Origin of the sequence: Arthrobacter sp. MYb213, assembly GCF_002979915.1 — a bacterium.
Taxonomy (GTDB): Bacteria; Actinomycetota; Actinomycetes; order Actinomycetales; family Micrococcaceae; genus Glutamicibacter.
The window spans coordinates 57672-115342 of record NZ_PCQA01000006.1; the positions used below are offsets into that span (position 1 = coordinate 57672).

The 57671-nt window shown below is 54.1% G+C and carries 57 protein-coding genes (2 of these 57 cut by a window edge); 19 read left to right on the forward strand and 38 right to left on the reverse strand.

The window, feature by feature from the left end:
• On the reverse strand, window positions 1–2105 hold the 5' portion of the coding sequence (uvrA, locus tag CQ011_RS14070) for an excinuclease ABC subunit UvrA (protein WP_105678346.1). The gene continues 361 nt to the left of window position 1, outside the view; 2105 of the gene's 2466 nt are visible here — the first part of the coding sequence; the start codon lies at window positions 2103–2105; its stop codon lies beyond the left edge, outside the window.
• A gap of 102 nt (window positions 2106–2207) precedes the next feature.
• Window positions 2208–2573: a hypothetical protein gene (locus CQ011_RS14075; protein ID WP_146112632.1), complete on the reverse strand. Its 366-nt coding sequence runs from the start codon at window positions 2571–2573 to the stop codon at window positions 2208–2210.
• A 161-nt stretch (window positions 2574–2734) separates the two neighbouring features.
• On the opposite strand from CQ011_RS14075, the gene CQ011_RS14080 reads away from it, so the two are divergent.
• Window positions 2735–3235: a DUF6328 family protein gene (locus tag CQ011_RS14080; protein ID WP_105678348.1), complete on the forward strand. Its 501-nt coding sequence runs from the start codon at window positions 2735–2737 to the stop codon at window positions 3233–3235.
• Here CQ011_RS14080 and CQ011_RS14085 read toward each other — a convergent pair.
• The 5 genes from CQ011_RS14085 to CQ011_RS14105 all read right to left on the reverse strand — a co-directional run bounded on the left by CQ011_RS14085 (window position 3232) and on the right by CQ011_RS14105 (window position 7733).
• A complete protein-coding gene (locus CQ011_RS14085; RefSeq protein ID WP_181148132.1) occupies window positions 3232–4041 on the reverse strand; it encodes an oxygenase MpaB family protein in 810 nt (269 codons plus the stop codon). The genes CQ011_RS14080 and CQ011_RS14085 overlap by 4 nt on opposite strands.
• Before the next feature lie 186 nt (window positions 4042–4227).
• A complete protein-coding gene (locus CQ011_RS14090) occupies window positions 4228–5058 on the reverse strand; it encodes an ABC transporter ATP-binding protein (protein WP_502692889.1) in 831 nt (276 codons plus the stop codon).
• An 11-nt stretch (window positions 5059–5069) separates the two neighbouring features.
• Window positions 5070–5825, reverse strand: a complete 756-nt coding sequence (locus CQ011_RS14095) for an ABC transporter permease (protein ID WP_105678350.1) — start codon at window positions 5823–5825, stop codon at window positions 5070–5072.
• 50 nt (window positions 5826–5875) lie between these two features.
• The gene (locus CQ011_RS14100; RefSeq protein ID WP_286161209.1) at window positions 5876–6652 is read right to left on the reverse strand and encodes an ABC transporter permease; all 777 of its coding nucleotides are present in this window, start codon (window positions 6650–6652) and stop codon (window positions 5876–5878) included.
• Window positions 6653–6686: 34 nt separating this feature from the next.
• Window positions 6687–7733 carry an ABC transporter substrate-binding protein gene (locus CQ011_RS14105; protein WP_146112633.1) on the reverse strand — a complete coding sequence of 349 codons (1047 nt, stop codon included), beginning with the start codon at window positions 7731–7733 and terminating at the stop codon, window positions 6687–6689.
• Window positions 7734–7904: 171 nt separating this feature from the next.
• Between CQ011_RS14105 and CQ011_RS14110 the strand changes: the two genes are divergently transcribed.
• Both CQ011_RS14110 and CQ011_RS14115 read left to right on the forward strand, forming a co-directional pair.
• A complete protein-coding gene (locus CQ011_RS14110) occupies window positions 7905–8918 on the forward strand; it encodes an MBL fold metallo-hydrolase (RefSeq protein WP_105678352.1) in 1014 nt (337 codons plus the stop codon).
• Between the two features lie 69 nt (window positions 8919–8987).
• Window positions 8988–9896 carry a LysR family transcriptional regulator gene (locus CQ011_RS14115; RefSeq protein ID WP_105678353.1) on the forward strand — a complete coding sequence of 303 codons (909 nt, stop codon included), beginning with the start codon at window positions 8988–8990 and terminating at the stop codon, window positions 9894–9896.
• Between the two features lie 71 nt (window positions 9897–9967).
• Here the strand turns inward: CQ011_RS14115 and rbsD are convergent, their stop codons facing one another.
• The 6 genes from rbsD to CQ011_RS14145 all read right to left on the reverse strand — a co-directional run bounded on the left by rbsD (window position 9968) and on the right by CQ011_RS14145 (window position 15904).
• Window positions 9968–10351, reverse strand: coding sequence for a D-ribose pyranase (gene rbsD / locus CQ011_RS14120; protein WP_105678354.1), 384 nt, complete (start codon window positions 10349–10351; stop codon window positions 9968–9970).
• Window positions 10352–10387: 36 nt separating this feature from the next.
• Window positions 10388–11290 (reverse strand): ribokinase, encoded by a 903-nt coding sequence (locus CQ011_RS14125; RefSeq protein ID WP_105678355.1) that lies wholly within the window; start codon window positions 11288–11290, stop codon window positions 10388–10390.
• A 66-nt stretch (window positions 11291–11356) separates the two neighbouring features.
• On the reverse strand, window positions 11357–12295 hold the full coding sequence (locus CQ011_RS14130; RefSeq protein ID WP_105678356.1) for a substrate-binding domain-containing protein: 939 nt from the start codon (window positions 12293–12295) through the stop codon (window positions 11357–11359).
• A gap of 50 nt (window positions 12296–12345) precedes the next feature.
• The gene (locus CQ011_RS14135) at window positions 12346–13314 is read right to left on the reverse strand and encodes an ABC transporter permease (RefSeq protein WP_096283093.1); all 969 of its coding nucleotides are present in this window, start codon (window positions 13312–13314) and stop codon (window positions 12346–12348) included.
• A complete protein-coding gene (locus CQ011_RS14140; RefSeq protein WP_105678357.1) occupies window positions 13314–14828 on the reverse strand; it encodes a sugar ABC transporter ATP-binding protein in 1515 nt (504 codons plus the stop codon). The genes CQ011_RS14135 and CQ011_RS14140 overlap by 1 nt, the downstream gene beginning before the upstream one ends.
• A complete protein-coding gene (locus CQ011_RS14145; RefSeq protein WP_105678358.1) occupies window positions 14825–15904 on the reverse strand; it encodes a LacI family DNA-binding transcriptional regulator in 1080 nt (359 codons plus the stop codon). Before CQ011_RS14145 ends, CQ011_RS14140 begins: the two co-directional genes overlap by 4 nt.
• A gap of 226 nt (window positions 15905–16130) precedes the next feature.
• On the opposite strand from CQ011_RS14145, the gene CQ011_RS14150 reads away from it, so the two are divergent.
• Window positions 16131–16817: a metal-dependent transcriptional regulator gene (locus CQ011_RS14150; protein WP_105678527.1), complete on the forward strand. Its 687-nt coding sequence runs from the start codon at window positions 16131–16133 to the stop codon at window positions 16815–16817.
• A gap of 236 nt (window positions 16818–17053) precedes the next feature.
• Here the strand turns inward: CQ011_RS14150 and CQ011_RS14155 are convergent, their stop codons facing one another.
• The 7 genes from CQ011_RS14155 to CQ011_RS14185 form a co-directional block, all read right to left on the reverse strand.
• A complete protein-coding gene (locus CQ011_RS14155; protein WP_105678359.1) occupies window positions 17054–17929 on the reverse strand; it encodes a metal ABC transporter permease in 876 nt (291 codons plus the stop codon).
• The gene (locus CQ011_RS14160) at window positions 17926–18666 is read right to left on the reverse strand and encodes a metal ABC transporter ATP-binding protein (RefSeq protein ID WP_105678360.1); all 741 of its coding nucleotides are present in this window, start codon (window positions 18664–18666) and stop codon (window positions 17926–17928) included. Before CQ011_RS14160 ends, CQ011_RS14155 begins: the two co-directional genes overlap by 4 nt.
• Window positions 18663–19616: a metal ABC transporter substrate-binding protein gene (locus CQ011_RS14165; protein ID WP_105678361.1), complete on the reverse strand. Its 954-nt coding sequence runs from the start codon at window positions 19614–19616 to the stop codon at window positions 18663–18665. Before CQ011_RS14165 ends, CQ011_RS14160 begins: the two co-directional genes overlap by 4 nt.
• 119 nt (window positions 19617–19735) lie before the next feature.
• Window positions 19736–20716 carry a formimidoylglutamase gene (gene hutG, locus CQ011_RS14170; protein ID WP_105678362.1) on the reverse strand — a complete coding sequence of 327 codons (981 nt, stop codon included), beginning with the start codon at window positions 20714–20716 and terminating at the stop codon, window positions 19736–19738.
• 332 nt (window positions 20717–21048) lie between these two features.
• A complete protein-coding gene (locus tag CQ011_RS14175) occupies window positions 21049–23199 on the reverse strand; it encodes an SH3 domain-containing protein (protein WP_146112635.1) in 2151 nt (716 codons plus the stop codon).
• A gap of 306 nt (window positions 23200–23505) precedes the next feature.
• Window positions 23506–24159 carry a peptidyl-tRNA hydrolase gene (locus CQ011_RS14180; protein ID WP_105678364.1) on the reverse strand — a complete coding sequence of 218 codons (654 nt, stop codon included), beginning with the start codon at window positions 24157–24159 and terminating at the stop codon, window positions 23506–23508.
• A 140-nt stretch (window positions 24160–24299) separates the two neighbouring features.
• Entirely contained in the window at window positions 24300–25271 is a 972-nt protein-coding gene (locus tag CQ011_RS14185; protein WP_105678365.1) for a zinc-binding dehydrogenase, read from the reverse strand.
• 199 nt (window positions 25272–25470) lie between these two features.
• On the opposite strand from CQ011_RS14185, the gene CQ011_RS14190 reads away from it, so the two are divergent.
• A complete protein-coding gene (locus tag CQ011_RS14190; protein WP_105678366.1) occupies window positions 25471–25944 on the forward strand; it encodes a PaaI family thioesterase in 474 nt (157 codons plus the stop codon).
• Here CQ011_RS14190 and CQ011_RS14195 read toward each other — a convergent pair.
• Entirely contained in the window at window positions 25941–26510 is a 570-nt protein-coding gene (locus CQ011_RS14195; RefSeq protein ID WP_105678367.1) for a helix-turn-helix domain-containing protein, read from the reverse strand. The two genes, CQ011_RS14190 and CQ011_RS14195, sit on opposite strands and share 4 nt — an antisense overlap.
• Window positions 26511–26648: 138 nt before the next feature.
• On the opposite strand from CQ011_RS14195, the gene CQ011_RS14200 reads away from it, so the two are divergent.
• A complete protein-coding gene (locus tag CQ011_RS14200; RefSeq protein WP_286161210.1) occupies window positions 26649–27437 on the forward strand; it encodes an IclR family transcriptional regulator in 789 nt (262 codons plus the stop codon).
• 79 nt (window positions 27438–27516) lie between these two features.
• Here the strand turns inward: CQ011_RS14200 and CQ011_RS14205 are convergent, their stop codons facing one another.
• From CQ011_RS14205 to CQ011_RS14235, 7 genes are all read right to left on the reverse strand, one after another.
• On the reverse strand, window positions 27517–27978 hold the full coding sequence (locus CQ011_RS14205; RefSeq protein ID WP_105678368.1) for a hypothetical protein: 462 nt from the start codon (window positions 27976–27978) through the stop codon (window positions 27517–27519).
• An 8-nt stretch (window positions 27979–27986) separates the two neighbouring features.
• Window positions 27987–29561, reverse strand: coding sequence for an acyl-CoA synthetase (locus tag CQ011_RS14210; protein WP_105678369.1), 1575 nt, complete (start codon window positions 29559–29561; stop codon window positions 27987–27989).
• Window positions 29558–30415, reverse strand: a complete 858-nt coding sequence (gene hcaB / locus CQ011_RS14215) for a 3-(cis-5,6-dihydroxycyclohexa-1,3-dien-1-yl)propanoate dehydrogenase (protein ID WP_105678370.1) — start codon at window positions 30413–30415, stop codon at window positions 29558–29560. The genes CQ011_RS14210 and hcaB overlap by 4 nt, the downstream gene beginning before the upstream one ends.
• A gap of 71 nt (window positions 30416–30486) precedes the next feature.
• A complete protein-coding gene (locus CQ011_RS14220; RefSeq protein WP_105678371.1) occupies window positions 30487–31047 on the reverse strand; it encodes an aromatic-ring-hydroxylating dioxygenase subunit beta in 561 nt (186 codons plus the stop codon).
• Between the two features lie 29 nt (window positions 31048–31076).
• Window positions 31077–32291: an NAD(P)/FAD-dependent oxidoreductase gene (locus CQ011_RS14225; RefSeq protein WP_105678372.1), complete on the reverse strand. Its 1215-nt coding sequence runs from the start codon at window positions 32289–32291 to the stop codon at window positions 31077–31079.
• A 36-nt stretch (window positions 32292–32327) separates the two neighbouring features.
• The gene (locus tag CQ011_RS14230) at window positions 32328–32675 is read right to left on the reverse strand and encodes a non-heme iron oxygenase ferredoxin subunit (protein ID WP_105678373.1); all 348 of its coding nucleotides are present in this window, start codon (window positions 32673–32675) and stop codon (window positions 32328–32330) included.
• Window positions 32672–34030 (reverse strand): aromatic ring-hydroxylating oxygenase subunit alpha, encoded by a 1359-nt coding sequence (locus CQ011_RS14235; protein WP_105678374.1) that lies wholly within the window; start codon window positions 34028–34030, stop codon window positions 32672–32674. Before CQ011_RS14235 ends, CQ011_RS14230 begins: the two co-directional genes overlap by 4 nt.
• A gap of 244 nt (window positions 34031–34274) precedes the next feature.
• Between CQ011_RS14235 and CQ011_RS14240 the strand changes: the two genes are divergently transcribed.
• The 8 genes from CQ011_RS14240 (at window position 34275) to dmpG (ending at window position 42309) form a co-directional block, all read left to right on the forward strand.
• Window positions 34275–35057, forward strand: coding sequence for an SDR family NAD(P)-dependent oxidoreductase (locus CQ011_RS14240; protein ID WP_105678375.1), 783 nt, complete (start codon window positions 34275–34277; stop codon window positions 35055–35057).
• 207 nt (window positions 35058–35264) lie between these two features.
• Window positions 35265–36629, forward strand: coding sequence for an MFS transporter (locus CQ011_RS14245; RefSeq protein ID WP_105678376.1), 1365 nt, complete (start codon window positions 35265–35267; stop codon window positions 36627–36629).
• Window positions 36630–36825: 196 nt separating this feature from the next.
• Window positions 36826–37275 (forward strand): PaaI family thioesterase, encoded by a 450-nt coding sequence (locus tag CQ011_RS14255; protein ID WP_105678378.1) that lies wholly within the window; start codon window positions 36826–36828, stop codon window positions 37273–37275.
• A 132-nt stretch (window positions 37276–37407) separates the two neighbouring features.
• Window positions 37408–38262, forward strand: coding sequence for an alpha/beta fold hydrolase (locus CQ011_RS14260; protein WP_105678379.1), 855 nt, complete (start codon window positions 37408–37410; stop codon window positions 38260–38262).
• A 225-nt stretch (window positions 38263–38487) separates the two neighbouring features.
• The gene (locus CQ011_RS14265) at window positions 38488–39426 is read left to right on the forward strand and encodes a 3-carboxyethylcatechol 2,3-dioxygenase (RefSeq protein WP_105678380.1); all 939 of its coding nucleotides are present in this window, start codon (window positions 38488–38490) and stop codon (window positions 39424–39426) included.
• A complete protein-coding gene (locus CQ011_RS14270; RefSeq protein ID WP_105678381.1) occupies window positions 39426–40268 on the forward strand; it encodes a 2-keto-4-pentenoate hydratase in 843 nt (280 codons plus the stop codon). The genes CQ011_RS14265 and CQ011_RS14270 overlap by 1 nt, the downstream gene beginning before the upstream one ends.
• 56 nt (window positions 40269–40324) lie before the next feature.
• Window positions 40325–41260: an acetaldehyde dehydrogenase (acetylating) gene (locus CQ011_RS14275; protein ID WP_105678382.1), complete on the forward strand. Its 936-nt coding sequence runs from the start codon at window positions 40325–40327 to the stop codon at window positions 41258–41260.
• Window positions 41261–41280: 20 nt separating this feature from the next.
• Window positions 41281–42309: a 4-hydroxy-2-oxovalerate aldolase gene (gene dmpG, locus CQ011_RS14280; protein WP_105678383.1), complete on the forward strand. Its 1029-nt coding sequence runs from the start codon at window positions 41281–41283 to the stop codon at window positions 42307–42309.
• 376 nt (window positions 42310–42685) lie between these two features.
• Here the strand turns inward: dmpG and CQ011_RS14285 are convergent, their stop codons facing one another.
• Window positions 42686–43936: an MFS transporter gene (locus CQ011_RS14285; protein WP_105678384.1), complete on the reverse strand. Its 1251-nt coding sequence runs from the start codon at window positions 43934–43936 to the stop codon at window positions 42686–42688.
• A gap of 549 nt (window positions 43937–44485) precedes the next feature.
• Between CQ011_RS14285 and CQ011_RS14290 the strand changes: the two genes are divergently transcribed.
• The 3 genes from CQ011_RS14290 (at window position 44486) to CQ011_RS14300 (ending at window position 47897) form a co-directional block, all read left to right on the forward strand.
• On the forward strand, window positions 44486–45187 hold the full coding sequence (locus CQ011_RS14290) for an IclR family transcriptional regulator domain-containing protein (RefSeq protein WP_105678385.1): 702 nt from the start codon (window positions 44486–44488) through the stop codon (window positions 45185–45187).
• 156 nt (window positions 45188–45343) lie between these two features.
• Window positions 45344–47065: a bifunctional 3-(3-hydroxy-phenyl)propionate/3-hydroxycinnamic acid hydroxylase MhpA gene (mhpA, locus tag CQ011_RS14295; RefSeq protein ID WP_286161211.1), complete on the forward strand. Its 1722-nt coding sequence runs from the start codon at window positions 45344–45346 to the stop codon at window positions 47063–47065.
• Window positions 47066–47144: 79 nt separating this feature from the next.
• Entirely contained in the window at window positions 47145–47897 is a 753-nt protein-coding gene (locus tag CQ011_RS14300; RefSeq protein WP_105678387.1) for a 4'-phosphopantetheinyl transferase family protein, read from the forward strand.
• Window positions 47898–47907: 10 nt separating this feature from the next.
• Here the strand turns inward: CQ011_RS14300 and CQ011_RS14305 are convergent, their stop codons facing one another.
• From CQ011_RS14305 to CQ011_RS14315, 3 genes are all read right to left on the reverse strand, one after another.
• On the reverse strand, window positions 47908–48255 hold the full coding sequence (locus tag CQ011_RS14305; protein WP_181148133.1) for a cupin domain-containing protein: 348 nt from the start codon (window positions 48253–48255) through the stop codon (window positions 47908–47910).
• Window positions 48256–48369: 114 nt separating this feature from the next.
• Window positions 48370–49200 (reverse strand): hypothetical protein, encoded by an 831-nt coding sequence (locus CQ011_RS14310; RefSeq protein ID WP_105678389.1) that lies wholly within the window; start codon window positions 49198–49200, stop codon window positions 48370–48372.
• Window positions 49201–49634: 434 nt separating this feature from the next.
• Window positions 49635–50858, reverse strand: a complete 1224-nt coding sequence (locus CQ011_RS14315) for an MFS transporter (protein WP_105678390.1) — start codon at window positions 50856–50858, stop codon at window positions 49635–49637.
• Window positions 50859–51004: 146 nt separating this feature from the next.
• Between CQ011_RS14315 and CQ011_RS14320 the strand changes: the two genes are divergently transcribed.
• A complete protein-coding gene (locus CQ011_RS14320; RefSeq protein ID WP_105678391.1) occupies window positions 51005–51793 on the forward strand; it encodes a MerR family transcriptional regulator in 789 nt (262 codons plus the stop codon).
• Between the two features lie 62 nt (window positions 51794–51855).
• On the opposite strand, the gene CQ011_RS14325 is transcribed toward CQ011_RS14320, so the two are convergent.
• Window positions 51856–52059 (reverse strand): helix-turn-helix transcriptional regulator, encoded by a 204-nt coding sequence (locus CQ011_RS14325; RefSeq protein ID WP_105678392.1) that lies wholly within the window; start codon window positions 52057–52059, stop codon window positions 51856–51858.
• Between the two features lie 232 nt (window positions 52060–52291).
• Here CQ011_RS14325 and CQ011_RS14330 point away from each other — a divergent pair, with 232 nt between their 5' ends.
• On the forward strand, window positions 52292–52780 hold the full coding sequence (locus tag CQ011_RS14330; protein ID WP_105678393.1) for an Lrp/AsnC family transcriptional regulator: 489 nt from the start codon (window positions 52292–52294) through the stop codon (window positions 52778–52780).
• A gap of 3 nt (window positions 52781–52783) precedes the next feature.
• On the opposite strand, the gene CQ011_RS14335 is transcribed toward CQ011_RS14330, so the two are convergent.
• From CQ011_RS14335 to CQ011_RS14355, 5 genes are all read right to left on the reverse strand, one after another.
• Window positions 52784–54025: an MFS transporter gene (locus CQ011_RS14335; RefSeq protein WP_105678394.1), complete on the reverse strand. Its 1242-nt coding sequence runs from the start codon at window positions 54023–54025 to the stop codon at window positions 52784–52786.
• Window positions 53976–54380 carry an arsenate-mycothiol transferase ArsC gene (locus CQ011_RS14340; RefSeq protein ID WP_105678529.1) on the reverse strand — a complete coding sequence of 135 codons (405 nt, stop codon included), beginning with the start codon at window positions 54378–54380 and terminating at the stop codon, window positions 53976–53978. Before CQ011_RS14340 ends, CQ011_RS14335 begins: the two co-directional genes overlap by 50 nt.
• A 74-nt stretch (window positions 54381–54454) precedes the next feature.
• Complete coding sequence (locus CQ011_RS14345; RefSeq protein ID WP_105678395.1) at window positions 54455–55963, reverse strand: APC family permease; 1509 nt, start codon at window positions 55961–55963, stop codon at window positions 54455–54457.
• A 75-nt stretch (window positions 55964–56038) separates the two neighbouring features.
• On the reverse strand, window positions 56039–56896 hold the full coding sequence (locus CQ011_RS14350) for a universal stress protein (RefSeq protein ID WP_105678396.1): 858 nt from the start codon (window positions 56894–56896) through the stop codon (window positions 56039–56041).
• Window positions 56897–56898: 2 nt separating this feature from the next.
• A protein-coding gene (locus tag CQ011_RS14355; RefSeq protein WP_105678530.1) for a flavin monoamine oxidase family protein crosses the window boundary here: on the reverse strand, window positions 56899–57671 show its 3' portion. 640 nt of this gene lie beyond the right edge of the window; 773 of the gene's 1413 nt are visible here — the last part of the coding sequence; the start codon falls outside the window, past its right edge; the stop codon is at window positions 56899–56901.

Consider the following 57671-nt stretch of genomic DNA (forward strand, 5'->3'; position numbering starts at 1 on the left):
GGCTGTCCAAGTTTCAGATATCCCAATCCAACCTCACGCAAGGTCGCTAGTGCCCGGGCCGCAACAGGTATTTCAGCTAAGAATTCTTCTGCTTGAGTCACGCTCAATTCAAGAATTTCAGCAATGTTCTTTCCTTGATACTCAACTTCCAAGGTCTGTTCGTTGTAACGAGTACCTTGGCACTGCGGACAAGGGCCGTAGGTTCCGGGCAAGAAAAGAAGTTCAATTTCAAGGAACCCTTCACCCAAACAATTCTCGCAGCGTCCGCCGGTTACGTTGAAGGAGAAGCGTCCCGCACCGTAGCCACGCTTCCGAGCCAGGGGTTGGTCGGCAAAGGTCTTTCGAACCGCGTCGAAGAGTCCGGTATAGGTGGCAACATTTGAGCGCGGCGTACGTCCAATAGGTTTCTGATCCATCAGCACCACACGGTTAATCTGGTCGGCACCGCGCACCTGACTAATTACCGCGTTTACCATTGAGTCTTCGGATTCTTCGGCCTCCCCCAGCGCGTTCCCACCTGCGGCCTGAGCCAGTGCCACCGAAACAAGACTCGACTTTCCAGACCCAGATACTCCGGTCACCGAGCTAAAGACTCCCAAGGGGAATTTCGCGTCCACATGCCTCAGGTTATGAAGCTTGACTCCTTGCAGTTCCAGCCACTCGTTGGCGGTTCGTAGTTTCCGCCTCGGGGCAGGTTTAGGGGTCAAGAACTGACGTGTCACCGAGCTTTCTACCTGCGCGAGGCCGGAGACTTCTCCACTATAAAGTACGTGTCCTCCCCCGCTGCCTGCGCCGGGACCCACATCCACAATCCATTCGGCACGGGTCACCACATCCATATTGTGCTCCACAACAAAGACGGAGTTCCCCTCTGCCTTTAGTGCATCAAGCACTTCGATTAGCGGTTGCACGTCTGCCGGGTGCAACCCTGCAGAGGGTTCGTCGAGTACGTAAATTACACCGAACAGACCGGCGCGTAGTTGCGTGGCGATACGAAGTCTTTGCATCTCCCCCGGCGATAGCGTTGGGGTGCTGCGGTCAAGACTCAGATAACCTAGCCCCAGTTCCAGCAGCACCTGAACTCTAGCCAACAGGTCAGTACTAATTGTGCTGACCACATCGGCTTGCGCTTGGCCTTCAGAGTCTGTGGCGAAGGGGCGCAACAACTGGGCTAATGATTGTAAGGATCGTGAGTTGAACTCGGCAATATTCAATCCCGCAAAAAGTACCTTTAATGAGTCACTGCGAAATCCTGTTCCGCTGCATTGAACACAGTCCTGAGAAATCATAAAGGCCAATGCCTTGGTCCGCAGGTTTTCGCTCTTGGACGTGGCCACGGTATGGCGCACGTAGCGTTCGGCGCTCCAAAAACGTCCTTTGTAGGGCTTGGCTACGCGGTCCCGCTCGGGTGTCACCTCAACCACAGGTTGTTCTTCGGTGAACAGTAACCAATCGCGAGTTTTCTTGCTGAGTTTCTCAAATGGCACATCGATGTCGTAGCCAAGATGCGTAGTGATGTCACGTAGATTTTTGCCTTGCCAGGCTCCTGGCCATGCGGCAATCGCGCCATCGCGGATGCTCAAGGTCGGGTCAGGAACTAGCGAACTTTCGCTGACCGAATGCACGGTGCCCACACCGTGGCATTCTGGGCAGGCACCTACCGCCGTGTTCCGGGAGAACGAGTCCGATTCAAGCCTGCTGGCCCCGGTGGGATAGGTTCCGGCGCGCGAGAACAACATTCGCACTGAGTTCGATAGCGTGGTTAGTGTACCCACGCTGGAGCGTGAACTCGCGGAACCTCGGCGTTGTTGTAAGGCCACGGCCGGCGGAAGCCCGGAAATGAACTCAACCTTTGGGCTATGCCCCTGAGCGATTAAGCGTCTTGCATAGGGTGCGACAGATTCGAGAAAACGCCTCTGGGATTCGGCGAAAATGGTGCCGAATGCGAGCGAGGACTTGCCTGAACCGGAGACTCCGGTGAAAGCCACAATGGCATCGCGCGGGATGCGCACCTCAACATTGTCTAGATTATTTTCGTTCGCCCCACGTACGTGAATAAATCCGTCGTGCTTTGCCGTGTTCAAGTTCTGTGCAATGCTCTCCATCTTTCCCACAGTATGCGCCGTGGGCGCTATAGCTCAATTTCACCAACTTCACTCAGGTATTCTCATGGTTTCGGCAACGCATGATTGAAGACAAAAGTCTCCTCAATCATCGCCCCAACAATCTTCGTCTGGGCAGCCTTGCCACGTTTTAGAAAAGTATCCAACGATGTCCAGTCCGATACCCAGCGGGTAGCTGTCAGCCATCGACCCGTGAACGCGCTCTGCAGATTCGTTCAGCGCCAAATGGAAAAACCGGCACACCGATTCGTAGTTCCACACTTCCATGGTCAGTTCCACCAGTTGGTGATGCGAGATTGAGCCTCTTGCCTTGATCCCGAGTTCTTCGGCAAAACCCTTCACGACGTCTAAGGTCAGCGGATGGTCCTTGCCGCAATCACACCACGACAATCCTTTATCCGGCATAGTCCAAACATCGGGTTTGATATGTGGTTCCAGATTCATGTTCATCAATTTCACCTAGCAACTTCCTCTTGGGATGTCTCAAGATATACAGAGCCACCGACATTTTGGATAGAGATTCACGAAGCACTTGGCAGTAGTCATGCACATTGGCATAGTTAGTGTTCCAGAACCATTGGCTCCGGCAGCGGACATAGTCGAGGAGAACCATGATCAACAAGCGTTCCCACCCCGATACCAGCGACGGTGCTCCACACCGGCAATGGAACGAGCTACTGCAAGAAATGCGCGTAATGCAGACCGGTGTGCAGATTCTCGCTGCGTTCCTGGTGGTACTTCCTTTTCAAGCGCGATTTGAAATGCTCAGTCACAACGACGAGATTGTCTACATCGTCTTGTTGGTGGCTGCGACCCTACTTATCTTGTTATTGATTACTCCGGTAGCCGTGCACCGTTATTTCTTTGGACAACGACTCAAAGAGCAAACCGTGGCCTTGGGTCATATCGTGCTGAAGATTGTAGGACTAGGCGTGGGGCTACTGGTCTCAGGCTGTGTTTGGTTCGTCCTACAGGTGCTTTTTGGTTGGCAAACTGGCGCCTGGATTGGTGGTCCGTTAATCGCGGTGACGTTATTCTTGTTGCTGGCATTGCCACGAATCCTGATTCCCAACCATGCGAAAGACCGGGAACCGCAGATTGCTGATGACTAACTCATCCGGTCAACATGGCGCAGCATCAATCTCATCGGTGCTTGCCTGAGAAACTTGGGCAGGATCCGGGTAGCTACGCGAACAAACGAGACGGTTCGCCGGTTACGCTTGCGCACCTTTTCGGTAATTACATATCCGAACTCTTCGCGTACCTTCGGTGGAAGCTGAGCTATGGTCACATCGCGCATAAGCGGTAACCCTGCGCGGATCCACCATGGAGCATTAGTTCCAGCAAAAAGTTGTTCGGTCAGCGCACGAATCTGCTCGTTGACGACAAGGGTTTCTAGCGTGCGGTCGAAGTAGTCGTCAAAAGCGCGGAGGTTTTCCGGCCAGAGATGCTCCGGCATCTGTAACGCATCACCTAGCCGGGCGTATTGCCGATAGAGATCTTCCTCGTCTTGTGGCCCCACTCTGGGAAGAACTTGCGCGGCTATCACCCGTGCAGAGTCATAGAGCGTCGCTGCAACCCATAACTGCAATTTAGGGTCCAGTGCCGAATAAGCAGGGGTGCCTTGCTCCGCATCTCGGCTGCCTCGTACCGGTGCGTGGGCGGTGTCGACGTAGTCCACGATTCTTCGTTGTTGTTCTTCGGTGCCATTGCTCAAGGCATAAATGTAGCCGAGCGTATGAATCAGACGACTGAGCGGATTCGTGGCAAAGTCCGAATGGTTGGCGATAGCCAAACCAATTTGCGGGTGCGCGAGCTGTAATAGGATGGCACGCCCGGCACCGAGCAATAGTCCTGCCTCGGGTGCAATACGTGAGAACAGTTCCCTGCCCTGGGCTCCGCACTCGTCTGGTTCCATATTCACCATTCTAGGAGCCAGCAGTGGCGCGCGAAGTTATTGATTCCCAAGCGGAAGGCTCCGTCGATGGCCGGGTGGTAACCACGAGTCGCAATTTATGGCTACCACCCAGTTATCCGTTTCTCTGGCTAGCTGCGCCACTCACGGATTTTTAATTTGATGCTCGGCCCCTACATGAGAAAGTTTCTACGCTCGCGAAGCCGATGATGCTGTGCGAATCATACGCATTACGTCACTACGCAAATCTGCGTAGGCAGGCGTGGCTCGTGTTTCGACTTGGTCGCGTTGTTTGCCTAATGGGACATCCACGACCTCGAGTACTGTTGCTGGCTGTCCGCCAAGCACGACAACACGATCGGAGAGGTAAACAGCCTCATCAATGTCGTGGGTTACGAGCAGTATCGTCATCCCAAGGTCGTCACGGATGCTACGGGTCAAGTCTTCAAGTTCAAACCGTGTTTGTGCATCCACCGAAGCAAAAGGTTCATCCATGATTAAGATCTGTGGCTTGTAAGCCAACGCGCGGGCGATGGCCACGCGTTGTTGCATACCACCGGAAAGTTGCCACGGGTATTTAGCACCGGCTCGCTCTAAACCGACTTCTTTCAGTGCTGCTTTGATACGGTGAGCGACTTCCTGGCGGCCCAGTTTTAAGTGACGCAAGGGAAATTTGAGATTTCCTTCAACAGTCAGCCATGGCATCAACGAACGGTTATAGTCTTGGAAAACAAGTGCCATTTCCTCTGGCGGTCCTGACATGACCCGACCATTAACTTCAATTGTCCCAGTCGTAATGTCGTGTAGCCCAGCCAGGGACTTCAGCAATGTTGTCTTGCCAACGCCAGACGGACCAACCAGACAAACGATCTCCCCATGCCTAACTTCCATGTTGAGGTCGGTAAGAATCTCTGGTCCGGATCCATAGCGCTTGCTGACATTTTTCAAACTCAACATTGCTTGCACTGGGCTATCCTCGATTGTGGTTTGGACATTGACTTTTTCAGTTCCTACGTACATTTTCATCCCCCTTAGGCAGCCAACTGCAGGGCTTTAGATTTGTCGTACCAGCTCAGTACCCGTGCTCTTAGCCGGCCCAGCAAGTAATTCGACAAGAAGCCAATTACTCCTAGAAGTACAATTCCGGCCCACATGTCTACACTCGCAAAGCTCTGTTGCGCGAGGATGGTCATTGCACCGATGCCCACCGATGAACCAAGCATTTCAGTAGCAATCATGACGACAAACGAAAACTGTAGGCTTGCTTGCAATCCGGTGAAAATTTGGGGCAACGCCGATGGCAACAACATCCCAAAGACGCGTTCTGCATTCGTAATGCGAAATACCTTCGCCACCTCATGGAGCTGAGGTTCAACAGCTTTGATTCCATCCATTGTCGCGATCCACGTTGGCGGGAATGCCGCCAGGATTATCACTAGAAGTCGAACTTCATTACCGAAACCCATCAGGCTGATGAAGACTGGAATGATAGCGATCGAAGGAACTGCCCGATAAAAGTGAATAAGTGGAGACAATAATTCTTCGAGCACTGGAACGAGCGCGAATACGAGTCCTAGGATCACACCCAGCAATACTGCGATAGCAAAACCAATGACGAGATTACTCAGGCTCGGCACAATGTCACTGAGGAACTTATCGAAGAGCCAAAGCTCCCGGAATCTGACCAGAATCTCTGACAATGGCGGGAAAAATGGATTGCTACTGGAATTTGACCATGCCCACCAAATGACAAGAATCAATATCGGAACACCGATTTGTAGGGCCATCCCTGTCCGTTGATGACGCCGGACGAATTTGTCTGAAGACCTAGCCACGATTAATGCACCAACTTTCGATAGGACGGGTGCCAGCTGAGTACTTTCGATTCAATCCCGCCGCTGAGCAACTGCAAGAGCAATCCGACTGCACCAAGGATCAGGACGAGCCCGTAAAGATCTGCAGTTTCATTAGCGCTTAGTGCTCGCTGGATTTCCGAACCTAGCCCAGGGCCTCCCCCGAGAAGCCCAGCAACTACGGAAACGATCAGTGAGATCGGTATCGCTGTTCTGATTGCAGTAGCGATAAAGGCCGAGGCGGAGGGTAAAACTACTCGTCCAAGAATTTCGCCTGTTCCGACACCATAAGAGCGACTTGTTTGAATAGCAACGGGATCCGTTTCTCTTACTCCAGCAGCAGTCTGATAGAGAATCGGGAGCAGACAACCGTAGAAGACGAGGAATTCCCCCATGCGTTGGGTGGGACCCAGCACTAAGATTGCCAAAGGCATGATCACAATTGGCGGAATTGGTTTAAGGAATTCCACGACAAAACTCAGTGCTTTACCTACCAGACCAAACCACCCGACGGCCATGCCCAGAAGCACTCCCACGAGCAATGCCCACGCAAACCCTTTGGCTGCCATCAACATGGTAATACCTAAAGATTCCCAAAAGGCCAGGTCTTGCACCATTGCGATCATTGCGGAAAATACCTGCGCGGGTGCCGGTAACGGTGATTCTCTCATCGGTCCGAGAGCAATTAGGTACCAGGCAAGTACTGCCATGAAGAGGCCCGCAGCACCGAGGGCTACCTTTCGAGAACTTACGTTGTTCACGATTCCAGCTCCTTATCTGAAGAAAATCGACCAGTTAAGGAAGTGGGATAGCAGTCGTGTCAGTGACTTCCAAAGGAGAATCAAGGAAACCAATTTTTACCAGCTTTTCACTAATACGACTGATATCGCTGGTATCCATCACTGTCGGGAAGTATGTAAACTTTCCGCTATCCGTAATCACCTTGGCATCGATTCCAGTTAGTTCAGCTGCGGCTGCCACCGCGTCTGCACGATGCTCATTCGCATAGTCGTTGGACTTCACGACTGCACGCTGGAACTTAGCAATTGTGTCGCTGTCCTTAGACATTTCGGGGCCAACCATCCAGGTGCTCGTCATCCCGCTGTCATAGAAGGCAACGCCTGGGCTCCAAAGCTTTTTGGCACCGTTGGATTCTGCTTCAAGAGTAAAAGGCATAGGGAGCGTAATCGCATCGACGCGTCCGGATTTGAGCGATTCAATCTGCGATCCAAAATCTAAAGCGATCCAGTCGACGTTCTCAGGGTTCCCGCCATCCTTGGCAACCTCATCTGTGACAAAGGCTTCGAAAATGGCCTTGCGTGCGTTGACGCCGACCTTCTTGCCTTCGAGATCCTTCGGAGAACTTATGCCGCTATCTGGATTCACATAGACACCGTAGGTATCGAACTCGGAATCCGCCTCAACACCTTCCGGATACCCGACAACAGGAGCGACGGAAGTTACCTGAATACCCTTTTTCTGAGCGTTGATGCCCGGAATCAAGGGGATTGACCCAAAATCTATCTGGTTACTCTGTAGCGCCGCAGATGCTGCGGGAGGATTTCCATTGGTGCTGATCTCAAGCTCAAGTCCTTCATCTTTGAAGAAACCTTGTGCGATACCTAGTTCTATGGCTGCTCCTGAAGTGGTCCCATCAACGCTTACTTTCAGGGTGTCTTTCGAACCATCAGAAGTCGCGGATTCACCGGATGAACAAGATGTTACACCCAACGCAAAAATTGCAGCGGTCGCTAGCAGCACACCTATTTTCGTGGATTTCATAATTTGTTTTTCCTCCAGGAGCAGTTCATCCAAACCAATACTTCTTGTGACGGTCGCCACGTCTTAGATTTCATAATTGCACGCTGGCCCACGCCTCGGATAACACTAAGTATCGATGCAGTGCATAAGTAAATTATGTTTGCTTCAATGTTCTAAATAAGTTGAGATTTTGGTACGAGTAAATTTATAGAAACGAGTCTCAAATTGTCTACGCAAATAATTGAAGAAGGTATGCACGCTATCGCTTTAGGTACCGCTGGTGGGCCAGTTTGGTGGGGGCGAGACGACATAGATGCTGGAATCAGCACGGCTATCGTCGTCGACGGTAAGGTTTATCTCGTAGATTTCGGATATGGTGCCGGCCGCCAGCTACGGCGAGCAGGTCACCGGTTCGGAGATGTCGAAGCACTGTTTATTACACATATGCATTCTGATCACACCGTCGATTTGGCTAGCCTTTTTCTCTTCGCACGAAACGAAATCGGAGACCGGAAAGTCAAAATTCTAGGACCCGGCAACCGGGGAAAATTACCTCCGCTGACACCCCTCGCGAAGGAAGTTCCGACACCTGTTAATCCGGAATCGCCCGTCCCCGGAATAACTGAAACACTTGACAGGCTTGTGCGTACTTACTCGGCAGATATCAACGACCGAATCTTTGATTACGGATCGCCTTCTCCAGCTACCAAGTTCGATATCAAAGATATTGAGCTTCCTGCGGGGCTCCCCTTTGATCCCAACGAAAACGTTGCACCAGAAATGGAACCGTTCGTGATTTTTCGCGATGAGAGGGTAAGCGTAAGCGCAATTTTGGTTGATCATCACCCAACTGCACCCGCATATGCCTTCCGTTTCGACTCACGTTACGGCTCAATCGTCGTTTCGGGAGATACGGGCTACTGCCAAAATTTGATTACGATTTCGCAAGATTGCGACGTGCTCTTTCATGAGGCCATCAACCTTGAAGTGGTAGGTCAACAAGCCCTAAATACATACCCGGACCCGGAAGTCCGCGAATCAGTGATGTCTCACCATCGCCGCTCGCACACAACCGCTCTAGATGCAGGCCGTATTGCAAGCATGGCGAATGTTGGAACCTTAGTCTTACATCACCTGGTACCTGCCAACGCGCCTCTAGAAGGTTGGCACGAAGCCGCCAAGGAATACGACGGTCGGCTAATTATCGCTCGTGATTTAGACACCATCAGCCTCAAGACCAGCGACGAAGCAATCCCTGCCTCGTAGGCGTCTTCCCAGACGCCTACGAGGTAATGCAATCGACTCGCCGCTCAATTATGGACCTAGAATTGCTTCATGATCCGAATGACAATTAGGCAGCTTGAATACTTTCAGGCCGTTCTCGAAACGGGAAGCGCAACTGCTGCGGCTAAGGTTTGTCATGTCAGTCAGGCCGGACTTTCTGCGGGAATATTGCAGTTAGAAACCGCACTCAACATACAACTATTCGTCCGTCAGAAGTCACGAAATCTATCGCTTACTCCGGCTGGCCGAGCATTTAGCCTTACGGTTCAATCAGTACTGCAACAGTTACAAGAACTCGAAGACGGGGCTGCTTCTTTCGGCCATGCGGTTAGCGGCGTACTTCGTTTGGGATGTTTCGAAAGCTTGTCCCCTACCTTGTTGCCACGGCTTGCTGGGCATTTCACGGACAATTTTCCAGATGTCAGCTTAAGATTTTTCGAGGGCTCTCCTCGCGCTATTGAGGATGATCTTCGCTCTGGACGATGCGAAGGGATACTGGCCTATAAACAGCACGTATCTGGCGGGTTGGTCTACCATTCGCTGGGGAGCCATCCACTGTATATAGCGCTTCCTCCAGAACATGCTCTCGCTGAAAAAGACTCCATCAATTTAGATGAGCTCGCGTCTTATCCGCACGTGCTCTTAGATCAAGAGCCAATTTCCACATTGGTTACTAATCTTCTACGGGAGCACGGTGCACATTCCGAACCGTTGCTCACGAGCCGTTCCATCGAAACAATCCGTTCCGCGGTAGCGCGAGGCCTTGGATTTACCGTTACAGGGGTTCGTCCGCCTAATGACTTGAGTTTCGATGGACTCCCCATCGTCTACAAGCCGTTATCAGATGGAGGACAGGTCCGAGAAATTGTGTTGTGCACAATGCCTGGTGTCCCGTTGTCGCGCCGGCTCACCGAAGCCTTAGAATTTTGCAAAATGCTCGTAAGCCACACTTCGCTTTGATCGGAACAAAACACATTTTTTGCCCAAAAAGCCGGCATCGATGACCTGTCGATACCGGCTTCGGTTTGGTCTTAGAAAGCTACCCCGCAGTGCAGGATCACGTTGGCGAAGGGAGTTGATTCTCCGGTGCGCACGATAACCTTCGCGTTGGGCAATTCGGCTTTGAGCTGTTCATGAGTGATGAATTGTGGCTCAAGTCCGTAGGAGGCGCATAGCTCTTGGACTGCTCCGTCCTTGGCTTCGCTGGCCAATGTGCTGGCCTCGATCACCATATTGCGACTGAGTACATCCAGTACCTGCTCAAAGCTGAGCAGTCCTTGAACCAGCGCTAAATCGATGACTGTTGGACCAGCAGGAAGTGGTAAACCGCAATCGGCGATAACCACCGTGTCGGTGTGCCCCAACTTGGCCAATGCGCCAAGTAGTGGGGCGTTGAGAATTTCGGATTTCAGCACGAATGCTTCCTTAGGTCTTGCTTGAAAAGTTCTGTCTTAGAGTGCGTCTAGAGAACGCGGGTAGGAAGCCTGAGCACCATGTGCCTGCACGGTCAGCGCCGCGAACTTTCCAGCGAAATCTGCTGCTTGTGCCAGAGTGTCACCGTGAGCCAGACGGGCTGCCACCGCACCGGTAAATGCGTCGCCAGCACCGGTGGTGTCCATTGCCTTGACCTTCACCGCAGGAAGCTGCTGAATTTCAGCGTCGCGTTCAACCACCAAACAGCCGTTGGCACCCAAGGTGATCACCAGCGAGGCTAGGCCATGTGCCATGAGCTTCGCAGCAAGTACCGGTTCGGATTCGGTAGACATAGTTTCACTGCCATCGAGCTGTTGCAAGATGAGCGCCGCTTCGTGTTCGTTGACCACCAGCGGGTTGGCTTTGAGCAGGTAATCGCGGTCCAATTCGATCACCGGTGCCAGATTCAGCACCACCTTATCGGTGGCCAGATCCATGGCGGCTTTGATGCCCGAGGAAGGGATTTCACCTTGCAGCACCACAATGCCGTGCAGTGCACCGGCAGCCTTGACTACCTCAGCGGTGACCGAGGAGTTAGCCCCGGACACCACGGCGATGGAGTTTTCCGCGCCGGAATCCACCTGAATGATGGCTACGCCGGTAGGTTGGCTGGAAGTTGAGACGCGATCCAGCTTTACCCCTGCTTCTTCAAGCTGGCCTAGCGCGATTTTCGAGTGTGAGTCTTCGCCTACTGCACCGATAAATTCGGTGCTGGCGCCTGCTAGTTGCGCGGCGAGGGCCTGATTTGCCCCTTTGCCGCCGGGCGAAAGCTGGTAGGAATCGGCCAACACGGTTTCACCCGGGCCAGGCAGGCGGTTCATCAACGCGGTGATGTCCACATTGCTCGAACCAACGATAGTGACTTGGATGTTGTCCGTCATGATTATTCCTTAGCTTGGTATAGCTCAGTTGAGCTCTCGCCCGGCGAAATGAGGTACTGCGGGTACTTACTTGGTGACGTAGTCAGCGACGTTGTCGGTGTTGACGGTGTCAACGGCAACCTGAACTACTTCTTCAACTGCTTCATCCTTCATAGCCTTAGCCAAGATCTGCACCGACTGCTTGCCTAGCTCGGCTGGGTTCTGCGCGATGGTGGCGACCAAGGTGCCAGCCTCGACTGCCTTGAAGCCATCTTCGGTACCGTCGAAGCCTACAACCTTGACGTCCTTGCCTGCCTTGGCACCCAGAGCCTGGATAGCGCCCAGAGCCATTTCGTCATTCATCGCCAGCACGCCGGTGGCGTCTGGGTTGGACTGCATCAGGTTGGTCACAACGTCCAGTGCCTCGGCACGGTCAAAGTTAGCGGTCTGGCTGGAGACCGCCGTGATGTCGCCGAATTCTTTCAGACCCTTGGTGAAGCCTTCGCCACGCTCGTTAGTTGCCGAAGCGCCAGGTACACCTTCAAGGATGATGATCTTGCCCTTGCCACCCAGTGATTCTGCCAGTGCCTTGGCTGCCTGCTCGCCACCAGCAACGTTGTCCGAAGCGACGAAAGAAGCGACCTTGGTGGCGCCTACGGAGCGGTCAACTGCGACAATTGGCAGGTCTGCCGAAACGATCGGAGCCAGGCCGGCTTCGGCGGTTTCGGTATCTACGGCGTTGATGATGATACCTTCGGTGCCATCGGTGGCGGCGGTTGCCAGCTGGTTAGCCTGGCTGGCCGAGTCGTTCTGCGCGTCAACAACGGAAAGGTCGATGCCCAGTTCGGTGGCTTCTGCCTGTGCGCCATCGCGCAGGTCAACGAAGAATGGGTTGTTCAAAGTGGACACTGCCAAAGTGGCCTTGCCACCCTCGGCGGCTGCCTCGCCACGGCCACAGGCGCTGGCGCCCAAGACCAGTGCTAGACCAAGGGTCAGTGCGGTGCTCTTACGTACGATGTTTTTCATTGGGTTCTCCCTTGAACTAAATGGTGTCAGAAACGGTGGTACAAAAACTTTTAGTGGCGCACGTTCTTGCGACGCAGTACGTCAAAGCCCACGGCGATCGCGATAACCAAGCCGATCACTACCTGCTGCCAGAAGGCGCTGACCGAGAGCAGGTTCAGGCCGTTGCGGATGACCGCGAGGACCAGAGCACCGATGAGCGTTCCGGAAATACGACCCACGCCACCGGACAGCGAAGCGCCGCCGATAACAACCGCCGCGATGGCGTCCAGCTCATAACCGCTGGCCAAGGTTGGCTGTGCCGAGTCCAGACGACCTGCAAGGATCATGCCCGATAGTGCGGCGAAGATACCGGAAATGACAAACACGGTCACCAGGACGCGCTTGACCGGAATGCCCGACAGACGTGCGGCCTCGGTGTTGCCACCTACGGCGAAGGCGTTCTTACCGATGATGGTGCGGTTCAACACGAACGCTGCAATCAAACCGGAGACAATCAAGATCAAGATGGGCACCGGCATGAAGCCTAGGTCCCCGCCCAGCCAAGAGACCGAATCGCCGGTGGCGATAGGACGCCCGTCGGAGATGACCAAGGTCAGCCCGCGCACAATGGTGAGCATCGCCAGCGAGGCGATGAAGGTCGGCAGTTTGCCGTAGGCGCTCATGGCACCGGTGACCCAACCGCACAACCCGCCGATGGCCAAGCCAACAACGATCGATAGTCCGTCAGGCAACCCCGCGGTGGTTACCCAGTACGAGGAGGTCATCGCAGAGATCGCTGCGATAGAACCGACCGAAAGGTCGATACCGGCGGCGACGATCACGAAGGTCATGCCGAAGGCCATCACCGCGATGGTGGAGACCTGGATGCCGATATTCATCAGGTTTGGCCCGGTCAAAAAGCGCGGGGTCGCGATGAACATGGCAAGGCAAAGAACAACCAGGCCGACTAGGGCACCGTTGTTTGCAAGGAATGCCTTGAAGTCAAAGCCCTTCTTGGGTGTGGTGGCTACGCTGCTCATTACTTCTTTCCCATTTCATCTTCGCGGTGCACATTGCTCACGGCGAGGGCCATGATGCTGTCTTGAGTGGCTTCATTGGTGGCTAGTTCTCCGGCGATCCGGCCCTGGCTCATCACCAGGACGCGGTCGGACATACCCAGCACTTCGGGCAGTTCGCTGGAGGCCATCAGTACGCAGCCTCCGGAGGCGGTGATCTCATTGATCAATTCGTAAATTTCTACCTTGGCCCCGACGTCTACGCCGCGGGTGGGTTCGTCCAGCAAGAGCACCTTGGCACCGGCGGAGAACCAGCGGCCAAAGACCGCCTTTTGCTGGTTACCTCCGGAGAGTGAGCGAATCGGCTGGTCAATATTTCCCATGCGGATCCGCAACCGGGCGGCGACCTTCTCGGCGCGTGTCCGCTGACCCTTGCGGTCTACCAATCCCGCTTTAGCGGTGGATGCCATGGTGGCGTAACCGATGTTCTCGGCGACCGAAGCATCAAGTACCAGGCCCTGAGTCTTGCGGTCTTCAGGCACATGGCCTAACCCTGCACGAGTGGCTGCAGCAACGTCATTGCGTGGCAGCTTTTTGCCGGCAACCTTCACGGTGCCCGAAGTGTATTTATCCGCTCCGGCAATCGCACGGATCAGTTCGGTGCGCCCAGCGCCCATCAATCCGGCTAAGGCCACGACCTCACCCGGACGAACCGAGAGCGAAATATTTTGCAGTGGGCCTACGCTAAGATTTTCCACGCTCAGCAGGTTCTGCTCGCTAGGAGTGGCTGCTTGGCGCGGGAATTGTGCATCGATGTCGCGGCCCACCATCAGGCGTACCAATTCGTTCTCCGGGGTGTCTGCCGGGACGGTGGCAATGAACTTTCCATCACGTAATACGTTGACGAAGTCGCCAATGGCAGCAATCTCATCGAGGTGGTGGCTGATGAAGACCATGCCCACACCCTTGGTCTTGAGCTGGCTGACGACCTCAAAGAGGCCTGCAATCTCTGCGTTGGTCAACGCGGCAGTTGGTTCATCAAGGATGAGTACGCGAGCGTCCAAGGACAGGGCCTTGGCGATTTCCACTAGCTGTTGCTGGGCTAAGCCGAGGTCACCTACCGGGGTGTTGACATCAAGATTCAAACCCAGCTGGTCCAGTGCTTCGCGGGCAATGCGGCGCATCTCGCGGCGATTGATAATGCCAAAGCGACGCGGCACACGGCCTAGGGTGATGTTTTCAGCGATAGTCATCGAGGGAACCAGGTTTAGTTCCTGGTGGATGGTGGCGATGCCCAGAGCTTCGGAAGCCTTAGTATCTGGGATCTGCACTTCCTTGCCGTCCATCAAGATGCGTCCGGAATCGGCACTGTGCACTCCGGCGATCATCTTGATCAAGGTGGATTTGCCTGCACCGTTTTCGCCGAGCAGCACCGAGACCTTGCCGGCGTGGACCTCGACGGTTACCTCATCGATTACCTGGACGGGGCCGAACGACTTGCAGACTCGGTCAAGGACCAGTAGAGCGTCGTTACTCATGGGCGCACCTTTCCTTCCATCACTTGTGTTGCTTTGGCTGACGCCACCGAGGGGCGTAGCGTAAATTTGCTAATCAGTTCTTCGGGTTCCGGTTGGTGACCGGCCATCACTTCGCGCAGGGCCTGAACCGCCATTTTTCCCATCTGGCTCAGGTCATGACCGATAGTGGCAATGGGTGGGTCGTGGATGAGCATCGCATCGACTTCGTCGAAGGTAATCACCGACAGGTCAGCACCAACTCTTATCCCCAGTTCGCGCCAGACGCGAAGCGCCCCAATGGCCATCGGAGCATCCGCGATGATCACGGCGCTAGGTTTTGCAGGATTGTCTAGGAGCCACTGAGCTGCCAGCGCGCCGGAGGCCGGCTGGAAGTCACCGACAAAGTGCAATGCTTCATCTGCATGTAGTCCGTTGTTCGCCAGTGCGGTGTCGAACGCGCTGTAGCGTTCAAGGGCGGTGGAGGCGTGCTTTGGTCCGCCAATGAAAGCAATCTTCTGGTGGCCCAGGGAATGTAGTGTTGCCACCGCTTCATCCAGCGCTTGGGCGCTGTTGGCGGTGATGGCCGGAACCTGAATGCTAGGCAATGCCCGGTCAACGAAGATGGTGGGAATGCCGCTGGAAAGCACCCGATTCATCATTTCGCTGGGCTGGTTTGATTCTTCATTCAGCCCTTGGGGCACAATGACCAGTCCGTCCACACGGCGTGAAAGCATGGTGGCCAAAAAATCATCTTGTTGTGCGGCATCTTCGTTGGCATTACCAATGAAGGTCATCAGTCCGGCAGCGCGTGCGTGCTGTTCCACCGCATGGGCCAGGTCTGAGAAGTAGGGGTTACGCACGTCAGAGATCAACAATGCGATGGAATCTGTTTTGGTGGAGCGTAGTGAGCGGGCCTGCGCGTTGGGCATGAAACCCAATTCTTTCGCGGCGCTTTCAACCTTGGCGCGGGAATCGGGCGAGGTCGCCGGGTGACCTGAAAGGACGCGCGAAGCGGTGGCAACAGATACTCCTGCTGCGCTGGCAACGTCCTTGATGGTGACGGCGTTCATGGCCAATAAGCTCCCTTGCTTACTCATGTAAACGATTCCATGGAATCGTTTACACAGTCTTCCCTAACAAGTTTTTCAAGTCAAGACGGCGCCCACAACTCAACGCAAGAGCCTCGTGGGACTAAGGAAAAACTAGTCAATGACTTGTGATTTTTTAGCCAAGCCAGACTAGGTCACCAAATAACTCAGATTTATTCGCGATGCGCAGTTCAAGTCTTCGGCGTGCACAGCACAGTTGTCTATGATTGATGATGTGTCGGTAACTCAACTTTCGGATAGCGCGCAGAACTACCTCAAGATCATTTTTAGTCTCAACGAATGGTCTGACGAGGCGGTGTCCCCTACCGTGATCGCAGAAAAAGCCGGAGTCAAACTTTCCACCGTCTCCGGGGCCATGTCTAAACTGCGCCAACAGGGTTTGCTGGACCACGCTCCCTATGGTGCGGTTTCGTTGACCGAACTGGGCCGCGAGTATGCGGTCACCATGGTGCGCAGGCACCGACTAATAGAGACTTTCCTGGTCCAAATGCTTGGATATCGCTGGGACCAGGTCCATGACGAGGCCGAACAGCTTGAGCATGCGGTGTCCGACTTCATGGTTCAACGAATCGACGAGTTACTGGGCTATCCAACCCGGGACCCGCATGGAGATCCTATCCCCACTGCAGAAGGCACGATTTCGTTCCCCGCTGCGATCTTGCTTGCCCAGGCAAAGCCGGGCCAAAAAGTCAGCGTGGAACGAATCTCCGATGCGGATTCGGAACTACTTCAGTACTTTTCGGAAAACGGCATTATCGTCGGCGCACGATTAAACATTGCGACAGGTGAACCATTTTCCGACACCTTAGAGGTCACCGCGAATGGCGAGGCGGCGGTGATCCGCCTGGGCACGCGAGCCACTGAAGCCGTCTGGGTTTCACCTCTAGACTCCGCCGACTAATCCGAGGAGAATAAACGCACTTCGGTAGGGAGTAGACAATGTTTGGGGTACGAACTTACGACTCGATCAATAAAGTCGAAATCATCAACACCATGCGCCTGGAAGCTTCCCCGGTGCGTTCGCCAGCAGTCTCAGAACTCTGTCGGCGCTGCGCGAGGATTGTTTCTCCTGCTCGGAGGAGCATGCGGAAAGTAAGTTTCCATCGGCAATCTCATGAGCTGTGGGAGTAGCCCGACTTATCCTGCGTGCTGCAAGTTCTTGCGCCGCCTGCGCACCGCGAACCGGTGGGCAACTAACCCTTGGCGTGGGCTAAACAGGTAGATCAGGACAAAGATCGCGCCTTGCGAAAGCACCACCATACCTCCGGTAGATGCATCCAGGTAGTAGCTGACGTACACCCCGATAATTCCTGCCAGTGCCGCCAAGGCCGGGGCAATCACTAACATTTTGCCGAAGCTATTTGTCAACAGATAAGCGCTCGCACCCGGAATGATCAGCATCGCTACTACCAAGATGACGCCCACCGCCTGCAATGCCACCACCGAGGTCATGGCAAGCAACCCTAAAAGGACCGCCCCGATTATTCGCGGATTCATGCCGAGCGCGTGCGCGTGGGTTGAGTCAAAAGCGTAGAGCGTGAAATCTTTGCGTTTGAGGATCAGAATCAGGAAGGTCACCGCACCCAGGATGATGACCTGCCAGAGGTCTGCCGCGGAGACCCCGAGCAGATTTCCAAAGATTATGTGGTTCAAATCTAGGTGGCTTGGGGTCACCGAGATCAGCACCAGCCCAAAGGAAAATAAGGTGGTAAACACGATTCCAATGGCTGCATCTTCTTTTAGCCTGGAGGTATCGCGCACTGCCCCAATCAGTGCAACCGCCAAGAAACCAAATACTAAGGCGCCTAAGGCAAATGGTGCACCGACAATATAAGCGAGCACTACCCCGGGCAATACCGCATGGGATACCGCGTCGCCCATCAGCGACCAGCCGATGAGCACGAGCCAGCAGGAGAGCACCGCACAGAGTATCGCGGCGATCACGGTGACGGCGAGCGCGCGCACCATAAAGGTGTATCCCAGTGGTTCGGTCAATAACTCGATGAGGTTCATGCGTCTTCGCCTCGGTTCATAGGATCCAGCCCGAAGGCCATGGCGAGGTTCTCTGGTTGCAGAACCAACTGTGGGTCTCCTTGCATCAGTACCTTGCGCATCAAAAGTATTGCTTGATCAGCTAAATTTGGCAGCGCGTGAAGGTCATGGGTCGAGATCAATATGCTTCCGCCCTGGTCCGCTACTTCCCGCAGGAGTTTGGTAATTGTTGCTTCGCTTCTCTTGTCCACTCCGGCGAATGGCTCATCGAGCAGCATGATGTTCGCTTCTTGGGCGATACAGCGAGCTACGAAGGCGCGTTTCTTTTGCCCTCCGGAAAGCTGACCTATTTGTCGCGAAGTTTGCTCGGTGAGTTCAACTCGGGCTAGCGCTTGCTCTACCGCCTCATGGTCTGCCTTCCGCGGGCGCCTGGTAAATCCCATATGCCCATAGCGTCCGGTCATCACTACTTCACGTACCGAAATGGGGAAGTCCCAGTCAACGGCCTCATTTTGTGGGACGTAACCAATGGCTCCTGATTTACGCGCCTGCAGTGGATTGGTGCCGTTGACTAATACGCTGCCGGTGTCGGGCTTGACCAGCCCCATGATGGTTTTGAAGAGTGTAGATTTTCCGGATCCGTTCATTCCGACCAGTCCGCAAACAGATCCGCGCTCCAGTTGAATGGAGGCTTTATCTAGGGCGAGTAACGAGCCATAGTGAACTGTCGCATTGGCGACATCGATGGCGAGTGTCATGGCATTTCTCCTCGTAAGGCGCGGGCAATGACTTGGGCATCATGGGTGATCAGGTCCAGATAGCTAGGAACTGGTCCATCGGGTTCGGAGAGCGAATCAACGTAGAGCGTACCGCCGAATCGGGCATCGGTGGATTCAACCACGCGTTGCATTGCAGCATCCGAGACCGTCGATTCACAGAAGACCGCGGGAATTTGATGTTCACGAACATAGTCGATAGCTGCGGCGACCTTACGCGGGGTAGCCATCGACTCTGCATTCACCGCCCAGAGGTATTTTTCACGCAAGCCGGTATCTCGCGCCAAGTAGCTAAACGCCCCTTCGCAGGAAACTAGTACCCGCTGACTTTCGGGAACTTTTGCTAGGTCGGCAACGAGCGAGTCGTGCACGGCCTGGAGTTTGGTTTTGTAAGCGCTGCCGTTGGCGGCGAAGTCATCGGCATGTGCCGGGTCTAGTTCGCTAAATGCGACGATCATTGAATCAACATAGGTTTTGACGTTCAGTGGGCTCATCCACGCGTGTGGGTTGGGCTTCCCGTCACCTGCACCCTCGGTAATGTTTATCGGCGTAACTTGATCGCTCACCGTAACGTGCGGGGCCGGATTGTCGTGAACGAATTGTTCAAACCATGCTTCCAGATTCATCCCATTATCCAAGATGAGATCCGCATGCGAGGCGCGTCGCAGATCATCCGGAGTGGGCTCATAACCGTGGATTTCGGAACCAAATTTGGTCACCGATTCAACACGTAGATGATCTCCTGCGACGTTTTGTGCGATGTCCGCAAGCACCGTAAAGGTTGTCAGTACCACCGGCCGCTGGTCCTCCGGAGCAATCGTCTGAGCTGGTGTCGAAGCACTGCATCCGGTTAGTACCAGCACTAAGGAGCAAAGCAGTGCCAGCGCGCGACGAACCGACCTAGTGGTCCATTGGCCATTTCTTGCTCGCACCGTTGCTCACATCTTTTCGCTTGTGTCTTCAGCGCAAAATCCGCTTTCACACAGCATAATGTTTGAGGGGTCAAACATTCAAAGTTGTTGTCACAATCAGCTCATTCTAGCTGCGCTTTCTAGACTCCAATCAGCGTATTAATGAGCCGGGCAGCGGTACGTGCGGTGCGTGCGTCAATATCAAGGCTTGGATTCAGCTCCACCACGTCAACGAGTGCCAGCTTTCCACTTCGTGTCACGTGACGACAGACCGCGTGAATAACTTCCAATGGCACGCCATAGGCTGCCGGGGCACTTACCCCAGGAGCTATTGCGGCAGGTAACACGTCAAGGTCAATGGTCAAATACAACTGGTCAATAGATTCCAAGAACTCGTCAACAAATTTGATGACTTCTTTCAGGTTCGAAGAGCCGCATTCCTCATCAACTAAATACCGAACCCCGAGCGCCTGCGCCTGATCAAAAAGTACCTGGGTGTTGTTTGGTTCGCTGATCCCCAGAACCGCGTAGTTAAAATCCCGTCCGGCCTCTTGCATATCGTTGGCGATATCTTTGAAGGGCGTTCCGCTGCTCCGTCGCGAAGCGGTGCGCAGGTCAAAGTGCGCATCTAAGTTTATAATTCCAATGCGCGTCGTTTCCTGTTGCCTCAGATGTTCAAAGAGGCCACTGAAAGATCCATAGGCAGTCTCATGCCCACCTCCAAGGACTACCGGCATCATGCCAGCATCCAACAGTGTTGACACTGCCTTGGCCAACCGTGCCTGCCCCGATTCAAGTTCGTCTCCGAGCACCACGATGTCGCCCGTATCGTGCACCGCGCGTGGCTGGTGAATTGCCAATGAGCTCAGCGCTGCTCGCAAAGCCTGCGGACCACTGGCTGCGCCGGTTCGTCCTTGGTTTCTCAATACTCCCGCGTCTGAGGCAAACCCGAGCAGTGCTACCGGTCGCGGTGTGGAATGCTCTTCGGAAAGAGCGAACCGATCGGAATTTACATGCTGGTGCCAGCGAAGATGCTCGGCTCCATCCCCGTCGATGCGGCCACCCCATACTGCGGCCGGCCGATCTACCTGAACTCCCCCATGCGACGCATTATTCTCCATGTCACCAGCAGACCAGATCCACAGCTAGCTAACCAGTACATTGAGCCAACTTAGTCCGAGATTTCGGACTGTTGGCCTGTGGCCGGGAAAATACCGTTAGTTACTGCCCAGCACGTGGTGAGCGAAATTGTGGAGGGCAAGGTTTTGCTATGACTGCTCCCCCACGATTGGACCCGGTAATCAACCATGGTCTTCACCCCGGTACAGGACTGGACGCTTCGGTTACTCCGCGCGCAAAGAATTCACTTTACCGGCGTACGTCATCCCAGGTGCCGTGACAAGCACTGCTCACGCGGCTACGTGCCCAGTTCCGAGCAGCGCACCGATTCGTTCTAATTTAGCCTGCCATCAGAACCAGAATCACCGTAGACCTCAACATGGATATGATCCATGTGCTTGGTGGTGTCATTCCAATTATTAGTGAACTGGGTACCGTATTTACCCGAGGTGGAATAGTCGTTCCAGCCAGATCCTGGCAACCATATTTGGTCCTGCCAGATAAGGTAATACACCCCAAGTTGTTCCCGGTTATCGAGCAAAAACTGGGCTATTTTGTCACCCTGAGCAATACGAGTTTTGTTCTTGTAATCTCGGATCATCAAGTCAACGGCTTTGCCTGCGCTATGTCCCACCGAGCCGCTTCTGATGGTGTGGATATTGCTGACGGTGTCACCGAAGCGATGATCGATTGCTTTGAGAACGCGTTGCGCATCGGGTTGCAGACTCACTGGTGCTTTAGTCGCGAGATATTTGGCGCTGACCCATCCGGTGCCTTGAGAAGATTTGATCTGAGACCAACCATTGCTCATCTTGAGGAAGGTGACCTTCTCGCCTATGGGCACTACACCTAGGCTTCGGTGCTCAACTCCACCGCCGGCGCGTAGATTCACGTTCGCCGTAATCCAACGAAACACCTGCTGCTTATCGGGAACCGGTGCTTGAGGTTGCTTGGACGTCACGTAGGTAGAACTCACCCATCCGACACCTTGTGTGGTGGTGACGCGAGTCCAACCGTTAGCTGTTCCGTGTGCGGTTACTTGCTGGTTCTTAGGCACAACACCGAGGGATCTGAACGATGTTGAACTGCCTTCGCGTAAGTTCACGTTTGTAGTTGCCCAGCGTTTAACGTTATTCAGTGGCACATAGGTCTTGTCGATCAGCGTAGAGCTCGGAACCCAGCCGATAACCCGTCCAGTTTTGATCTTTGACCACGAGCCACTGCTGCGATAGAACCCTACTTTGCTACCAGGACGAATCGTCCCTAAAGATTTCGCTTTCGACGAGGTGGAAGCTCGGACCGCTACCGAACTTATGGCCCAGCGGTTGCCCTTCAACACGTCGCTCACGGGCTTGGTCGCCGAGAGATCCTTTGAAGAGATCCAGCCGAGGCCCTTCGAAGTTTTGACGCGGGACCACCCATTTGAGGTGCCGTGCAAGGTCACTTTTTCGCGTGCAGACACCGTGGCTTTTTTGCTTGTGGTGCCCGAAGCTCCGGTACGCAGAGTTGTATTCTTCACGACCCACCGTGGGGTGGCGGGGGTTGCTTTGAACGCACTGCTTGTCAGATTTGCTGTGGGGACCCACCCGGTACCGCGAGTAGTTCGCACCTTGCTCCACGAACCCTTGGTGAGAAACAGACCCAGTTTTTCTCCGGCACGGACGGTGCCCAAAGATTTTGTCTTGTTCCAGTTACCCTCGCGAAGCACCGTGTCCGCGATGATCCAGCGCGATCCGATGATCTTGGCATTGACCGGCTTCGTGTTACTGAGCTTTGCAGCAGAGATCCATCCTTTGGTCCCGGACACCGAAACATGTGCCCAGCTACCAGAAGTGCGGAACCATTCAACCTTTGCACCAGAAGCGACAGTTGCCAGTTTCTTCGATTTGTTCGAGGTCGTCTGGAAAAGCGACTGCTTGGATTTCGAATACTTATAGACAGCTGCCGGCATCGCCGAGGATAGCTGATTTGTGGGAACAAATCCGACGCTTCGTCCAACTTTGACCCGCGTCCATGATCCGGAGGAGCCAAGACGTTGAACCTTAGTTTTGCGGATGATCCCAGTCAGCGAGGTAGACGTCGCCGAAGGTTTCTGCCGTAAGGACTGGAATGATTTTAGGTAGCGATAGACAACGGTCTTTGGCGTTGACTTCGTCTGGGACTTTACTGGCGTCAGTTGGTTAGCCGGGAGCCAGCCAATTTTGTTCTGGTAGGTGACCTGGTCCCAGCCGGAGCTGCTTCGCGAAACGCTGAGTGTGGTGTTCTTGGGAATTACGAGCACCGATGTTGCCTTGCTTGACGCGGTCTTACGCATTGTCAGGCTGGTCTTGGTCTTTTTGATGACCTTCGCTTTGGCAACCGTACTTGCTACCACGATGGTTGGCTGTAGCGGAGTTGCTGCTATAGCTGGAGCGCTAAGCCCGAGAGTCAAAATAGCGGTAAGTCCCAGACTCAGTACACGGTTAACGCGCATATTAGTGTTCACTCTCGCGAAAAGATTTTGATGCCATTTCTTGATGGCTCAACAAAGTGTACTGGCATCAAAGCGAAATCGTGTGAAACGGGAAAGGAAAAAATTAGTCATCGACTTCAATTTCTGCGGGTCTACCGACCGGCTACCAACTATCTGTTGCAGCGATGTTGGAAACCTATCTCGCTCTGACTCCGCAGTGGTCCACTAACTCGCTCGTGCCTCTTGATTCACCGGGGTGATTTGGAGATCGGGCTTGGAGCGCAGAAAAGAGTCCTGCCAACTCTTGTGCGCTAGGTAAATGCTGAGTTCTACAATTACTTACTGCTGTGCAAAGAGCACAAAGGCGGTGGTAGATCCCGGCTCAATTTCGGTACGCCCAGCGTCCTGAATCACCGGTCCGGAAGCCTGCGTGCAAAGCTTGTCGAACTCGGGGCGTGGCAGTTGTTTGATCCCCACTGGGGCGTGAGACTTGAGCCAGTTTTCAATGAGTTCTGGCTGCGCTTCGGTCAACCATGCAAAGAGGGCATGCGCAGCTTGCGCCGCAGCTTTTCCGGTGGACATCTCTAAAGATTTATTGAGCACAATGTTCACCGGTGCCATCAGTACTTCATCGCTTTTGGGTAGCTCGGTTCCGGAGACCTGCAGCTTGGCGATCAGTTTAGGCAGCGCGGCCGCGGGAAGTGGCGGCAACCCGACTGCTTGAGCTTTGCCCACTTCGCTGACCATCTGTTCGGGGAAAAGTTCAAGCACTTTTGCGAACATTTTCGGATTGGCTCGACGTACTGATTTCGCAAACGCTTGGCTTGCCCAGATCTGCCACTGCTCATTTTGTGGGTCCTGTAGGTAAGCGATCACCGCCGCGCGGGCAACCGCCGAAATCCCCTCATCTTCGGTGGATGGGTCTTCCTTATCAATCCGCAAGATGATGGGTTGCACTAACTCGTCTGGCTGTCTTTCAGTATGCTCACTCACCAGTTCATTCTATGTGGTTGGCACCCTGCGATTAGTAGCCGTACGTGTCTCCACAGTTTGCGATGGCATACCAAGGACCAGATAACGATAAATGGCTAACAGATTCTTGGCAGCTGACGCTTGCGGCTCCTGTTCTATTACTACGGTATCGTGATGACCACTTTGCCCGACAAGCCACCATCGATCATGGCCTGGAAACCTTCATGGATCCGATCCAACGGAAGCACCCGGTCAATGGTCGGGTGCAACTGGTGCTCTTCTACGAATTTCAGCATTGCAGCCGTCTCTTCTTGTGTAGACCCCGTTGAACCGATCACTCGCAGTTGTTGGTAGAAAATTCTCCCAAGGTCCGCCTCTGGGCTAGTCCCACTAGTGGCACCGGCAATGACGATTGCTCCACCGGGTTTTAAGCACCGCAAAGAGTGCGCCCAGGTAGCTTCGCCGACAGTTTCAATGACTAGATCCACACGAGCTGGAAGCCGTTCACCAGATTCAAAGACTTCAGTAGCACCCATCGAGATCGCCAATTCGCGGTTTTTCACGCTCCGACTAGACGCGTAGACCGTCGCTCCAACCGCACTGGCTAGGCTGATTGCAGCACTTGCAACTCCCCCGCCAGCCCCCTGAACGAGAACTTTCTGCCCCTTGCGCAGTTGGCCCTGGGTAAAAAGCATTCGGTAGGCAGTGGACCATGCCACCGGGAGGCAAGCCGCTTCTTCGAAGCTCAAAGTGGATGGCTTATCTAGGACACACCGTTCTGGAACAACAATGTATTCAGCAAAGCCGCCATCGTGCCGTTCGGATAAGAGCGCACGATTGGGATCCAAAGTCTCATCACCCTCACCAGCTTCTGCGTCAGCAATCACCGGATGAATAATGACTTCGCGGCCGTCTTCAGTAACGCCAGAGACATCACATCCAAGAATGATGGGAATGTTTTTGGGATCATGACCGACACCTCGCAGAGTCCACAGATCATGCATGTTAACCGACGATGCTTTGACTCGAACTTTGGCCCAGCCGGGTTCTACCTGCGGCTCCGGCACGTCCTTGATCAAAAGCCCTGATAACGGATCGTTTGGATTCTGCGAAATGGCAACAGCTGCGCGCATTTTCTTTACTCCTAGGAAAAATGTCTGTGTCGCTTCGGCAAACAGCGAAGCTTGTCTCTGCATAGAGTCTTCAGCCCATCACTTCCACATGTCTAACAAACGTGCCGTTAGCCGGAATGATTACTAGTGAAGCGCGTCTAATCTACTTAGAGTCAAGCAAGAGAAATGTCTACCTCCTAGAAGAAATTTTGGTGTATCCATGAGCGAAACCAACGACAGCATCTGGCATACCGCACCTGTAGTTGCTGACCTGAATTCCAAAGCCGAGGGAACGCTCAACCACAACTTGGGTATTGAGATTACGGAAATCACCGGTGATTCGTTGAAAGGTCGAATGCCCGTAGATGAGCGCACTGTGCAGCCCGCTGGTGTTCTTCATGGCGGAGCCTCGGTGGCCTTCGCAGAAACCTTAGCTTCTTGGGCTGGCTACTTGGTAGTCGATAGTTCGCAGTTCCACGTGGTCGGACAGGAAATCAATGCGAACCACCTACGCCCCGGGGTTGCCGGTGAATTCGTTTATGGTGAGGCAACTGCGGTCCATCTTGGCCGCAAGGCTCATGTTTGGCAGATTCATATTCGTAACGAGCAAGGCAAGCTGGTGTGCATTTCGCGGTGTACTTTGGCCGTTATTACTATGCCTGGGCAATATGCCACGCGCGAAGATCGTGGCTAGTCAATGATGGGCCTAAACTGAGCAACCTGTGGAACCGTAGTGGTGATGTGCAAAACAGCTTCGCTACCGTTGGCTCGGTACCCATGAGTTATGTCCCCGGGAAATCTAAAACTATCTCCCGCAGATAGCTGGACGCGATCAAATTCTCCGTTGATGACTACCTCGCCAGAAATTACATAGGTCTGATGCAAGGTTCCTCGTGCATGCGCTTTGAATACAGTTTCCTTTTGAACAGACACACGAATAATGCTCGTTTCTACAAAACCTGTTCCGTAAATACGGTCGAGGTCTCTGATGAACCCCACCCGGTGTTCACGCACTAGTGCTTCGGCTGCACGTTGCAATCGAATATTGCTTCCGTAGTCGCTCAGCATTGCGGGGACACTCGTGCCCAAACCAAGACAGATCGCCTCAAGCGTTTCAATGGTGGGGTTTCCAACGCCGGCTTCAATACGGGACAGAGTCTGTTTTGAAGTACCGGTACGCTTTGCTAGCTCCCCCAGCGAAAGCCCACGTTCACGGCGGAATCTACGGATATTTATCGCAATAATTTCATTGTGTTTCATACTATGATTGTCACTTATAATTTACGTACTGTCAGTAATGTTTGACATTAAATCTTGCGAGGGCGAACATTAAGTAAAGGTTAGAAGCCACCATGTTGAGCTGTCTTCCCATCGCCGTTCTGCCAATAGGAGTATTGCGTGTCATCAACTTCCGCGTCCTCTCGTGATAATCGCACCGCCGTGGATAAGGCGATGGCTTTACTGCGCGCCTTCGGCGAAGAAGCTACCACTGGAGTCGGGGTCAGCGAACTTGCACGTCGTGCAGAGCTTTCGAAGTCCACAGCTTTTCGGCTCTTAGCTTCGCTTCAGTCCAATGATGCAGTGGAGCGTGCTGGTAATGCATATCGCTTAGGCAAGATGATCCAGAATTTGGGTACAACGCAAGAATCTGATCTCCATGCTCGATTGCGTGACGCGTTAACTCCGTTCATGGTGAATCTTTATGAAACTACCCGCCAAACCGTCCATTTAGCCATACTCCAGGGCACAGATGTGGTGTATCTAAACAAACTTTATGGACAGCTTGCGGTACGCAGTCCCTCTCGCATCGGCGGACGGCTGCCTTCCTACTGCACTGCGGTAGGCAAAGTACTTCTGGCGTACAACCCAGATGCGGCCCAAACAGTACTGAGTAAAGAAATGTATGCCTGGACCGAAAACACCATCACCGATGCCGACAGATTGTCCCACGAGCTGACCAACATCCGAAGAGATCATGTGGGTTACGACCGCGATGAAGTTTTGTTGGGGCTAAACTGCGTAGCCGCACCCGTGTTCAACGGTACGGGGCAAGCCGTTGCTGCCCTTTCTATTTCCGGTCCGACAGGACGCTTCAACCCTGAGAGTCAGACTTCGGTCTTACGTCGTGTGACATATGAGGCCTCCCGTGCAGCTGCAGCGGTAAGCGCTGCCGTACAACGAACTTAGCAACCAATAGTCTCTTAACGCTTAAACCGGATGACTCACAAATTATTGTGAGTCATCCGGTTTTGCCTTGCCCCTTGAATTATCGGGTTGGAACTTCGTCGATCCGACGTGACTCCTCCAGCACCCACACTGGCTCCGCGGTCATTAGACTCACCGCTCGATCGTATAAATCAACGTCGACGACGTAGCGGTAGCCTGCCTCTTCGGCACGCGCTATTTGCGCGACATCGGCTTCATCGGTCGCGATCACCAAACGACGACATTCCGGATCGCGACGCATGAGTTCTTCGGACACCAGCTGGATGCTCTGGGCAACAACATCCGGAGATACGCTGAGCACTCGATCGTGTGCCGATACCGGATAGGCATCTCTAAGTTCACTGTCTAAGGCAAGAACTACATCACATCGACCGCGAGTCTGGCCTGCGTCGAATACTTCGAATGCAATATCGAAGCCTGCTGCTGACGCAACCTCAACCAAGGTCCAGCTCTCTGGTAAAGGGTCAGGCCATTTAACTAGGTCTACTTCGTCGTGGCTCATTTGTGTGTTTACCTCCCCGTTGCGATTGTGCGTATTTTGAGCTTATCGAGCTTACCTGCACCGTTTCGCGGTACATCTTCGAGGAGGATTATTTCTTTAGGTAGTTTGTAGCGCGCAACGTGGGAGGTCGCATATTCACGAACTTCCTCAATCGTGGGTTCCACTCCGGGCTTACAGCTAATCAGTGCAACCACTTTTTCGCCCCATTGCTCGTCAGGTATGCCGACTACCGCGATGTCTCGTAAGCCTGGAAAACCGGCCAAAGCACGTTCCACCTCGGCAGGGTAGATGTTTTCTCCGCCAGAGATGATCATGTCTTTCAGTCGATCAACGATGTAGAGATACCCTTCTTCATCGCGGTACCCAATATCTCCAGAGCGGAACCATCCTTCAGAGAATGCTGAATCCGTGGCTTCCTGGTTCTCCCAATATCCCGAAGTGACGTTTGGTCCCTTTACCCACATTTCGCCGGTATCGCCGGTTTTTTCAACATCTTGTCCGGTGGCCGGGTCTACAATGCGAATTTCAGTGTATGGCATCGGAATGCCACACGATCCGGGCTTTTGGTGTGTGAACTCGGCGGGTAGATAAGTTGCAAAAGGAGCGGTTTCGGTCAGCCCCCAGGCTTGCTGCACGTCTACGCCCTTGACCAAGTACTGCTGGAGAAGCACCGGCGGAACCGGTGCACCCGCGCAGATTAACGCGCGCATGCTCGTAATATCGACTACTTCAAACTCATCCGTCTGTTGCATGGCAGCAAGCATCGCAGGTACTAGGAAGCTCTGATTAATAGAGTACTTTTCGATGTCCTGCAAAGTTTTACGTGGATCGAAGTTGCGTCTCACAATGGTGCGTCCGCCACGAACCATACACCGGATTGTCAGCGCGTTTAAACCACCAATGTGGAAAAGTGGAGCAACCGCAAGGTTGCTATCACCACGTCGAGTGTCGACCAGCGAATCCACGTTCATCGAGTTCCACCAGATATTACCGTGGCTTAGTTGTACTCCCTTGGGCCGTCCGGTTGTCCCCGATGTGAACATCAAGATCCCCAAATCCGTATCAAAGCGTTCCATTGGGTCACCAAGTTCGGTGTTCTCCCCAGCCGCTAGATACGCGGTGGCCATCTGGAAGAAGTTCGGAATTGTCGCCTTCAGCGGTGCCTGAACGTCGTTATCAATCATCACCATCTGGGTACTGGCCGCGAGCGTCGCGATACTGGGAATCATTTCTACGACTCCCTGGTGATCAGGTTCGACGAACAGCACGTTGGGCCGTGAACGCTCAAGCAAATCTTCAACTTCTAGCGGGGCCAGACGAAAGTTCAGCGGTTCGAAGACTGCCCCGACCCACCAAGCGGCGAGATTGATAAACAAAAAGTTCGCGCTGTTGAGTCCAAGATAAGCAATACGGTCATTTTCTTTGACCCCGTTGGCTACGAAAGCCTTCGCGTAGTCGCGGATCCGAGCCACAAACTGTTCATAGGACCAGGTTTCGTCACCATAGACAAGTGCTTCTTGGGTAGGAAAGAAGGTTGCTTGGCGAAGCACCCCACTGACTGCGTTGATATTAATGTCTTTCACAGTTGGTCTCCTCCTGCGGCGCGGTCACCGAAACCGCGAATTCCAATACCACCGTCAGCCTGAATAATCTGCCCGGTGATATTACTTGAGTTTTTCTTCGATGCCAGAAGCACGTAAGAGCCGGTGAAATCGACTGGGTCTGTCGAGGCGTCGTGTAATGGAATCAGTGGATTGTTCCCGGTGATCGAGGATTTGGCGAAGGAGTCTGCGATCGATCGATCGGCCAGCCCGATAGATTCGGGCCCGCGAAGATCGGTGTTCATCCCGCCTACGGCAACACCGTTCACTCGTACCTTCGGCGCAAGTTCATAAGCCAACTGATTAACCAATCCACGCACCGCAAACTTACTTGCGGTATACACCGGACCACCGCCGGCGGTATGGAACGAGGCATTCGAAAGCGTCATTACGATTGACCCACCGCTGTTGACCAATTCACGCCAAGCGGCTTCCACGGTGAGCAAATAGCCCTTGACGTTTATCGAGAACAACTCATCAAATGAATCCGAGAGCTGCTGTCCGTCTAAGCGTGTAACCGAGCGGTTAAAGTCCCAAATACCTGCGTTGGGAACCAGGATATTCAATTTCCCAAAGTGCTCAACCGTTTGCTTAACGGCAACATGCAACGCCTGCGAATCACGTACATCGGCTGCGATCGCCAGCATGTTTTCCGGGTGGGAAGACTCTGCCACAACCTGATCCAACTTGTCCTGATTACGCCCGATAATTGCGACCCTGGCACCTTCAGCCAAGAATCGTTCGGCTACCGCACGTCCGATTCCCGAACCACCGCCGGTGATGAGTGCGACGTCCCCGTCGAGCCATCCTCCGGTCGCTGAGTTAGCTGTGCTCACGATTGTTCTCCTGAATATCTGTGACGAGCCACCCGCCGCTTCGTGGACGGACACACTCTTTTGGGTAGTGGTTAGAAGAAGGTGCTTAGGTTCTTTGCCTGGAGTACATTTGCGTCAAAAAGTAGCTCGCGGCGAGCCACGCCAAAACTGCCGTCTTCCCGCAACCTGATAGTGTCCGTGCGGCCGCCTGCATAGATATCTGTTTCGGTCTGAAGCCGGTTGCGATATACCAAGAACGCACAACGCACGCTTAGCTCGGTTTTGCTCACCCAATGGGCTGTTACATTTGAGATCAGGTGACGAGTACGCGAAGGTGGATCTTCGGCCCACGCCATACCCGAGTCATACCGGCGAATTCGCCAAGCCAATGACTCCTTGGTTTCGTCAAAGTACGCCGCTTCACCTTCACGACCAATAGACAGAGCAGCCTGTCTACGCAACCTGTTGGTGCGTAGCGGTGCAAAATAGAACAGGTCTTCTTCAAAGATTTCTAGCCAGTCGGCAAAACGACCATCGTCCAACAGCTCTGCCTCGCGGAAGTAAAACTGGGCGATACGGTAAGACAATTCGGAATCGACAAGTTGGCCTGCCAGCTCAAATTCTTTGCTATCGCTAGTTGCATCCTGTGTCATGAACTTTTCCTCGTTCCTTCTCGGTAGCCCTAACGGGCTAGCTTTTTCAGATCGATTGTGGGGTCCGCCAGTTGTTCTGCGTTCACTGGCTTCTGCTTGTCAATAATGCGTCGCGCTGCACGGACCATCAGCCCACCATCAATTGCCGCACAACCTGCAAGCATTCCCTGCTCATCGATGCGGAAGGCTGCAACGGGGATGCCTTCGACTTCACGGATCACTTGAGTTCCTTCACCGAGCATAGATCCCACGCCTTCTACATGGACTCCATGTCGGTCAGACCAGAACCAGGAAGCACCGTGTGCCGGCAATTCTTCGCCGAGAAGTGCGGCGGCAACCGTGGTGCCGGTATTCATCGCGTGTTCCCAATGTTCGGCACGACGCAAGAGAGTTCCATCTGCTAATCGCGTTCGTGCGGTGTCACCAATTGCGTACACATTGCGATGGCTGGTGCGCTGAGACTCATCGACCAGAATTCCGTTATCGGTATCTAGCCCGCTGGTCGCGGCCAGTCCAGTATCTGGCACGATGCCAATACCGACTAACACCACGTCCGCCTCGATGGTCTCCCCATCCTGCAGGGAAATGGTGTGTACTCCGTTGCCATTTACGGTGATGTCGGTAGGTACACCAGTGACCACACTGACGCCCTGCTGATCATGCATTTGGTGAAGACGGCGGGCCAAAACCTCACCGACTGCGGGAACCAGCGGTGGGTCCACCGGATCAATCAAGGTCACGGTGGCACCGAGCTGCAACGCGGAGGAAGCGACCTCGGCACCGATGAGCCCCGCCCCAACGATCGCCATACGAACTCCATCACCAAGTTTGGAGCGCAGGTGGTCCGCGTCTTTCATGGTGCGTAGTTCGAGCACCGTCGGTAGTTGCCCACCAGGGATCGGTAGGCGGCGGGCGGTGCCGCCGGTAGCCAAAATAATCTTGTCTGCACCGAGCTGCTGACCGTCTGAGAGCGTTACCGTGGGAGTATCAACGTCCAGTTCCACGACCTTGGCGGTGATCACCTGGACATTGTGCGTGGTGAACCAGTCTGCGGCACTGAGCAGGATCTGTGTTGCATCACGTTTGGCTAGCAGGTAGTCCTTGCTCAGAGGCGGACGGTCATAGGGCATACCTTCGGGGTCAACGATGGTCAGCTTCCCGGTGTATCCACGGTCTCGCAACTGACGAGCCGCGGTGAATCCTGCCATGCCGCCGCCTGCAATGATCACTGATTCCAGTGCCATGATTTTCCTGTCCGTATAAGTTTTTGTGCGTGCCGGTTAGGCGTCAGCGTTAGCTGCAACATTCGGGTAAAGCACCAAGCCGTCATCGGTAACCTCAACCTTGTGGGTACGCGCGGCGATGGTCGCTGGCATGCAAAGCGCGGTGCCTGCCTTGAGGCAGAACTTTGCCGAGTGCACCGGACATTCAACTTCGGTACCTTCAATCCAGCCATCAGCTAGCGAAGCTTCCTCGTGGGTGCAGGTGTCATCGAGTGCATAGAAGTTACCGTCTTCTGCGTGGAAGACGGCAATGTCGTTACCGGTGCCGTTCTCATCGCCCGGAATAACCTTTGCTTCGCCTTCATCGATGTCATCAATGGATCCGATGTTCAATGAGTTGCTCATGCTTCTTCCTTCTTTTCATGCCATGCAGGGGTGTTCATCAATTTTGACCAGTGCTTATAGAACGAGCGTCCGGCAGCATCTGAATACAATTCGCTGGTCTTTCCCGGATACGTTCCGTCTTCCTTCTCCGAGCCAATACCCATCTGGAAGTTCAGCGGCACCTGGTTCGTGACAAAACCACGGGAAATTGCCTGAATCTCAGACCAGTTTTCTCCGTCATCAGCTTCGAAGATGCCCGAAGGACCAAAGGTTCGCAGGTTGTAAAGACGCTGTGCGTCCTTTACGTCATCAGGCATCGACTTATCAACCAATACCCACGCCCAGACCTCGATCTTGTCCGGTCCCTTGGGGTGCCAAACGCGGATGGAACCGTTAACTGGAAGGTAGGAGAAGTTCGGGAAGACCGTGGCATGACCGGTAGTCATGGGGCCTTCGACTGCTGCGTCGCCAAGGCGTTCACGCAACATCTCATAGTCGTAGTATTCGTGGACTGGTTTAGCATCAAAGCGTGACTTCGGGTGGGTCGGAAAACCTGCACCGTGACCGTTTTCGCTGACAAATTGACGTCCCGGGGTGGCAACAATTTCCGGCTTTGGTCCACGCCCAGTCGGGGACAGCACCATCAGTGCCGATGCATGAGACATATTCACGTGGTACCAGTCGGTAGCGAACTGCTCTGCGGCGAGCTTCCAGTTACCTTCCAATTCCCATTTCATCACGCCACCCATAACCTCGGTGCCCTCAGGATCTCGATCCAACATGGCATCCATGTAGTAGCGCATATCGCCAAGTGTCTCTTCTAGAGGTTCGGCGGCATGATCCCAGTTGCCAAAGATGAGTCCCTTATATATTTGAACATTTGGAACTTCAATCAGACTCCACTTATTCCGGTCGAAGTCTTCCGGATACGCCTGCTCGTTGGGGACACTCTTCAACGCACCTGCTAGGTCAAAGGACCAACCGTGGTACGTGCAAGTGAACATTTTGGTGGCGCCCGCGTCGGCACGGCACAGACGCACGCCCCTGTGACGGCAGGAGTTCAGGTAAGCGCGGATCTTCTTGGTCTTATCCATGGTGACAATGATGGGATCTTCGCCCATGAACGTCGTGAAGAAATCTCCGGGCTTTTTGAATTGGCTGGTGTGCGCCAAGAATAGCCAGCTTCGAGCAAAGACGCGTCGCTGCTCCTGCCCATAGATCGTATGGTCGGTGTAGATTGAACGATCGATCAGACCGCCCTCAGAATCGACTAGGTTACTGACATCGATATTGCGGGTTAGCTCTGCTGGTCGATCCATGCGGCCAATTGAAGCGTTTGCCTCTGGTTGAGAGGAACAATTATCAGCGGTGCTCATCTGCGTACCGTCCTTGCTCGGTTTTGGTGCCGCCAGTTACCGGCGACCTTGCTTAGTAACCATTTATCCACGTACGTAATGCAAAACACCAGCCACTGTTCCAAACCATAAGACCGGGCAGGATGTCAAGAACCGAATCTCGGATTATTTACTCATTTCTGCTTCTCTACACCGCTAATCACGATGTTCCGCCTGGTGGCACGAAGTAGATTAACCGCAGCTTCACTTATGTACCGTAAGCAAAATGACTGACTCACTAATCGAAAATTTAGGTACTTGGCAGGACGCGGGCGTGCTGGTTCTCGGCGGAACCTCCGGGCTCGGCGAAGCAACCGCGAGGGAATTCGCACGAGCCGGTGCAATAGTTACCGTCGCTGGCCGCAACAAAATAGCCGGAGAAAAAATTGCCGAATCAATTGAAGGCCACTTTTGTACCGTTGATGTCACGGCGCCAGAATCAATTCAGGCAGCCCTCGAGAAGTCGGCCACCGCCCCGCGGGGTCTGCGTGCAGTGGTCAATGCTGCGGGTAGCGCAATCGTTGAAAAGACACTCCATCGAGGAGCTCCACACCAGTTGGACTCGTTCTTAGGTCAGATTCAGACCAATCTCGTGGGTTCGTTCAATGTGCTCCGGCTGGCAGCACAAGCCATGGCAGAAAATGAGTCTGAGGAAGCACTTGGCCGAGGTGTGATCGTCTTGACCAGCTCTGTTGCCGGGTTTGAAGCACAGCGAGGCCAAGTCGCTTATGCAGCGGCTAAAGGTGGAATCAACTCCATGATCCTGCCAGCAGCACGTGATCTCGCGCGGGATAAGATCAGAGTTTTCGGCGTTGCACCAGGCGTCTTTGATACACCATTTATGGATGTCCTTTCGGAGGATGCTCGCAATGCCGTTGGCAAGTCAGTGCCTCATCCAAGTCGGCTAGGTAAAGCAACCGAATTTTCGCACCTATTAGTCTCACTTGCTACTAATCCGATGTTTAACGGTGAAGTTGTGCGTCTGGACGGCGCGCTTCGGCTGGCTTAAAAAGCAAAAATAACTCGTCCATACAGTTTTTTGACACTTAGCCTCAACCGAAATTGATGGTATTGCAGCAGAACGTTCCGATGTACGGAACGACGTTTAGCAAGATCTGAGTAATTCAACTCACACTATTTGAAGCGCCATAGTCTTGCTAGCCAATCGGCTCACGCGCATCCCGTCTTCACCCATTCACCACACTCGGAGCACGCAATGGATCAAGCACCCGCCTCGGCTCAACAGCCTAAATCATCTAAGGAAACCAAACGGGCACTCGTGTCCAGCTTCCTTGGATCCACCGTCGAATACTACGATTTCCTGCTTTATGGAGCCGCAGCAGGTCTAGTATTTCCACACCTCTTCTTCTCGGATGAGATGGACCCAACCTTGGGCATGACCTTGTCCTTTGTTATCTTGTTGGCCGGCTATGTCACGCGTCCTATCGGTGGCATCCTCTTCGGTCACTTCGGGGACCGCTTCGGTCGCAAAAACATGTTGTTCATAACGCTGATGATGATGGGCGTTGTTTCTGTCTGCATCGGCTTGATGCCTGGCTACGCCACGATTGGTGTAGCGGCTCCTTTGATTCTTGTGCTCCTGCGTGTAGTCCAGGGACTTGCCGTCGGCGGCGAATGGGCGGGGGCCACATTGATGGCCGCCGAACACGTCCAAGAAAAGAACCGAGGACTCGCTGCTTCGATCGCCGTCACTGGCGGTCCAACCGGCTCGGTACTCGCTACTTTGATGCTCGGTTTGTTCGCTGGCCTGCCACAGGATCAGTTCCTCGCTTGGGGCTGGCGCATCCCGTTCTTGCTCTCGGCAGCTTTGGTAGTTATCGGTCTGTACATGCGATACCGCGTTACCGAATCGCCTGACTTCGTCGCAGCTCAAGCGAAGGGCGAAGTGCACACAGGTGTGCCAATCCTGCGCGTACTGACCAAATACCCGTTGTCCTCGCTCTACGGAATCCTCGCGGCCGCTGGCCCGTTGTTCATGCAGGCGCTGTTGGCCATCTTCATGGTCCCTTACGTTGCAGAGACTGGCGTTGTCACTCGTCAAGAAGCGCTGATGATGCTTACAGTTTCTTCCTTCTTGCATATCTTCGCGATTCCATTCTTTGCTATGCTTTCAGACCGTTATGGACGTCGCCCTGTCATGTTGGTCGGTGCAGGCATTTCCATAGCGTTGGTCTTCCCCATGTTTGCACTCTTCAACTCCGGTAATTTCTGGTTGATTGCGCTAGCCTTCCTGGTTGGAAATCCAATCATCCAAGCTTCGATGTATGGACCGATCGGTGCTTTCTTGGCCGAGAAGTTCGAGACGCAAGATCGCTACACCGGAGTTTCGCTGACCTTCCAGCTTGGTTCACTCGTCGGCGCCGGTACCGCACCGTTGATGGCTACCTGGCTGATCGGGCTCGACAACGGTGGCGGAACGAACAATATCGCTTGGTACTTCATCTTGTTGATCGTGCTCGCCGGACTTGCGGTACTGCTGTCCAAGGAGACTCGCGGACGTGCGGAGCGGACCGCTTCGCGTGCCGACGAATCCATCGACGATCAAGTTCTAGGCCGCTAGGTAAGCCGTAGTTCGTAACACGGTAGCCAAAGACCGTTTTGCCATTGGAGCGCGCTGTGCCACAGGGCGCTCCAATGTTGTGTGCGAGCACTTGACATCGCTGGGCGTTTCATCGTTTGAAACCCAAGGTTCTAGTTCTCGTCCGTGGAGCATAGAGTGATTTTCAAGACCGATTTCATCATTTTTAGGAGGACCAATGGCGATTCCAGCCAATGTTGAAGATTTAGACCAGTTAGTCAGCAAGTTCCTTTCACGTTTGGGCTTCGATGACATAGTGACCACGTTGGGGCTTGTACCGCATGCTGCCGATGGCGAAACCATTAGCCTGCGCATGCCATTGCAAGATTCCATCGCCCAGGCCAACGGCATGTACTCGGCAGCAGCGCTCTTTGGTGCGGCCGATATTGCCGGCACCTTCCTCGCCATGTCGACTTACGCCGATTCGGGCCAGTTTCCACTGGCTGTGCAATCGAGTCAGAACTATATGAGCAATTCCAAAACCGAGTACGTCGTGGCTACCGCAAAGATTCTTCGTGGCGGTGGCTCTGTGGCCGTCGCCGAGGTTAGCGTCGCAGACGCCGATGGCAAAGCCCTGATGCATGCGACTTTCACCTACGTCATCACGGAACGCAAGCTAGGAAAATAGCGATCCGCGTTCCATCTGATGGAACGAGTAGGAGCATTAGCTACGCATAGTTCCTATCGTTAAGTTTAGGATCCATGTCGCCTTGCGGATCAGCAATGAATGACATTCGTGACCAAAATGAAGGAGTACCCCATGACGCAAACAGCAATCCCGGAATACACCACCGACAAGTTCTTTGGTCTCGAAGACAAATGGTTGCAGACCGCCGACGGCGAGCTAACTCACTACCATGAGATGGGCGAAGGCACCCCGATTCTTTTCCTCCACGGTTCCGGAACGGGTGTGACAGCTGCAGCTAACTGGTGGCTCAATCTTCCTCAGTTATCCGAATCCGGTCGCTGCATCGCCATCGATTCTGTCGGTTACGGCCAGACCATCGCTGCTGAGAATATCCAGTACGGCATCAAGGAATGGGTCCGTCACGCGGTTCGCACACTCGACGCGCTGGGTATTGAAAAGACCTGGATCGTCGGCAACTCGCTCGGTGGCTGGCTCGCATTCCAGTTCGCCATTGACTACCCAGAGCGCCTACTCGGTGTAATTTCCATGGGTACCGGTGGAGCAAAGCTCACCGGCGCGCTGAAGGGCCACTCAAATCCAACGCTAACCGAAGAAGGCATTCGGAAGACCTTGGAAATGTTCGTTGTCGACAAGTCCTTGGTGACTGACGAACTTGTCTCCCTGCGTTACCAGTCCGCGTTGAATGACACCGCCAGCGACCGTTTGGCCGAGGTTGTCACTGCCCGTGACCGTGACCGCACCGAGCTTCCTTTGGACTTTGATGTGCTGGCCAAGCTGGACATCCCGGTCTTGCTGATTCACGGTGTGCAGGACGTAGTGATCCCAGTGTCGCGTACTTGGGAACTACTAAATCTGATCCCTAACGCGGATGCCCACATCTTCAGCCAGTGTGGCCACTGGTCACAGGTTGAGCGTGCCGAAGAATTTAATCAGGTAGTTTCTTCGTACTTGAAGCGCCACGCCTAAACACGAATGACAACACGGCGGTGGTTGAAAAGCTCAGTGCTTTTTCAACCACCGCCGTTGTCATCTGCACAGATAGATCCTCGAATTCCATAATTCACCGCGAAAGAATTGCGTATTGTTCCGACTGATGGAACGCAAACTAGCACCGCAGTTACTAAGCGAGTGAAATGGATAACAAGCAATAAGTGATTCGTTTCAGTCTGCCTCTAAGTCAAGGAGAACATCATGCCCCAGGCATTGTTATGTATGTCCCACAGCCCGCTGTTGGAACACACCAATCCGCCAGCAGAGGTCAAAGCAGCAGTTGAGGCAGCCTTCGAAAAGGCTCGCGCCTTTGTCAAGGATTTCGATCCAGACCTGATCATTAATTTTGGCCCAGATCACTACAACGGTTTCTTCTACGACCTCATGCCACCATTCTGCATTGGCTATGAAGCCTTGGGCACCGGCGACTACGACTCGTGGGAAGGGCCTATCAACGTCCCTACCTCCATCGCCGAAGAGCTGGCTCAGTACGTTATTGATCAGGACATCGATACCGCGATTAGCCGGAAGATGGAAGTTGACCACGGTGCGGTCCAGCCGATGGAAATCATGTATGGGAATCTGGCCGACAAGCCAATGATCCCGATCTTCATCAACTCCGTTGCTCGCCCTTTCTCTAAGGTGGCACGAGTACGCAAGTTTGGTCAGGCGGTCGGAGAGTTCTTCAAGGACTCCGATAAGAAAGTTCTGTTTATCGGTTCCGGTGGCCTTTCCCACGATCCCCCGGTACCGCAGATTGCGACGGCCACCGAAGAACAGCGTGCTTTCCTCACCAACGGTCGTAAGCCAACACCTGAAGCACGGGCTGCCCGTCAACAGCGCACCATCGATACGGCGCTGGCCTTCGCTAAGGGAGAGGCCAACATCATGGAATTGAACCCCGAATGGGATCAGGCATTCCTCGAAATTTGTAAGTCTGGAGACGTCACCGGGTTTGACGCCTTGAATCCGGACGAAATGGACGCAGTAGCAGGACACTCCTCGCATGAGGTACGCACTTGGGTAGCAGCTTACTCGGCACTCAAGGCCTGCGGTGACTATGAAGTCACCTACGAGTTCTACAAGCCAATCAAAGAATACATAGCCGGTTTCGGCGTAACGACAGCGGTGATCAAATAATGACTCAGGCCCCACAATCAGGCGCTGCGGAATGGGCAAGCAACCACTCCGACGAAGCTCCACGAAGCGAACTCATCAAGCGTTTGGCCGACGAACTGCTTGTCGCCACCGAAACATTAGTTCCAATTCCGCCACTGCGTGACCGCGTGTTGAACATGACCGTGGAAGACGCCTACCAAATACAGGATGCGCAGTTGCAGCATCATGTGGCCAAGGGTCGTGTTCTTGCTGGACGCAAAGTCGGCCTGACCTCCTTGGCTATGCAGAAGCAGCTCGGTGTTGATTCACCGGACTTCGGTTACTTTTTCGCCGACATGGTCCACCACGAAGACGCACAGATTCCCGCGGATTCGTTCATCTCCCCCAAGGTAGAACCAGAATTCGGTTTCATCCTGAAGGAAACCTTGACCGGTCCCGGTGTCACCCGTGAGCAAGCGGCGGCTGCCATCGGTGAGGTCTACGCAGCAATTGAAATCATCGACTCCCGAGTCGAGGACTGGAATATCAAGCTGGTAGACACCGTGGCAGATAACGCTTCCTGCGGTGCTATCGCGGTGGGCACCACCCCACTTGATGTCCGCATCGAAGACTTGGCCGAGGTTGAATGCTCGCTCATTATCGATGGCGAAAAGGTAGCTACCGGCAAGGGCAGCGCCGTGATGAATGATCCGGTTGCCCCACTTGCTTGGCTAGCCAACGTGCTCGGTGAGCAGGGCGTCGCCCTTGAAGCCGGACAGTTGATCCTGCCTGGTTCCTTCACAGGCGCTATGCCGGTGGTCAAGGACTCGACCGCTACCGCAGATTTTGGTGAGCTCGGTTCGCTGAAGATCAATTTCTCTTAGTAACGCCCCGCGTTACCCCATCACCCATTTTGCTCTGTAGCTAAGGAAGCTCTCCCATGGCCAAGAAAACAGCCGCCATTGTCGGTTCCGGGAACATCGGTTCTGATCTGATGTTCAAAATTATGCGCCGCTCGACCAACGTCGAGGTCAAATACATGATTGGTGTTGACCCTGCCTCGGATGGTCTAGCTCGCGCAGCCCGTCTGGGCATCACCACCTCTGCAGAAGGTGTTGACTGGTTACTCGCTCAGGAAGAACTGCCTGACTTTGTTTTTGAATGCACCTCGGCCAAAGCACACGAGGCCAATGCGCCGAAGTACAAGGCCGCAGGCATTCACGCTATTGATCTCACCCCAGCAGCCGTTGGACCGTACCTGGCACCCGTAGTGAATCTGGATTCACTGACCGACACCATGAACGTCAACATGATCACCTGCGCCGGCCAGGCAACTACCCCAATCGTCGCCGCAGTTTCCTCGGTGGTTCCTGTTGAGTATGCAGAAATCGTTGCCTCAATCGCTTCGAAGTCTGCCGGCCCAGGCACCCGTGCCAACGTAGACGAGTTCACCGAGACCACCGCGAAGGCATTGGAAGTAGTTGGTGGAGTCAAGCGTGGCAAGGCAATTATCATCATCAACCCTGTCGAACCACCAATGATGATGCGCAATACTATCTACGCGATGATTCCTGCCGAGGCAGCCGTTGCTGGCGAAACTCAGGATAAGATCCGTGCAGCCATCGACAAGGCCGCCGCCGATATCCGTGACTACGTCCCTGGTTATGAACTTCGCATGGAGCCACAGTTTGAGGAAGCTCGCGAAGACTGGGGTGGCTTTGGCCGCGTTGGCATCTGGGTCCAGGTCGCCGGTGCCGCCGACTACCTGCCAGAATACGCAGGCAACCTGGATATCATCACCGCCGCAGCTACCCGCACCGCGGATCTGCTCTCTGACAAGATCGACGCTGCACGCACCGCCGCGTCGGTGAACTAAGAATTAGGGACACGCACATCATGACTGCACCTATGGACACCACCTTTGATATTCGCCTGACAGACACCACCTTGCGCGATGGTTCCCACGCGATGAGCCACAAATTCACCGAAGAACATGTGCGCTCGGTAGTACGCGCACTGGATGACTCACGTGTTGAGGTCATCGAGGTCACCCACGGCGACGGCTTGGGCGGCTCATCGTTCAACTACGGCTTCTCGCTGACCCCGGAACTGGACCTGATCAAGGCCGCGGTAGATGAAGCCAAGCAGGCAAAAATTGCTGTGCTGATGCTCCCAGGTTTGGGCACCATCCATGATCTGAATCAGGCTCACGAAGTTGGCGCATCGGTAGCTCGTATTGCCACACACTGCACCGAAGCAGACGTCTCGATCCAGCACTTCCAGCACGCCCGTAAGTTGGGTATGGAAACTGTGGGCTTCCTAATGCTCAGCCACCGTGTATCCCCTGAAGAATTGGCTAAGCAGGCACGCATCATGGCTGATGCCGGCTGCCAGTGCGTCTACGTCGTTGACTCAGCCGGCGCGCTGATCCTCGATGACGTTTCGGACCGTGTCTCGGCATTGGTTTCCGAGCTTGGAAATGATGCTCAGGTGGGCTTCCACGGTCACCAGAACATGAGCTTTGGTGTCGCGAACTCGGTGTTCGCCGTACGTGCCGGAGCCAAGCAGATCGATGGCACCCTGATGGCTTTGGGCGCCGGAGCAGGTAACTCCCCTACCGAGGTTCTTGCTGCAGCATTTGATCGTCTTGATATCAAAACCGGCGTGGACATCCAGGGTCTGATGGGTGCGGCCGAAGATATCGTGAAGCCATTTATCACCCGCATGCCCGTGATGGACCGTGCCTCAATCATGCAGGGTTACGCCGGCGTGTACTCCTCGTTCTTGATCCACGCTGAGCGTGCCGCCGAACGTTATGGAGTTCCTGCCTACAAGATTCTCGAAGAGGTCGGCAAGGCCGGCTATGTAGGCGGTCAGGAAGACATGATTGTCGATGTGGCGGTGCAGCTGGCAGCAGCTAAGTAAGTATTTCAACAGTTCTTTGAATGCCGGGGTGATCATCTGATCCCCTGGCATTCATGCGTTGTCCCTCATCCATTGCTCGATTCTGGCTGCCTTGGGTCGCATAGGTAAGCACTGGGCTAAGGATCAGCACGCATTACTGATGCCCAAATATCAGCTCAGCTCAGTTTTTCCACGCAAATTATAAGTATTTGCGACAGCAGAAGAGCCCTATGTTTCCACTGCGCAGTAACGGCGTTGCCCCGCGAACGTGATTGTTTGTGTGCACTTGTATCCGTAGCCGCCTGCCATGAGCCTTAGAATTTGGTGTTCTAGGCGTCTAAGCATCTTCTCAGCGAGGAGAGTTCGTACGCCACTGGTAAAAGCAGTTCAGACGGTTCTACTGCTTATTCGCCATACCGGTTTGTGCTACTTCCGTTGGATGTCCAGTGAGCGGTGAAAGATGCCGCTTAGAATTCAAGGCAATCACGACCAAACAAAGCAATGCCAGAACGGTGACAGTAATCAGCATCTCCATCAGTCCGAACCATTGGCCAAGATACGCAAGTAAAGTAGGCGCTAAGAATCCCGCATAGGCCAACATATAAAATTTGCCGGTCGCGGATCCAAGGCGCTGCGGAGTACTCAACCGTTGTGTTTCGAGTAGTCCAGCAACCATCATTAGGCCGTACCCTCCTCCCAGCCAGCAACAAGCCAGTAGCGCAAGCCATGGTGTCTGGAATAAGCCACAGATCAAAGCCAACAACAATCCGGCAACGCTCAATCCCAGCGCAACCAGGATGGCGCGGGCCGAACGTGTTGAATCAAGTCGCCGAGCAATTGGTTGGACCGCAACTCCGCTACCCAAAGTCAGCGCGACGGCAACCGTTGAATAGATGAGCGCTTGCTCGCCGAGGTTGGCAAACAGGTTAGGAACTACCGCGAACCCGATAGTGCCGGCTCCGAAAACCCACGGAGCACTAGGGACGATAACTCTGCGAAAACGTCGCTGAGCTCCCTCATAGGCATACTGCTGTATCCGTGCCTCCGTGCTATTTCCAGCCAGCGCTTCAGGTTTGGTTCCAGGAACACGGAGCAAAAACAGCAACACAGGCAGGCAAAGCACGATATGTACCAGGTAGGGCAAAGTTGCCGGGAACGGAGCAAAGTTCGCAAGCATTCCGCTGGCTACGGGTCCCAAACAAAAACCTGCGGCGGTAAACAATGAAGCTCTACGCGCCCCAGAGCCATTCGAAACCGTGGGATTTGAACTGGAAGGCGATAGTTCTTTGATCCAACTCGTTCCCGCGGCCATCGCCGCTCCGGTGGCCACACCCGCTAGTAAACGACCTAGATAGATGGGTAAGGCCCAAAGCGCACCAAACATCATGGCAGCACTAGCCGCAATAGTTACCAGTAAGGCAACCACCGTGGTGCTTTTGCGCCCCATCCGGTCTGAAATTCTGCCACCAAGTAAAAGCGCTGGGATCAATCCGGCCACATAAATCCCCAGCATGGAGGTTACTTCTAGCTGTGAAAAACCATAATCCTCACGGTAGAAGATCAGCATCGAAGCGAATTGATTGGCACCCCATCCCACAAGAGTCATTGCGATAGCAACGGGCGGCCACCATCGAGAACTGTCAGCCACTATTGGACTCCTTTATCGATTCGCGTGTCAGGAATGGAACGATCCTAACCATCTTCGATGATGAAGCACTTCAACTCCATAATTCGTCCCACTGTACGCAACACCAGCTCCATGTACTTCTCCACCGAAAGAACGGACACTGATCCCCAGTGAAGATTACATGCTCAAATTCTTCCACCGCGTCATCAGGGTGAAAACGAACGGAGGTGGTGCTCCCCAACAAGTAGGATGGAATGGATTTTTCCAACTTAGCAGGGCCCTGAAAGAGCTGTAGTGCTGCGCATCAGAGTCGATTGCGGCTTTTGTGCCAGCAGGTCCCAGACCCGCGAAGAAAAGTTAGATATGTAATGGTGCGTATTCAGCTTATAGACGCTCTACATGCCACTACCGCTGAGCCTGTCTCCATGCTGAAGCCCAAGCTGTCGAATCACAGAAGTCTTAACTCGGCCTCTTGGTATCGGGACAAGGCGGCAATGATGATAGCTATTAAGTTTCGCTACGCGGAACACGTCTAAGCAAATAACGCACGCCTTATGGCACTATCTACATATGAATGAGAGCGTTACTCCTAACTCCTCCCGAACTACGGGGTCCCAGACCCTTGCCCGTGGCCTGACAATTTTGCGTCAGGTGGTCGAAGCGCATGACGGATTGACCGCGACGGAGGTCGCGCAACATTCAAAGGTTCACCGCACTGTTGCCTACCGAATTTTGAATACGCTCTGCGACGCTGAATTATTACACCGCGGAGAAGACAGCAGATACCGTGGGGCAGCCGGTTTACTATCCTTGGCCGCTGCCGGACACCAACATTTACGCAATGTCGCAACATCTCATCTACGTAGTGCCGCGGACTCCCTCGGCGTGACGGTTGCGTTGCTAGTACGCGAAGGCAATAGTGCGGTGTCGCTAGCGGTGGTCTCCCCGCGCGCGGGCACCTACCATGTTGCGTTCTCTGAAGGCTCGCAGCATCCGGTCACCAGTGGAGCGGCGGGATTAGCACTTTTGGCAGCAGAGCCAGCATCTGCCCAAGATACCGAACAGGTGCGTGCGGTGAGGGAACGAGGTTTCGCGCAGACCTTTGGAGAGGTGGAACCAAATATGTATGGCCTGGCAATCCCGCTTCCCGCAGCCGGATCGAGGTCCACCGCGTGCCTGAACGTCATCACCCTCCATGAGCAATCCGCAATCGACTGCATTGAGCCGCTGAAATTAGTCGCTTCGCGTCTGCTCGATGACTTGAATACTTAGCTTGTCCAACGTTCCTTTGTGCAAAACGTTCCGGCATGCAGAACGCTCACTTTGATCCACGACACATCTCATGGTGTGATGAACCACAGGTTAGGTGCACATGTAATACACATATGTGCGTTATTTACACAAATAAGTGAGGGTTAGATGTCTTCAATGACTACCAGCGAAGTCCTTATCGTCGGCGCAGGGCCAACAGGCCTAATGCTTGCCAACATCTTAGGGATGTATGGCCGCACGGTCACCGTCCTTGAAGCTCGCGACACCCTCATCGATTACCCACGCGGCGTGGGACTCGACGATGAGTCATTACGAACCATTCAGACAGTCGGGCTTGTAGACGAGGTCCGCCCGCACACGACGCCGCAGCACATCATGCGTCTAGTCAATGGACGCGGCAAAACCATCTTGATCAATAATCCACAAACCGATGAATTCGGATGGGAACGCAAGCACGGTTTCATCCAGCCCGAGGTTGACCGGGTACTCTACGATGGCCTTGCACGCTTCGATAATGTTCAGGTACTTTTTGGCCACGAAGTACTCGACGTCACCGAAACTGCCGATTCCGTGACCACACGGGTCAAGGTCAGTGACAAAAACGGCGAAGAAACCGAGCGCACCTTCGAGGCAAAATACATCGTGGGTTGCGAAGGCGGCAAGTCCCCTACCCGCAAACGTTTGAACGTCAGTTTCGAAGGAGAATCCCCTTCCACCCGCTGGCTAGTAGTGGATGTCAACAACGACCCACTGGGCACCCCGAATGTGTTCCTCGGCGCCGATCCCGTACGCCCGTATGTGTCCATCGGGCTACCCCACGCCGTACGCCGTTGGGAATTCATGCTGCTCGATGGTGAAACCGAAGAAATGGCCACCGATCCAGAGTTCGTGAACCGCATGCTGGCAGATCACGTTCCTGACCCGACAAACCTCGAATACATTCGTCGCCGCGTATTTACTCACCACGCCCGCGTGGCAGGGAACTTCCGCAAGGGACGCCAACTTATCGCAGGCGACGCCGCACATCTAATGCCTGTATGGATGGGCCAGGGATGGAATTCAGGCATGCGCGATGCAACAAACCTCGGATGGAAGCTCACCGCGATCCTCTCAGGACAAGCCGGGGATGAACTGCTGGACACCTATACCTCCGAGCGTAAACAACACGCTAAGGCAATGGTGGATCTTTCATTGACCATGGGCAACGTCATTAAGATGACCAATCCAGCCGGAGTGATTCTGCGAGATACCGCGGCCAGCGTACTCAATCTTTTTCCCTCGGTTAAGAGCTACTTTGCAGATATGCGATTCAAACCAATGCCTCGTTACACCGTGGGCGTATTAGCGGATCCCACTACTGGTCAGTCCGGCACCGCCAACGGAGTTTTGAGTAGCAAGCTCATCCCAGTGACCACGGCGAATTCCCGGGTCTCTCCGGTAGGCGTGCAGTTCATTCAGCCCGATGTACGTACCGATGAGCTGGGTGTCAGCAAACTCGATGACGTCATCGGTAACTGGTGGACACTCATCGTCTGGGGCAACGATCCGCTAGACGTCCTTCCCGCCAAAACTATCAATGATTTGGAAGCGCTTGGCGCAAAGCTCGTTGCGGTGGTTCCAGAAACCCAATACAAGTGGGCCAAGCGCGATATGAGTCCGCAGACACTAGTAGTTTCTGATGTGACCGGACGGCTAAAGAAGTGGTTTGACGACCGTCCAACCCCAATGATTCTGTTACGCCCTGACCGATTTGTTGCCGGCGCGAGCCTGCACCAAGATGGGCCGCGCACCATTGATGCGGTGCTCAATTCAATGAGCTTTAACCGTGCGACAGCAACAACTGAACCCGAGCTAACCGCCCTGGACGCGCAACGTTAGTGAGTACAAAATGGTGTCTGCTAAGTCTTAGCAGACACCGTTTTTAGTTCCTGGAACTCTACGACGTAGTCTGTACAGCATGCCCCACGCCCACTTCGACTCACAGATTTACTACGCGGTAGCCTCGCCTGAACAAGTACAGTTGGCGACCCAAAAATTTGGCGGCCCGGAGAAAATCCTCGGTACCGAAGCCAGCCGGGCCGAAGACTTTGTCCATGGGGAGGATCGCGAAGCGTTTATCGGTTCTCGAGCACTGTTACGGTTATTGCTCTCCTACCTCACGCACGGAGAGCTTGATCAGGCCTCGAACGTAGAAATTTCGCGGCATTGCATCTCCTGCAATTCCAGCGACCATGGCAAACCAACAACGCCGCAGCATGCGATCTCGTCCTCTAGAACTAGAGAACTAGTCATTGCTGCGGTGGCTCCTAAAGGCTTGCGTCTTGGCATTGATATTGAACGCGGAACCACGCTGAGTCCGGCGGGGGTCTTTCCCGGCTTTGACCAGCTCGCACTCACGTCTGATGAACTCAAACTGGTGCACCGGGACAAGAACCCAGACTACATAAGGCTTTTGGCCTGGACCGCCAAAGAAGCGCTTCTCAAGGCGGATGGCGCAGGCTTAAGACGCGAGCCTTCCACCGTTCGGGTCCTCTCGACTTCGGTGACAAGAGCCGCCCGTCTCAATAAGTGGGCCACCCCGAGGCATTTGGCCGGATACAGCCTTCGCAGACTCCCGGTGACATCCACTCATGTAGCGACTCTTGCCGCTTCAAAGCCATTATCGGTTCAAGAACTCAGTACTCAGATTTTCAACGCAGCACTGAGTTGACGAATCATTCTTAGATGTTGATGAAGGTAATGAGAATTCGGGCTGGCTTCTCCGCATAGACGGCATGAACTACTCCGGCTTCAAGACGAATAATCCCGCCGTAGCTGAGGTGGTGGGTTTCATCGCCCACGCTGAAGTCCACTTCCCCATCAAGTACTTGCACAATGATTGGGGTGCCTGCTTTATGGTCGGCGAGCTCAACATCTGCGTCAAAGGCAATCTGCACCAGGGTAGCTCCCGAGCCTGCACTGAGACGTTTGGCAGAATACCCTCCGGGCTTTATCGGATTTGCCTGCTCCAAATCGCCAAGTTCCTGCGCCAGCAGATTGCTTGCGTCCTTAGTATCGTTATTGTCCACCACGAACATTCCTTTACATCAGGTAATGCCGGACTTCCAGACTCCGGTTTCATCTGAGTATCTCAGAGATTGCGGCTCTTGGACGCTCTTTGGCCTTTGCGCTTCACCGAACTACTACGTGCGTCGTTTGGCCTTACGGACAATCAGCAGAGTAACGCTTACCAGCATGGCTACTGCAAGGGTCACCAAGGACGGTATGAGCCAATCTGTTTGCCCGATGGCATCTTGACTCAGCTCACCAAACTTGGCCAATGAACCGCCCACGGAACCCACCGGATTTTCCAGTAGCGTAACAACCGCGGAGATTACCGCTGGCATGACCCACTGGATAGCTAGTGCAATAACCCAAACCACCAAATGCCAAATCTGCAGGAATCCGAGGAATCCCAATACCAACCCGAGTATCAATGCTCCACCATAGATCAAGGAGGAGTAGATTTCCGGTTCTAAGGGAGTATAGGTCGCCACCATCTGCAGCCATTGGCCCACATTAAAAACGAGTGCGGCTACCAGTAGCGCCACGATACTTAGTCGCAATTTGGCGATCAAGAAATATAGCACTTGGCTGATTACGAATACTACGCCGAGGGCCCAGAGTTGAGCTTGGAGTGGATCGCTGACTTTCCCTTGGAAAATTTCCGGTGCATCGCCCCAGATCCACTGAAAAACGAGCCCAACCAGCGCTAGAAGCACACCAATATCTGTCAGGATTGCGAAGCTCGTACTTCGCCGGCCCATCACTCGCGTAAACCAACCGCCAAGCAAGGCGATGATTGCGAAGATGATGATCAACCCCGCCGCGTCGTTCTTCGACGTCGGCAGCATTGCTTGTTCTCGTTGTCCCAGCCAAAGCCACAGCCACGGACCAACTGCGAGCATGACAATGAATAGCCCTGCAATGATCTGTGCCCACCACGGGCTCCAGAATTGACGGCTGCTTCTCATACTTAACGTGTGTGCTCCCACGCGCTCATTCTGTCAGAGCCGAGCTATCGTTCCTAGGACCTCCGAGGCCGTTTCACTGATCATCGAAGAAGAAGCGGTATCTAATGCTTCAAGATTTCCTCCGCGATTAAAGTCAAAGGGATCCGTAAGCGCTTCTCCAGAGCTGGAGCGAACGCTTACGGATCCCTTGGTCTGACCCTTCGATGCCCAAGAACGGTATCTTTGTCCCGTGTCTAAAACCAACCGTCAAGACATGATGCTCTTTCCGGTGATCGGCGCAAGTCATACGAGGCGGTAGCCCGATGACTTCAACTGAGTTCAGTAAACACTGAACCCGTCAGTGTGCGCAACAGGCAGAGTGAACATTGGACAATATGCACAATCCATTCAGCGCACTAGCGCCTAAAGCCTACATTTTGCAATGTACGCTGAAATTAGTGTCGTGGATCACTGTCGAGTTCCTGCTCATCAGGGACCCGTTCGAGATTGATTTTTCTTTCGCCCACCGCCGATGAGAAGAACATCGCCACAATGACAAATCCAAGAGGAAGGACCAGCGCCTGTCGCAACCCAAATTCATTCCCAATAAAGCCCAGAAGCGGTGGGCCGACTAAGAAAGCGATATATCCGATGGTGGCGGCCACCGCAACTCGCCCCGCAGGATCTGTCCCGGAGGCTCCAGCCGCGGAGATTGCCAAAGGAAAAGCCAACGAAGTACCAAGTCCCCAGAGCATGACGCAGGCGCCGGCAAGGACTGGGTTGTTAAGGAAAATGACACCCGAAAGCCCAAGTGCTCCAAGAAAAGCACTGACGGCAAAAGTTTTACTTGCGCCAAACTGCCCAATAAACCAGCCGCCGCAGAATCGCCCAACAGTCATCGCCAACGCGAATCCGGTGAAAATCAATGACCCCGCAGCTGGATCAAAACCGTGCCCGTCAACCATCACCAGCGGCAGCCAGTCGTTGGCCGACCCTTCGGCGAGCGCCATCGCCAAAACGATAAACCCGATCAACAGCAAGCGTGGGTCCGTCCAGAGTTTGGCTGCGCTCGGCGATACGGTTTCTTCGGAGCGTGACCTATCAATTTTCCCTGTGCCTTGGGGAAGGTATCGAATGACGTAGAGAAATAGGGCTAGCGATAGAAGCCCACTGAGTACCAAATGCCAAAGCACTGGAAAAGCGATTGAAGTAAAAATGATTCCTGCACTGGCGCCAATGACCGTACCAAGGGAAAAGAATCCGTGAAGACTCGCCAAGAAGGATTTCCTAGTGAGCCGTTCAATCTCGGCGCCTTCTACATTCATTCCAACTTCTGCGCTTCCCATACCGGCACCGAAGAGAAACAGCCCAGCGGCCACACACCATTCAAGTTGGAAGTGGGCGCTAATCCCAATGAGCGGCATCGAGGCAATAACCGCTGCAGAGCCGGCACGGATCACCGGGCGCGCGGCAAAACGTGCAACAAGTTTTCCGGAAAAGATGATGCCGAGCATGGAACCGACCGATATGCCGAAGAGTACGAGGCCCATCTTCGCCGGGGTGGCTTCCAGCAGGTCCCTAATGGCCGGGGTGCGCGTCACCCACGAGGCCATGCTCAGCCCGGGTAGGAAAAACAGCGTGTACAGTGCCCAACGTCGTTGGGTAATAGTCGGTGACAAGTCCGCTCCTGGTGCGGGTGCAGTCGGTGCCGAAATCGGCATTCAGTCTAAAACTACACAAGTTAGCGATTCCCTGGCCAAATTTGTCGGCCGATTCATCTTTTCCACTTGACCTTGACGCGGCGTCAACCTCTAGCGTGGGGTGCATGAACGATTTCCTGTCCAACAATTCTGCGGATGCCTATTCGATCAGCGAGGTCGCTAGGGCCGCGGGAGTGAGCAGTCGGACCCTTCGCCACTACGATCAGATTGGTTTGCTCCATCCAAGCTGGACCGAGCCCACTGGATACCGCTATTACGGCCAACCTGAGCTAGTACGGTTGCAGCGCATTTTGTTACTTCGTCAGCTCGGGCTGAAGCTGGAAACCATTGGCGGAATCTTGGACGAGCACCAGGACGAGTCCGCGGCCCTTCAATCGCATATCGTCGAGCTGCGAAACCAACGGGTGGCTCTGGACAAGCAAATCGAGGCGCTACAGCACACCATTGAGACACTAAATTCGGGAGAAAAAATGAGCGTAGACCAAGCCTTCGAGGGCTTTAATGAGAAATACAAGGAAGAAGTAATCTCACGCTGGGGCGAAGATAGCTACGTCCAATCGGATCGGTGGTGGCGCGACCAAAGCAAGAGCGAACGCACCGCGGCCATGGAACAAGTTAAGGAGCTCAACCGTCGATGGGCCGACGCCGGGCGCTCTGGTATCGACCCGACCAGCGTTCAAGCGCAGCAACTCGCCCACGAGCACGTTCGTTGGCTCAACTCTGTTCCGGGCACGCCTGGGCGTGGCGGCGATAGGCAGCAACTGGAACAATATGTGCTCGGCTTGGCTCAAATGTATGTGGCCGATGACCGCTTCGCGAAGAATTATGCGGGGCAGGCAGCTTTTGTAAAGGCGTCCCTAGAGCATTTCGTGGCGACAAATCTTAGCTCTTGAACAGGAAGCCCGGCGAAGTCAGTGCACCTTGGACGGATTCGCTCTCGTCTATCGGGCAGCGATCAATCAATATCACCGCTGACTTCTTCGCGCGCTTGGGCATAGCGATGCTGAATATAGTTCTCCAGTTCTACCCGCTCCACCCGCCACATGCCACGGCCACCAATTTGAATAGCAGGAAGCTCACCACTTTTCACCAGCGCACGAACCTGGGGAAGTTTTACGTTCAATTCCTCGGCAACGTCCTCTAATCTCAAAAACCTCATATCTGAAAGGTTACTGCGATTTGGGACGATTTGGTATGAAATCGGACAAGTTGTTCATAAGTAATGCATTATGATTCGACGCAAGCCAAGCCATGGCACATAATGGGTTAGACGCAACAAAACCGGTCAGACCGTGCAACACAGTTGGGCATTGCTGGTCATTTTGACTAAAATCCTATGAAGGCACGTAGGCCGCGGACCACCCAACATGGCAGCACAGGAGAATCTCCACATGAATTCGGAAACGTATCAGCTCGATGAGACCGACCGCCGAATTTTGTTGGCTTTAGATAACGATCCACGTGTACCGATCATGATGCTCGCTCAGCAGCTGGGCTTGGCACGCGGAACAGTACAGACGCGGCTTGAACGTCTGGCGCATTCCGGTGCTTTGCGCCCAAACACCGCCCGCATCCTGCCAAGCTCTATGGGCCGGGGAGTCAGCGCGTTTGTGAGCGCTGAGTTGAACCAGTCGAGCTTGAATGAGGCCATCGAGGCGTTGCGTCGCATCCCAGAAGTTTTAGAATGCGTTGCTCCTGCGGGGGAAACCGATCTGCTGATTCGCGTTTCGGCTACCGATCCAGATGATCTGTACCGAGTCTCTGAAGAAATCCGTTTATGCCCTGGGATCACCCGCACTTCAACCTCAATGATTCTGCGTGATGTTATCCCCTACCGCACCACTGCCTTGCTGTCGAAGCTCAGTGGAACCAAGAACTAGTTTCTAGCCCTGCACCAGATCTAAGGTCCGTGCTGGCAGATGCTTACGGGCAGCAAAGACGCAAACCATGCTCAATAGACAAAGCCCGATAAGTAACGAGATAAACCAGAGGGGATCCGCAAACGGTCGCCACATGGCAAAGAGCGTCGGGAAGCTAAATCCGATAAAGCACACCGCATAAAACCGGCCGGTAAGTTTTCCGATTTCCCCAGACCCCGCAAGGTCAAGTACCTGGCTAAGTCCGGCGACCAGCAACACTCCGTTGGCCGAACCCGAAACGATGAAGGCTACATAGCCCAGCGCTTCAGATCCGCTGAGATACACCAGGATCATCAATGCGAACGCCAACACCGAGAGAAGCAGCCCCGCCATCAATACGTTGACCTTGCTGGTGTTGTTATAGCGTTTGGCCAAGGGCTGGACCAGTACGCCCATCCCCATGGTGATCACGACCGCGGCAGTAGTGAAAAACAACGATGACTGACCTGCTGCCGAACTCAATGCGGGAACGATAGCAAAACCGCTTGCTGCTAGCCCGAACACCCATGGAGCTGCGGGAAGCACCACGAGTTTAAAACGTTTGAGGTTCTCGGGTGTGGTCACGGTCCCAGACTTACTGTCCTGAACCGGCTTTTCTTCCTTGACCCTGGTGATAAGAAATAACCACGAGAGCGCAGCTACGGCGTGAATTCCATAGGCGAGTTCCGGACTGGCGCTCACGCCCACAATACTTCCGGAGATCATTGGGCCAATGGCAAACCCTGCAGACGTGCACAGCGCCGCTCGGGTTGCTCCTGCAGGTCCCGCGCTAAGTACTTTAACCCAGCTGGTCACCGCCACCATGGCTAGCCCCATGCCCATTCCGGTAAACACTCGTCCGGCATATAACCCAGAGTCGTGAATCACCCCGAACATCATGCTGAGCGAGCCGAGCGTGGAGGCGGTCAAAGCTAGGAGCGTGAAGGGCTTGCGGCCAAATTTGTCGGCTAGCGGTCCACCCAGCAGTAGCGTCGGAATCATTCCGAGCAGATAGCTGCCCATCACGAGCATTGCTTCAAATTCGCTGAGCTCACGGTGCTGCTGATACCAGCTAATGAGTGAAACATACTGGTTAGCACACCATCCGGTGAGAATCAGGCAGATTCCCGGAAGCCACCACGAGGTAGTGCTCTGTTTCGTTTTGCTAACGCTGATCTTATTTCTCCAGTTCGCGGTACAGTTCGCGTACGCGCTCAGCGATTTCATCACGGATTAGGTTCATCCGTTCGGAGCCCGTCACCCCGTCCTCGCTTGGCTCATAGGTGACCCAGCGTTCGGTGGGAATGTTTTCGTTAATGTTGGGATTCGCTTCGCTGCCCAGAATAACTACGCGGTCCACCTGGTCCAATAGTGCAGGGTCAATGCCTTTGGGAATACCTGCGGACATATCTGCGCCGGCCTCGGCCAGCGATTCAGCAGCCTCGTGATTGATCACGGCGCCAGGGTTTGTCCCGGCCGAATAGCTGGTCACCTTGCCGTCCGAGACGAGGTCCATCAAGGCTGCAGCCATTTGCGACTTGCCTGCGTTGCGAGAACAGATAAAAAGAACCGAAGTAGCCATGAACATATTGAACCACCCACTGAGCGTTAGTGGGTGGTTCAATAACAATTGTTGAGCGTAGTAAGAGCTACTAGCTACCTGGTCTTAATGGTTTCTCCTCTGAAGAAGGCTGGATGTCGCCACTTGGTGAACAGCATGATTGCGACTCCGAGTAGCAAAACCCCGATTCCCAGAATGAAGACCATGCCCACGGAACCAATCGCGGATCCTGAACCATAGTCGGGATTCATTGATTCGATGGCGGTGCTGAAGAACATCACCAGCAGCACTACACCTCCAATGAGGGGTGCAAGGAATTTGAAGAAGAAATTCCGGACGCTGGTAAACAACTCAGAGCGGAAATACCAGACACAGGCTAGTGCGGTAATCCCGTAGTAGAAGCAGATCATGAGTCCCAGCGCAGTGATGGTGTCCCACAGGGCATTTTCAGAGATCAACCGGGTCACCACGTAGAACACCGCAGCGGCTGCGGCCGAGACTACCGTGGCAACAGAAGGCGACATGAATCGTGGGGAAATCTTTGCGAAGCTCGGTGGCAACGCCTTGTAGTATCCCATGGCCAGCAAGGTACGCGCCGGAGAAACCATGGTTGACTGCAGCGAAGCCGCAGAGGAGGAAAGGATCGCCAACGACATCAGAATGGCTAGTGGACCCATAATAGGTCCGGAGAGCACCGCGAAAATTGATTCTTGGTTTGCCTCGTTACCCGCGCCGAGTCCGGTTTGGCCGACTCCGGCCCAGTACAGCACGCCCAAAGATACCGCTAGGTACAATGCGATGATGACGAGGACCGTCCACGTTGCACCACGTCCGGGAACCTTGGCTGGGTCGGTGGTTTCTTCGTTCATGGTTAGCGTGACATCCCAGCCCCAGAAAACAAAGATTGACAGGGAAATACCTGCGGCGAAGGCGGCGAATGAATCCACCGAGGCCGGGTTGAACATGTCTAAGTTAATTGGTGTCCGGTCAAAGGGGGTACTACTGGTGAACGCCATGATCGCGAAGAGAAGCAAGACCGCCACTTGGAAACCAACCAGCACGTACTGGAACACCTTGGTGGCATTGAGCCCACGATAGGAAATGTAGGCGGCCGCCGCGATGAAGACCAACGTGGTGGGAATGTTGACCCACAGGTTTTTCGTTAAGTCGGCGATTGCTTGGTTTCCGGTGAGCTGGGCGAGGAGGATATAGAAGAAGTCCACCGCCACTGCTGCAAGGTTGGATAAGACGATCACGGTGGCCGCAATAAGTCCCCAACCGCCCATCCAACCGATCATCGGTCCGAAGGCGCGGGTGGCCCAGGTAAATGAGGTTCCAGAATCTGGCATCGCGTTGTTTAGCTCGCGGTAGCCCAAAGCGACCAGCAACATCGGAATGAAACCGGCGAGCAAAATGGCCGGAAGGCTCGTACCAACCACTGCCACGGTGGCGCCAAGCCCGGCGGTCAAAGTGTAGGCCGGGGCAATGCAGGAGATGCCGATGACTACTAGTCCGACTACTCCTACGGTGCCGGTAGACAAACCCTTTGAGTGCAGTCCACTCTCGGGTTGTTCGGCAGTTTCCTGCTTCAGTTCTTGCGACATAGTGTTAACCTTCTGGGTTTATTCTCGGCAGACTTCTGCGTCCGCCAAGAAAACGGGTAATCCCCGCGCGATGGTCTAGTTCGGTATCACTGCCATGGGCACGTGTAACTTACCGAGGATTCGTTGGGCCTTGGCCCCGACAAAGAGACGACGGCTAGCAGCCAAGCGGGAAGAACCCAGAATTGCTATTTCTCCGGCTTCCCAAGTCAACGAGTCAATGGCTTCATCCAAACTCTGACGTGAAATCACTTCGATACTTGCCTGCAGCCCCATGGACTCGGTCAGTTCCGTGAGGAACGTTTTGGTGCGCACCAGATGTGGATCAAGCTCGGTAGCCGGATCCGACACGTCACTATCGGCAACGAGCGTCGCGACGCGTAGTGCAACCTTACGGATCGTGGCGAACTTGGCCGCGTTGGCAATGACCTCGCGCGCTCCCGGACGGTCTCCAACGAATGCTGTCATTCGGGTGATTTGTCCGTTCGCTGCGCGCAACGAGGCAAGAGCCTGCGGACTGGACATGAATACCGGAACAGGTGAAGCGTGTAGGAGTGCGTTTGCCACCGCGCCGGGCATGAAAAATCCCGCACGGTGGCGTTTGCGCCCACCTAAGACGATTCCATGTGCGCCTACCTCTTCGGCTAGCTCAATGAGGCCTTCGGCAACCGAGGATACGGAGCGAGCCACCACTTTGGCGCTGACGCCTTGTGGAACTTGGGCTAGCGCGGTAACTGCCCACTCATCAACTTTGGCCGAGAGAATAGAGTCGAACCCATGGTCGCCACCCGGGTAGATGGCGCTAAAGGGTGTCGTTGCAGGCACCACGATTCCTATGGTCAGGCTAGGCGTTGCGGTTCCCTGCACTAGAGCCGCTGCCAGCTCTAGTGCTTCGGCACCACGCTGATCTGCGGTGTATCCAACAAGCAAGTTCATGGTTAGGCGTTGACCTTATCTAGTGGAGCAACACCGTCATAGCTTTCGTCATAGCTGCTTCCCTCTAGCTGCGCAATGATTCGAGCAGCGCTACGTCGTCCCATGCGTACCGCACCATCCACATGCTGGTAGCCCTCACCGGCAAGATCTGAAGAGGAGAAGTACAGCGGTCCTACATTGTCGTTCTGGACTGAGCCAAAGCGAGCCAGGCCGCCAAGGTCATAGCTGGTGGCGTAGGCGCCTCGGGTCCATTCTTCGGCCCCAAAATCGGAGAGGTAGAAGACCTTAGGTTCCAAAGCCTTATCGCCGAGGAAGTCGGCAATTCCCTGCAGGATCTGCGATTTGCGCTCTTCTTCGCTTAGCTCCCACATGGCGTCAGCATCAACATCGGAGATAAATCCGACCAGGGTGCCGGTGCTTTCTCCGGTGTAGGTGTTGTCGTAGAGTTCCTGGACCACTGAGTTAGGTCCGAAGCAGGTTCCGGAAAGTCCCGCTTCACGCCAGAAAGGTGTCTCGTAAACTGCGTGTACCTTGATGACCAATCCCATGGACTGGTGCTGGTGGGTGACCAGTTGCTTGCGTGGAAGCGCAGGAACGTAGCTGATACGTGAGTACAGGTTCGGCGGAACCGCAATCACGGCTTTTTTAGCCTTGACACTCACCGTCGCGCCGTGGGCGATCACGCCATCTTCGGACCATTCAAGTTTAAGGACCGGATTTTCCAGGTACACGTCATCGCCTAAGCGTTCGGCCACCGTCTTGGAGACGCCCTGCA

Coding starts and splice junctions, on each gene's coding strand:
- CQ011_RS14075 (WP_146112632.1), bottom strand. CDS start 2,573: ATGAACATGAATCTGGAACCACATATCAAACCCGATGTTTGGACTATG.
- CQ011_RS14080 (WP_105678348.1), top strand. CDS start 2,735: ATGATCAACAAGCGTTCCCACCCCGATACCAGCGACGGTGCTCCACAC.
- CQ011_RS14085 (WP_181148132.1), bottom strand. CDS start 4,041: ATGGAACCAGACGAGTGCGGAGCCCAGGGCAGGGAACTGTTCTCACGT.
- CQ011_RS14090 (WP_502692889.1), bottom strand. CDS start 5,058: ATGTACGTAGGAACTGAAAAAGTCAATGTCCAAACCACAATCGAGGAT.
- CQ011_RS14095 (WP_105678350.1), bottom strand. CDS start 5,825: ATGGCCCTACAAATCGGTGTTCCGATATTGATTCTTGTCATTTGGTGG.
- CQ011_RS14110 (WP_105678352.1), top strand. CDS start 7,905: ATGCACGCTATCGCTTTAGGTACCGCTGGTGGGCCAGTTTGGTGGGGG.
- CQ011_RS14115 (WP_105678353.1), top strand. CDS start 8,988: ATGATCCGAATGACAATTAGGCAGCTTGAATACTTTCAGGCCGTTCTC.
- CQ011_RS14125 (WP_105678355.1), bottom strand. CDS start 11,290: ATGACGGACAACATCCAAGTCACTATCGTTGGTTCGAGCAATGTGGAC.
- CQ011_RS14130 (WP_105678356.1), bottom strand. CDS start 12,295: ATGAAAAACATCGTACGTAAGAGCACCGCACTGACCCTTGGTCTAGCA.
- CQ011_RS14135 (WP_096283093.1), bottom strand. CDS start 13,314: ATGAGCAGCGTAGCCACCACACCCAAGAAGGGCTTTGACTTCAAGGCA.
- CQ011_RS14140 (WP_105678357.1), bottom strand. CDS start 14,828: ATGAGTAACGACGCTCTACTGGTCCTTGACCGAGTCTGCAAGTCGTTC.
- CQ011_RS14145 (WP_105678358.1), bottom strand. CDS start 15,904: ATGAGTAAGCAAGGGAGCTTATTGGCCATGAACGCCGTCACCATCAAG.
- CQ011_RS14155 (WP_105678359.1), bottom strand. CDS start 17,929: ATGAACCTCATCGAGTTATTGACCGAACCACTGGGATACACCTTTATG.
- CQ011_RS14160 (WP_105678360.1), bottom strand. CDS start 18,666: ATGACACTCGCCATCGATGTCGCCAATGCGACAGTTCACTATGGCTCG.
- hutG (WP_105678362.1), bottom strand. CDS start 20,716: ATGGAGAATAATGCGTCGCATGGGGGAGTTCAGGTAGATCGGCCGGCC.
- CQ011_RS14185 (WP_105678365.1), bottom strand. CDS start 25,271: ATGCGCGCAGCTGTTGCCATTTCGCAGAATCCAAACGATCCGTTATCA.
- CQ011_RS14190 (WP_105678366.1), top strand. CDS start 25,471: ATGAGCGAAACCAACGACAGCATCTGGCATACCGCACCTGTAGTTGCT.
- CQ011_RS14195 (WP_105678367.1), bottom strand. CDS start 26,510: ATGAAACACAATGAAATTATTGCGATAAATATCCGTAGATTCCGCCGT.
- CQ011_RS14205 (WP_105678368.1), bottom strand. CDS start 27,978: ATGAGCCACGACGAAGTAGACCTAGTTAAATGGCCTGACCCTTTACCA.
- CQ011_RS14220 (WP_105678371.1), bottom strand. CDS start 31,047: ATGACACAGGATGCAACTAGCGATAGCAAAGAATTTGAGCTGGCAGGC.
- CQ011_RS14225 (WP_105678372.1), bottom strand. CDS start 32,291: ATGGCACTGGAATCAGTGATCATTGCAGGCGGCGGCATGGCAGGATTC.
- CQ011_RS14230 (WP_105678373.1), bottom strand. CDS start 32,675: ATGAGCAACTCATTGAACATCGGATCCATTGATGACATCGATGAAGGC.
- CQ011_RS14235 (WP_105678374.1), bottom strand. CDS start 34,030: ATGAGCACCGCTGATAATTGTTCCTCTCAACCAGAGGCAAACGCTTCA.
- CQ011_RS14240 (WP_105678375.1), top strand. CDS start 34,275: ATGACTGACTCACTAATCGAAAATTTAGGTACTTGGCAGGACGCGGGC.
- CQ011_RS14245 (WP_105678376.1), top strand. CDS start 35,265: ATGGATCAAGCACCCGCCTCGGCTCAACAGCCTAAATCATCTAAGGAA.
- CQ011_RS14255 (WP_105678378.1), top strand. CDS start 36,826: ATGGCGATTCCAGCCAATGTTGAAGATTTAGACCAGTTAGTCAGCAAG.
- CQ011_RS14260 (WP_105678379.1), top strand. CDS start 37,408: ATGACGCAAACAGCAATCCCGGAATACACCACCGACAAGTTCTTTGGT.
- CQ011_RS14265 (WP_105678380.1), top strand. CDS start 38,488: ATGCCCCAGGCATTGTTATGTATGTCCCACAGCCCGCTGTTGGAACAC.
- CQ011_RS14270 (WP_105678381.1), top strand. CDS start 39,426: ATGACTCAGGCCCCACAATCAGGCGCTGCGGAATGGGCAAGCAACCAC.
- CQ011_RS14275 (WP_105678382.1), top strand. CDS start 40,325: ATGGCCAAGAAAACAGCCGCCATTGTCGGTTCCGGGAACATCGGTTCT.
- dmpG (WP_105678383.1), top strand. CDS start 41,281: ATGACTGCACCTATGGACACCACCTTTGATATTCGCCTGACAGACACC.
- CQ011_RS14290 (WP_105678385.1), top strand. CDS start 44,486: ATGAATGAGAGCGTTACTCCTAACTCCTCCCGAACTACGGGGTCCCAG.
- mhpA (WP_286161211.1), top strand. CDS start 45,344: ATGACTACCAGCGAAGTCCTTATCGTCGGCGCAGGGCCAACAGGCCTA.
- CQ011_RS14300 (WP_105678387.1), top strand. CDS start 47,145: ATGCCCCACGCCCACTTCGACTCACAGATTTACTACGCGGTAGCCTCG.
- CQ011_RS14310 (WP_105678389.1), bottom strand. CDS start 49,200: ATGAGAAGCAGCCGTCAATTCTGGAGCCCGTGGTGGGCACAGATCATT.
- CQ011_RS14320 (WP_105678391.1), top strand. CDS start 51,005: ATGAACGATTTCCTGTCCAACAATTCTGCGGATGCCTATTCGATCAGC.
- CQ011_RS14325 (WP_105678392.1), bottom strand. CDS start 52,059: ATGAGGTTTTTGAGATTAGAGGACGTTGCCGAGGAATTGAACGTAAAA.
- CQ011_RS14330 (WP_105678393.1), top strand. CDS start 52,292: ATGAATTCGGAAACGTATCAGCTCGATGAGACCGACCGCCGAATTTTG.
- CQ011_RS14335 (WP_105678394.1), bottom strand. CDS start 54,025: ATGAAATCGCTGAGCGCGTACGCGAACTGTACCGCGAACTGGAGAAAT.
- CQ011_RS14340 (WP_105678529.1), bottom strand. CDS start 54,380: ATGGCTACTTCGGTTCTTTTTATCTGTTCTCGCAACGCAGGCAAGTCG.
- CQ011_RS14345 (WP_105678395.1), bottom strand. CDS start 55,963: ATGTCGCAAGAACTGAAGCAGGAAACTGCCGAACAACCCGAGAGTGGA.
- CQ011_RS14350 (WP_105678396.1), bottom strand. CDS start 56,896: ATGAACTTGCTTGTTGGATACACCGCAGATCAGCGTGGTGCCGAAGCA.